Annotated in this window: 56 protein-coding genes and 1 rRNA gene (2 of these 57 cut by a window edge); 33 read left to right on the top strand and 24 right to left on the bottom strand. The window is 60.0% G+C overall.

Annotated elements, in window-relative coordinates; genetic code table 11:
- A protein-coding gene (locus tag PF1751_RS23300) for a polyprenyl synthetase family protein (protein WP_010206495.1) crosses the window boundary here: on the bottom strand, positions 1-661 show its 5' portion. The gene continues 308 nt to the left of window position 1, outside the view; 661 of the gene's 969 nt are visible here — the first part of the coding sequence; the start codon lies at positions 659-661; its stop codon lies off the left edge, out of view.
- 239 nt (positions 662-900) lie between these two features.
- Here PF1751_RS23300 and rplU point away from each other — a divergent pair, with 239 nt between their 5' ends.
- From rplU to PF1751_RS23265, 7 genes are all read left to right on the top strand, one after another.
- Positions 901-1215: a 50S ribosomal protein L21 gene (gene rplU, locus PF1751_RS23295; protein ID WP_007950961.1), complete on the top strand. Its 315-nt coding sequence runs from the start codon at positions 901-903 to the stop codon at positions 1213-1215.
- A 34-nt stretch (positions 1216-1249) separates the two neighbouring features.
- On the top strand, positions 1250-1507 hold the full coding sequence (gene rpmA / locus PF1751_RS23290) for a 50S ribosomal protein L27 (protein WP_003176049.1): 258 nt from the start codon (positions 1250-1252) through the stop codon (positions 1505-1507).
- A 192-nt stretch (positions 1508-1699) separates the two neighbouring features.
- Entirely contained in the window at positions 1700-2923 is a 1224-nt protein-coding gene (gene cgtA / locus PF1751_RS23285; protein ID WP_010206489.1) for an Obg family GTPase CgtA, read from the top strand.
- 109 nt (positions 2924-3032) lie between these two features.
- Positions 3033-4151 (top strand): glutamate 5-kinase, encoded by a 1119-nt coding sequence (gene proB / locus PF1751_RS23280; RefSeq protein ID WP_031290869.1) that lies wholly within the window; start codon positions 3033-3035, stop codon positions 4149-4151.
- 15 nt (positions 4152-4166) lie between these two features.
- On the top strand, positions 4167-4631 hold the full coding sequence (locus PF1751_RS23275) for a CreA family protein (protein ID WP_010206487.1): 465 nt from the start codon (positions 4167-4169) through the stop codon (positions 4629-4631).
- 101 nt (positions 4632-4732) lie between these two features.
- Positions 4733-5215: a glutathione peroxidase gene (locus PF1751_RS23270; RefSeq protein WP_010206483.1), complete on the top strand. Its 483-nt coding sequence runs from the start codon at positions 4733-4735 to the stop codon at positions 5213-5215.
- A gap of 221 nt (positions 5216-5436) precedes the next feature.
- Positions 5437-6540 carry an NADH:flavin oxidoreductase gene (locus PF1751_RS23265; RefSeq protein ID WP_021492154.1) on the top strand — a complete coding sequence of 368 codons (1104 nt, stop codon included), beginning with the start codon at positions 5437-5439 and terminating at the stop codon, positions 6538-6540.
- Here PF1751_RS23265 and PF1751_RS23260 read toward each other — a convergent pair.
- Both PF1751_RS23260 and cysZ read right to left on the bottom strand, forming a co-directional pair.
- Complete coding sequence (locus PF1751_RS23260) at positions 6509-7711, bottom strand: glycosyltransferase family 4 protein (RefSeq protein ID WP_010206476.1); 1203 nt, start codon at positions 7709-7711, stop codon at positions 6509-6511. The genes PF1751_RS23265 and PF1751_RS23260 overlap by 32 nt on opposite strands.
- 54 nt (positions 7712-7765) lie before the next feature.
- A complete protein-coding gene (cysZ, locus tag PF1751_RS23255; RefSeq protein ID WP_010206475.1) occupies positions 7766-8533 on the bottom strand; it encodes a sulfate transporter CysZ in 768 nt (255 codons plus the stop codon).
- Positions 8534-8816: 283 nt separating this feature from the next.
- Here cysZ and trxB point away from each other — a divergent pair, with 283 nt between their 5' ends.
- Positions 8817-9779 carry a thioredoxin-disulfide reductase gene (trxB, locus tag PF1751_RS23250; protein ID WP_010206474.1) on the top strand — a complete coding sequence of 321 codons (963 nt, stop codon included), beginning with the start codon at positions 8817-8819 and terminating at the stop codon, positions 9777-9779.
- Positions 9780-9965: 186 nt separating this feature from the next.
- Here the strand turns inward: trxB and PF1751_RS23245 are convergent, their stop codons facing one another.
- Genes PF1751_RS23245 through PF1751_RS23220 form a run of 6 tightly spaced genes read right to left on the bottom strand, consistent with a single transcriptional unit; the run spans position 9966 to position 12891 of the window.
- Positions 9966-10304 carry a HopJ type III effector protein gene (locus PF1751_RS23245; protein ID WP_010206473.1) on the bottom strand — a complete coding sequence of 113 codons (339 nt, stop codon included), beginning with the start codon at positions 10302-10304 and terminating at the stop codon, positions 9966-9968.
- Positions 10297-10593, bottom strand: a complete 297-nt coding sequence (locus PF1751_RS23240; protein ID WP_010206472.1) for a DUF1244 domain-containing protein — start codon at positions 10591-10593, stop codon at positions 10297-10299. Before PF1751_RS23240 ends, PF1751_RS23245 begins: the two co-directional genes overlap by 8 nt.
- Positions 10594-10616: 23 nt before the next feature.
- Positions 10617-10988 (bottom strand): dihydroneopterin triphosphate 2'-epimerase, encoded by a 372-nt coding sequence (gene folX / locus PF1751_RS23235; protein WP_003176029.1) that lies wholly within the window; start codon positions 10986-10988, stop codon positions 10617-10619.
- Positions 10989-10990: 2 nt separating this feature from the next.
- Positions 10991-11545 carry a GTP cyclohydrolase I FolE gene (folE, locus tag PF1751_RS23230; protein WP_010206467.1) on the bottom strand — a complete coding sequence of 185 codons (555 nt, stop codon included), beginning with the start codon at positions 11543-11545 and terminating at the stop codon, positions 10991-10993.
- Between the two features lie 20 nt (positions 11546-11565).
- A complete protein-coding gene (gene folM, locus PF1751_RS23225; RefSeq protein WP_044287863.1) occupies positions 11566-12276 on the bottom strand; it encodes a dihydromonapterin reductase in 711 nt (236 codons plus the stop codon).
- A gap of 57 nt (positions 12277-12333) precedes the next feature.
- Positions 12334-12891 (bottom strand): antibiotic biosynthesis monooxygenase, encoded by a 558-nt coding sequence (locus tag PF1751_RS23220; protein WP_010206465.1) that lies wholly within the window; start codon positions 12889-12891, stop codon positions 12334-12336.
- A gap of 216 nt (positions 12892-13107) precedes the next feature.
- Between PF1751_RS23220 and PF1751_RS23215 the strand changes: the two genes are divergently transcribed.
- On the top strand, positions 13108-14058 hold the full coding sequence (locus PF1751_RS23215) for a MerR family transcriptional regulator (protein WP_044287860.1): 951 nt from the start codon (positions 13108-13110) through the stop codon (positions 14056-14058).
- Positions 14059-14060: 2 nt separating this feature from the next.
- Here PF1751_RS23215 and PF1751_RS23210 read toward each other — a convergent pair whose 3' ends face one another.
- Positions 14061-14666, bottom strand: coding sequence for a hypothetical protein (locus PF1751_RS23210; protein WP_010206462.1), 606 nt, complete (start codon positions 14664-14666; stop codon positions 14061-14063).
- A 65-nt stretch (positions 14667-14731) separates the two neighbouring features.
- The gene (locus tag PF1751_RS23205) at positions 14732-15199 is read right to left on the bottom strand and encodes a PAS domain-containing protein (protein ID WP_010206458.1); all 468 of its coding nucleotides are present in this window, start codon (positions 15197-15199) and stop codon (positions 14732-14734) included.
- Between the two features lie 137 nt (positions 15200-15336).
- Between PF1751_RS23205 and PF1751_RS23200 the strand changes: the two genes are divergently transcribed.
- Positions 15337-15792 carry a flavodoxin gene (locus PF1751_RS23200; protein ID WP_021492149.1) on the top strand — a complete coding sequence of 152 codons (456 nt, stop codon included), beginning with the start codon at positions 15337-15339 and terminating at the stop codon, positions 15790-15792.
- On the opposite strand, the gene PF1751_RS23195 is transcribed toward PF1751_RS23200, so the two are convergent.
- Positions 15773-16669 carry a LysR family transcriptional regulator gene (locus tag PF1751_RS23195; protein WP_010206455.1) on the bottom strand — a complete coding sequence of 299 codons (897 nt, stop codon included), beginning with the start codon at positions 16667-16669 and terminating at the stop codon, positions 15773-15775. The genes PF1751_RS23200 and PF1751_RS23195 overlap by 20 nt on opposite strands.
- Before the next feature lie 98 nt (positions 16670-16767).
- Between PF1751_RS23195 and PF1751_RS23190 the strand changes: the two genes are divergently transcribed.
- The 8 genes from PF1751_RS23190 to PF1751_RS23155 all read left to right on the top strand — a co-directional run bounded on the left by PF1751_RS23190 (position 16768) and on the right by PF1751_RS23155 (position 27068).
- Positions 16768-17139 carry a CidA/LrgA family protein gene (locus PF1751_RS23190; protein ID WP_010206454.1) on the top strand — a complete coding sequence of 124 codons (372 nt, stop codon included), beginning with the start codon at positions 16768-16770 and terminating at the stop codon, positions 17137-17139.
- On the top strand, positions 17129-17815 hold the full coding sequence (locus PF1751_RS23185) for an LrgB family protein (protein ID WP_010206453.1): 687 nt from the start codon (positions 17129-17131) through the stop codon (positions 17813-17815). Before PF1751_RS23190 ends, PF1751_RS23185 begins: the two co-directional genes overlap by 11 nt.
- A 149-nt stretch (positions 17816-17964) precedes the next feature.
- Positions 17965-18747, top strand: a complete 783-nt coding sequence (locus PF1751_RS23180) for a class II aldolase/adducin family protein (protein WP_010206451.1) — start codon at positions 17965-17967, stop codon at positions 18745-18747.
- The gene (locus tag PF1751_RS23175; protein WP_021492148.1) at positions 18747-19652 is read left to right on the top strand and encodes an alpha/beta fold hydrolase; all 906 of its coding nucleotides are present in this window, start codon (positions 18747-18749) and stop codon (positions 19650-19652) included. The genes PF1751_RS23180 and PF1751_RS23175 overlap by 1 nt, the downstream gene beginning before the upstream one ends.
- A 173-nt stretch (positions 19653-19825) precedes the next feature.
- Positions 19826-20737, top strand: coding sequence for an SDR family oxidoreductase (locus tag PF1751_RS23170; RefSeq protein WP_044287858.1), 912 nt, complete (start codon positions 19826-19828; stop codon positions 20735-20737).
- A 484-nt stretch (positions 20738-21221) separates the two neighbouring features.
- Positions 21222-23012, top strand: a complete 1791-nt coding sequence (locus tag PF1751_RS23165; RefSeq protein ID WP_074900745.1) for a DUF1302 domain-containing protein — start codon at positions 21222-21224, stop codon at positions 23010-23012.
- Between the two features lie 26 nt (positions 23013-23038).
- A complete protein-coding gene (locus tag PF1751_RS23160) occupies positions 23039-24397 on the top strand; it encodes a DUF1329 domain-containing protein (RefSeq protein WP_042571625.1) in 1359 nt (452 codons plus the stop codon).
- A gap of 169 nt (positions 24398-24566) precedes the next feature.
- Positions 24567-27068 carry a LuxR C-terminal-related transcriptional regulator gene (locus PF1751_RS23155; protein ID WP_044287853.1) on the top strand — a complete coding sequence of 834 codons (2502 nt, stop codon included), beginning with the start codon at positions 24567-24569 and terminating at the stop codon, positions 27066-27068.
- Here the strand turns inward: PF1751_RS23155 and PF1751_RS23150 are convergent.
- Positions 27065-27940: a helix-turn-helix domain-containing protein gene (locus PF1751_RS23150; protein ID WP_010206444.1), complete on the bottom strand. Its 876-nt coding sequence runs from the start codon at positions 27938-27940 to the stop codon at positions 27065-27067. The genes PF1751_RS23155 and PF1751_RS23150 overlap by 4 nt on opposite strands.
- 138 nt (positions 27941-28078) lie before the next feature.
- Here PF1751_RS23150 and PF1751_RS23145 point away from each other — a divergent pair, with 138 nt between their 5' ends.
- Complete coding sequence (locus PF1751_RS23145; RefSeq protein WP_010206442.1) at positions 28079-28990, top strand: DMT family transporter; 912 nt, start codon at positions 28079-28081, stop codon at positions 28988-28990.
- Positions 28991-29061: 71 nt separating this feature from the next.
- On the opposite strand, the gene norR is transcribed toward PF1751_RS23145, so the two are convergent.
- The gene (gene norR, locus PF1751_RS23140; protein ID WP_010206441.1) at positions 29062-30585 is read right to left on the bottom strand and encodes a nitric oxide reductase transcriptional regulator NorR; all 1524 of its coding nucleotides are present in this window, start codon (positions 30583-30585) and stop codon (positions 29062-29064) included.
- Positions 30586-30732: 147 nt separating this feature from the next.
- Between norR and hmpA the strand changes: the two genes are divergently transcribed.
- The 8 genes from hmpA (at position 30733) to ptaA (ending at position 39499) form a co-directional block, all read left to right on the top strand.
- Positions 30733-31914: an NO-inducible flavohemoprotein gene (gene hmpA, locus PF1751_RS23135; protein ID WP_044287851.1), complete on the top strand. Its 1182-nt coding sequence runs from the start codon at positions 30733-30735 to the stop codon at positions 31912-31914.
- A gap of 213 nt (positions 31915-32127) precedes the next feature.
- Positions 32128-32634, top strand: a complete 507-nt coding sequence (locus PF1751_RS23130) for a disulfide bond formation protein B (RefSeq protein ID WP_010206438.1) — start codon at positions 32128-32130, stop codon at positions 32632-32634.
- A 791-nt stretch (positions 32635-33425) separates the two neighbouring features.
- Positions 33426-34367 carry a ubiquinol oxidase subunit II gene (gene cyoA, locus PF1751_RS23125; RefSeq protein ID WP_010206437.1) on the top strand — a complete coding sequence of 314 codons (942 nt, stop codon included), beginning with the start codon at positions 33426-33428 and terminating at the stop codon, positions 34365-34367.
- Between the two features lie 3 nt (positions 34368-34370).
- Positions 34371-36389, top strand: a complete 2019-nt coding sequence (gene cyoB / locus PF1751_RS23120) for a cytochrome o ubiquinol oxidase subunit I (protein WP_010206436.1) — start codon at positions 34371-34373, stop codon at positions 36387-36389.
- Between the two features lie 3 nt (positions 36390-36392).
- Positions 36393-37019 carry a cytochrome o ubiquinol oxidase subunit III gene (locus PF1751_RS23115; protein ID WP_010206435.1) on the top strand — a complete coding sequence of 209 codons (627 nt, stop codon included), beginning with the start codon at positions 36393-36395 and terminating at the stop codon, positions 37017-37019.
- Positions 37019-37360, top strand: coding sequence for a cytochrome o ubiquinol oxidase subunit IV (gene cyoD, locus PF1751_RS23110; RefSeq protein ID WP_010206434.1), 342 nt, complete (start codon positions 37019-37021; stop codon positions 37358-37360). The genes PF1751_RS23115 and cyoD overlap by 1 nt, the downstream gene beginning before the upstream one ends.
- 11 nt (positions 37361-37371) lie before the next feature.
- Positions 37372-38259, top strand: coding sequence for a heme o synthase (gene cyoE / locus PF1751_RS23105; protein WP_003194050.1), 888 nt, complete (start codon positions 37372-37374; stop codon positions 38257-38259).
- A gap of 145 nt (positions 38260-38404) precedes the next feature.
- Positions 38405-39499: a pyoverdine biosynthesis transaminase PtaA gene (gene ptaA, locus PF1751_RS23100; RefSeq protein ID WP_044287849.1), complete on the top strand. Its 1095-nt coding sequence runs from the start codon at positions 38405-38407 to the stop codon at positions 39497-39499.
- Between the two features lie 132 nt (positions 39500-39631).
- Here the strand turns inward: ptaA and PF1751_RS23095 are convergent, their stop codons facing one another.
- Complete coding sequence (locus tag PF1751_RS23095; protein WP_010206432.1) at positions 39632-40351, bottom strand: hypothetical protein; 720 nt, start codon at positions 40349-40351, stop codon at positions 39632-39634.
- Positions 40352-40568: 217 nt separating this feature from the next.
- Between PF1751_RS23095 and PF1751_RS29580 the strand changes: the two genes are divergently transcribed.
- A complete protein-coding gene (locus tag PF1751_RS29580) occupies positions 40569-40694 on the top strand; it encodes a hypothetical protein (RefSeq protein ID WP_373422435.1) in 126 nt (41 codons plus the stop codon).
- Here the strand turns inward: PF1751_RS29580 and PF1751_RS23090 are convergent, their stop codons facing one another.
- Both PF1751_RS23090 and PF1751_RS23085 read right to left on the bottom strand, forming a co-directional pair.
- Positions 40695-41945: a 2-aminoadipate transaminase gene (locus PF1751_RS23090; protein ID WP_044287847.1), complete on the bottom strand. Its 1251-nt coding sequence runs from the start codon at positions 41943-41945 to the stop codon at positions 40695-40697. It lies immediately after the preceding gene.
- A gap of 83 nt (positions 41946-42028) precedes the next feature.
- Positions 42029-42928 carry a LysR substrate-binding domain-containing protein gene (locus PF1751_RS23085; protein WP_010206430.1) on the bottom strand — a complete coding sequence of 300 codons (900 nt, stop codon included), beginning with the start codon at positions 42926-42928 and terminating at the stop codon, positions 42029-42031.
- A gap of 144 nt (positions 42929-43072) precedes the next feature.
- On the opposite strand from PF1751_RS23085, the gene PF1751_RS23080 reads away from it, so the two are divergent.
- Complete coding sequence (locus tag PF1751_RS23080; protein ID WP_010206426.1) at positions 43073-44101, top strand: amino acid ABC transporter substrate-binding protein; 1029 nt, start codon at positions 43073-43075, stop codon at positions 44099-44101.
- A gap of 12 nt (positions 44102-44113) precedes the next feature.
- Here PF1751_RS23080 and PF1751_RS23075 read toward each other — a convergent pair whose 3' ends face one another.
- From PF1751_RS23075 to PF1751_RS23050, 5 genes are all read right to left on the bottom strand, one after another.
- Positions 44114-45127: a sensor domain-containing diguanylate cyclase gene (locus PF1751_RS23075; RefSeq protein ID WP_010206425.1), complete on the bottom strand. Its 1014-nt coding sequence runs from the start codon at positions 45125-45127 to the stop codon at positions 44114-44116.
- A 137-nt stretch (positions 45128-45264) separates the two neighbouring features.
- Complete coding sequence (locus tag PF1751_RS23070) at positions 45265-47151, bottom strand: alkaline phosphatase D family protein (RefSeq protein WP_010206424.1); 1887 nt, start codon at positions 47149-47151, stop codon at positions 45265-45267.
- A 595-nt stretch (positions 47152-47746) separates the two neighbouring features.
- A complete protein-coding gene (locus tag PF1751_RS23060) occupies positions 47747-49990 on the bottom strand; it encodes an ATP-binding protein (RefSeq protein WP_010206421.1) in 2244 nt (747 codons plus the stop codon).
- Complete coding sequence (locus PF1751_RS23055) at positions 49987-50601, bottom strand: biliverdin-producing heme oxygenase (RefSeq protein WP_010206418.1); 615 nt, start codon at positions 50599-50601, stop codon at positions 49987-49989. Before PF1751_RS23055 ends, PF1751_RS23060 begins: the two co-directional genes overlap by 4 nt.
- Before the next feature lie 195 nt (positions 50602-50796).
- Positions 50797-51177 carry a response regulator gene (locus PF1751_RS23050; protein ID WP_010206417.1) on the bottom strand — a complete coding sequence of 127 codons (381 nt, stop codon included), beginning with the start codon at positions 51175-51177 and terminating at the stop codon, positions 50797-50799.
- 210 nt (positions 51178-51387) lie between these two features.
- Between PF1751_RS23050 and PF1751_RS23045 the strand changes: the two genes are divergently transcribed.
- Positions 51388-51819 (top strand): bleomycin resistance protein, encoded by a 432-nt coding sequence (locus tag PF1751_RS23045; protein ID WP_021492136.1) that lies wholly within the window; start codon positions 51388-51390, stop codon positions 51817-51819.
- Positions 51820-51862: 43 nt separating this feature from the next.
- Positions 51863-52240 carry a c-type cytochrome gene (locus PF1751_RS23040; RefSeq protein WP_010206414.1) on the top strand — a complete coding sequence of 126 codons (378 nt, stop codon included), beginning with the start codon at positions 51863-51865 and terminating at the stop codon, positions 52238-52240.
- A gap of 291 nt (positions 52241-52531) precedes the next feature.
- Here PF1751_RS23040 and PF1751_RS23035 read toward each other — a convergent pair whose 3' ends face one another.
- Positions 52532-52903: a PH domain-containing protein gene (locus PF1751_RS23035; protein ID WP_044287843.1), complete on the bottom strand. Its 372-nt coding sequence runs from the start codon at positions 52901-52903 to the stop codon at positions 52532-52534.
- Positions 52904-53030: 127 nt separating this feature from the next.
- Here PF1751_RS23035 and PF1751_RS23030 point away from each other — a divergent pair, with 127 nt between their 5' ends.
- The gene (locus PF1751_RS23030) at positions 53031-53666 is read left to right on the top strand and encodes a LysE family translocator (protein ID WP_021492135.1); all 636 of its coding nucleotides are present in this window, start codon (positions 53031-53033) and stop codon (positions 53664-53666) included.
- Positions 53667-53674: 8 nt separating this feature from the next.
- Here PF1751_RS23030 and PF1751_RS23025 read toward each other — a convergent pair whose 3' ends face one another.
- Positions 53675-54004: a hypothetical protein gene (locus PF1751_RS23025; protein WP_021492134.1), complete on the bottom strand. Its 330-nt coding sequence runs from the start codon at positions 54002-54004 to the stop codon at positions 53675-53677.
- Between the two features lie 665 nt (positions 54005-54669).
- On the opposite strand from PF1751_RS23025, the gene PF1751_RS23020 reads away from it, so the two are divergent.
- Positions 54670-55349, top strand: a 16S ribosomal RNA gene (locus tag PF1751_RS23020); it runs 857 nt beyond the window's last position.

Here is a 55349-nt window from a genome sequence, read left to right as displayed (position 1 = left end):
CGGCGTCGCCCTTGTAGTCGAGCAGGTCGTCCACCAGTTGGAACGCCACGCCCAGGTGGTCGCCAAAGGTACGCAGGGCTTCGGCCTGCTCGGCCGTTGCGCCGCACAACGCAGCGGCGCTGTGGGTGGAGGCTTCGAAGAGCATCGCGGTTTTGCCGCGAATCACTTCCATGTAGGTTTCTTCGGTGGTACTGGCGTCGCGGACCTTCGACAGTTGCAACACTTCGCCTTCGGCGATGATGCGTGTGGCCTGCGAAAGAATCTTCATCACCGGCATCGAGCCGAGTTCAACCATCATTTCGAACGAGCGCGAGTACAGGAAGTCACCCACCAGCACGCTTGGAGCGTTGCCCCACATCGCATTGGCGGTCTCGCGGCCACGGCGCATGCCGGACATGTCGACCACGTCGTCATGCAGCAGGGTGGCGGTATGCAGGAATTCGATAGTGGCGGCCAGCAGGCGCAGGTCATCGCCTTCGCGACCCAGGGCCTTGCCGCACAGCAGCACTAATAAAGGACGCAGGCGCTTACCGCCCGCCGACGTAATATAGTCGCCAATTTTGGAGACCAGCGGCACTTTAGAAGTCAACTGCTTCTTGATGATGCCGTCGACGGCGCTAAAATCGTCCGCGACCGCGCGGTAGAAAGCTTGGGGTTGCATCAGCGACAGTCGCTCCAGAAGGGTTGCGCGGCATGCTAGGACCCAGGCCCCCCAGTGTCAAGGCGCGATAGACGGCCCCTTGCAACACCCATTTACCTTGCGTACAATCGCGCACCCTGAACTTCCTGGGCAGCACCTGCCTTACGCAATTGCATTTGGGACGTCCATCCCATGCAGCCATGCCAGCCAATACCTCTTCTTATAAAGCGCTGGGTGAGCAGGATTATCGGAGAAATACCATGTCGTACGCAGTAATTGTTACTGGTGGCAAGCAATACAAAGTCGCCCCAGGTGAATACCTGAAGATCGAAAAACTGGAAGTCGCTACCGGCGAATCCGTTACTTTTGATCGCGTTCTGTTGGTCGCCAATGGCGATGACGTGAACATCGGCGCTCCAGTTGTTGCTGGCGCTACCGTTGTGGCTGAAGTGATCTCCCAAGGTCGTCACGATAAAGTCCGCATCATCAAGTTCCGTCGTCGTAAGCACCACATGAAGCGTATGGGCCACCGCCAGTGGTACACCGAGATCAAAATCACCGGTATTCAGGCTTAATTTCAGCCTAATTCCTCACTAGGAGAATTGACTCATGGCACACAAAAAAGCTGGTGGTAGTACCCGTAACGGTCGCGACTCAGAAGCCAAACGCCTTGGCGTTAAGATGTATGGCGGCCAGAAAATCATTCCGGGCAACATCATCGTGCGTCAGCGCGGCACCCAATTCCACGCCGGTTACGGTGTAGGCATGGGTAAAGATCACACCCTCTTCGCGAAAATCGAAGGCGTGATCAAGTTTGAAGTAAAAGGCGCGTTCAACCGCCGTTACGTGAGCGTTGTCGCAGCTTAATTGCGAGATCGCTGGAAAAGCCCTGTCTTGCGACGGGGCTTTTTCGTTTGTGGAGTGAGTCTCTTGCAAAGCTGTTTGTAATGGGCTCAGGCGCTGGTTTGCGGTCGCTGATTGAGGTCGCTGCGCTCATTTTTGCAAGAGTCTTATGTCTTGGTTTCTTAAGCTCGTCCATGCGACGAGAGGCGTTTTGTTATGAAGTTCGTTGATGAAGTTTCCATCCGAGTAAAAGCAGGCGACGGCGGTAACGGTTGCATGAGTTTCCGTCGCGAAAAATTCATCGAAAACGGTGGCCCCAACGGCGGTGACGGCGGTGACGGCGGTTCCATCTACATGATGGCCGACGAAAACCTCAACACCCTGGTCGACTACCGTTACACCCGGCACTTCGATGCCGAGCGTGGCTCCAACGGCGGCAGCACCGACTGCACCGGTAAAAAAGGCGAAGACCTGGTACTGCGCGTACCGGTCGGCACCACGATCATCGACTCTGCCACCCAGGAAGTGATCGGCGACCTGACCAAGGCTGGCCAGAAACTGATGGTGGTGCAGGGCGGCTGGCACGGTCTGGGTAACACCCGATTCAAGTCCAGTACCAACCGTGCGCCACGCCAGACCACGCCAGGCAAGCCGGGCGAGCAGCGTGACCTCAAGCTGGAAATGAAAGTACTCGCTGACGTGGGCCTGTTGGGTCTGCCGAACGCTGGTAAAAGTACCTTCATCCGTTCGGTCTCGGCCGCCAAGCCGAAAGTCGCCGACTACCCGTTCACTACTCTGGTGCCAAACCTGGGTGTGGTCAGCGTCGACCGCTGGAAAAGCTTTGTGATCGCCGACATTCCCGGCCTGATCGAAGGCGCTTCCGATGGCGCAGGTTTGGGGATTCGCTTCCTCAAGCACTTGTCGCGTACCCGTCTGCTGCTGCACCTCGTCGACATGGCCCCGTTGGATGACACCAGCGCGCCGGACGCCGCCGAAGTGATTGTCAGCGAGCTGACCAAGTTCAGCCCGTCCCTGGCTGAGCGTGATCGCTGGCTGGTGCTGAACAAGTGCGACCAGATTCTTGAAGAAGAGCACGAAGAGCGCGTCAAGGAAATCGTTGACCGCCTGGAGTGGGAAGGTCCGGTCTACGTGATCTCGGCTATCGCCAAAGAAGGCACCGAGCGCCTGACCCGCGACATCATGCGTTACCTCGAAGACCGCGCCGACCGCCTGGCGGCCGACCCGGTGTTCAAGGCCGAACTGGCCGAACTCGACCAGCGCATCGAAGACGAAGCCCGTGCCCAGTTGCAAGCCCTGGACGACCAGCGTGCCTTGCGCCGCAGCGGCGTGAAGTCGGTCCATGACATCGGCGACGATGATTGGGACGAGGAAGATGTGGATGATGAAGACGGTCCGGAAATCATTTACGTGCGTGATTGATCCGTTGCGATAAACTTGAACGCCGCTCCCTGGAGCGGCGTTTTAGTATCCGGGTTTAACGTTATGGGCCGCGCTGGGTCGCGCAGCCCTCAATCTAAGGTTGAAGATGATGCGGAGCAAAGTGACAGGTGCGCAGCGCTGGGTCGTAAAGATCGGCAGTGCGTTGCTGACGGCGGATGGCAAGGGGCTGGATCGTGCAGCCATGAGCGTCTGGGTCGAGCAGATGGTGGCCTTGCATGAGGCCGGTGTGGAGTTGGTGCTGGTGTCGTCCGGAGCGGTTGCCGCCGGGATGAGCCGCCTCGGTTGGACCGCGCGACCCAGCGCGATGCACGAACTGCAAGCCGCCGCCGCCATCGGCCAGATGGGCCTGGTGCAAGCCTGGGAATCCAGCTTCGCCGATCACGGCCGCCACACGGCGCAGATCCTGCTGACCCACGACGACCTGTCCGACCGCAAGCGCTACCTCAACGCCCGCAGCACCTTGCGCGCCCTGGTGGAGCTCAAGGTCATTCCGGTGATCAACGAGAACGACACCGTGGTCACCGACGAAATCCGTTTCGGCGACAACGACACCCTGGCCGCCCTGGTGGCCAACCTGGTGGAAGCCGATCTGCTGGTGATCCTTACCGACCGCGACGGCATGTTCGACGCCGACCCACGCAACAACCCCGACGCGCAGTTGATCTACGAAGCCCGCGCCGATGACCCGGCACTGGACGCCGTGGCCGGCAGCGTTGGCGGCGCTCTGGGCCGTGGCGGCATGCAGACCAAGCTGCGCGCGGCGCGCCTGGCGGCACGTTCCGGTGCGCACACCATCATCGTCGGCGGGCGCATCGAGCGCGTGCTGGACCGCCTGAAGGCCGGTGAGCGCATCGGTACGCTGTTGTCGCCAGAGCGCGGCATGTTGGCGGCGCGCAAACAGTGGCTGGCCGGTCATCTGCAAACCCGTGGCACCCTGGTGCTGGACGATGGCGCAGTGTCTGCACTGTCCCAAGGCAACAAAAGCCTGCTGCCGGTCGGCGTCAAGTTGGTGCAGGGCAGTTTCCGCCGTGGCGAGATGGTGGTATGCGTGGCGCCGGATGGTCGTGAGATTGCCCGCGGCCTGGCCAATTACAGCGCCCTCGAAGCACAGAAAATCATTGGACAATCCTCTGATGCGATTGTCGGACTCTTGGGTTACATGGCCGAACCAGAACTGGTTCACCGCGATAACCTGATCCTGGTCTAAACAAAGGAATACACAATGCGTGTCATGAAAGGATTGCTCGGCCTGCTGCTGGCCATGCCGTTGTTGGCCTGCGCCGAAGAAGTCGGCCAGGTGTCTACGGTGTTCAAGTTTGTCGGCCCCAACGACCGGATCGTCGTTGAAGCCTTTGATGACCCCAAGGTCGACGGCGTGACGTGCTACCTGTCTCGCGCCAAGACCGGCGGCGTCAAAGGCGGCCTGGGCCTGGCCGAAGACCGCGCTGAAGCCTCGATCGCCTGCCGTCAGGTTGGCCCGATCCGCTTCAAGGGCGAGCTCAAGGATGGCGACGAAGTGTTCAAGGAGCGCACCTCCCTGGTGTTCAAGACCATGCAGGTGGTGCGCTTCCTCGACAAGAAGCGCAACACCCTGGTTTACCTGGTATACAGCGACCGCCTGATCGAAGGCAGCCCGCAGAACGCCGTGACAGCGATTCCGATTTTGCCCTGGCCGACCGCTCAGTAACCTGCAGGCGAGTTTTGCAACGGGCGTCTATGATTGCAGGCTTGCGGGTTGTAATCTCGACGTGCCGCAATGCGAAGAACATGGGATATCTGGAGTTCGTCATGAGTGCTTTCCACGACCTGAAACTCAAAGCTTTGGACGGACAAGAGCTGCCGCTGGCGCCCTTCAAGGGGCGGGTGGTACTGGTGGTCAACGTGGCCTCCAAATGTGGCTTGACCCCGCAATACGCCGCGCTGGAAAACCTCTACCAGCAATACAAGGACCAAGGCTTTATCGTGCTTGGCCTGCCGTGCAATCAATTTGCAGGCCAGGAACCGGGCACCGAGGAAGAAATCCAGGAATTCTGCAGCCTGAATTACGGGGTGACCTTCCCGTTGGGCAGCAAGCTTGAAGTCAATGGGCCTGATCGTCATCAGCTGTACCGCTTGCTGGCAGGCGAGGGGGCCGAGTTTCCTGGGGATATCACCTGGAACTTCGAGAAGTTCTTGCTGGGCAAGGATGGGCGAGTGCTTGCACGATTCTCCCCGCGCACCGCGCCGGATGATCCGACGATCGTCCAGGCCATCGAAAAAGCCCTGACCTGAATACTTCCCCTTGTAGCACCGAGCTTGCTCGCGAAAAGCCTGAGCGCGCTACGTTCACCCAGAATGTCCCGGGTTATCGTTGGCGATTTTCGCGAGCAAGCTCGCGCCTACCGTGATCAAGGCGCTTTTACCCTTTAATCACTCAGATCAATAGTGCTGTTCAGGTTCGCCCACGGTCAATATTATCCACATCATAAACCCCGTCTTCCGTGGAGTGCCCCATGCCCGTCCAAGCCTTGTTCAAACCCTTCCAGCTCGGTGCATTGCAACTGTCGACCCGTGTCGTCATGGCGCCGATGACCCGTTCGTTCTCGCCTGGTGGCGTACCCAGTTCCAGCGTGATCGAGTACTACCGCCGACGCGCCGCTGCCGGCGTGGGCCTGATCATCACCGAAGGCACCGTGGTCGGCCATCAAGCCTCGAATGGTTACCCCAACGTGCCGCACTTCTACGGTGAAGCTGCTCTGGCTGGCTGGAAGAACGTCGTCGACGCGGTACACGCCGAAGGCGGCAAGATCGTCCCGCAGCTGTGGCATGTGGGCAGCGTGCGTCGGATCGGCACCGAGCCGGATGCCAGCGTGCCGGCCTATGGCCCGATGGAAAAACTCAAGGATGGCAATGTGGTCGTGCACGGCATGACCCATCAAGACATCAAGGAGGTGATCAATGCCTTCGCCCAAGCCGCCAAGGATGCCCAGAGCATCGGCATGGACGGCGTTGAAATCCACGGCGCCCATGGCTATTTGGTCGATCAGTTCTTCTGGGAAGGCAGCAACCAGCGGACTGACGAATACGGCGGCAGCCTGGCCAACCGTTCGCGTTTTGCCATTGAGCTGATCCAGGCCACCCGCGCCGCGGTCGGCCCGCAATTTCCGATCATCTTCCGTTTCTCCCAATGGAAGCAGCAGGACTACACCGCGCGCCTGGTGCAAACCCCAGAAGCCCTGGGCGAATTCCTCAAGCCACTGGCCGACGCGGGCGTGGATATTTTCCACTGCTCCACGCGTCGTTTCTGGGAGCCGGAGTTCGAAGGTTCCGACCTTAACCTGGCCGGCTGGACACGTCTGCTCACCGGCAAGCCGACCATCACCGTGGGCAGCGTCGGCCTGGACGGCGAGTTCCTGCAGTTCATGGTCAACACCGACAAGGTCGCGCAACCGGCCAGCCTGGAGAAACTGCTGGAGCGCTTGAACAACGATGAGTTCGACCTGGTCGCTGTGGGCCGTGCGCTGTTGGTCGATCCGGATTGGGCGGTGAAGGTGCGTGAAGGCCGTGAGGGCGACATTCTGCCGTTCAGTCGTGAGGCGTTGACGACCCTGGTGTAAGCGGCGACAGGGCGGGCACCGGGTGCCCGTCCTTGCAGACCCCGCGCAGTTGTCGCTCAAACTGCTCGATAATCGCCGGCCAACCCTGGCGGCTCGCATGTTGACGCGCATTCAGGCGCATGCGGCGCAGACTTTCAGCGTCCTCCAGCAGCCAGTTGGCCGCCTCGCAAAACGCGTTCTCGTCCCCCGGCATCGCCAATACACCGTTGTAGCCATGGCGAATATGCTGGGTCGCGGCGGCTTGGTCGTAGGCCACCACACCCAGCCCCGACGCCATTGCTTCCAGCACAACGTTGCCGAAGGTTTCGGTCAGACTGGGGAACAGAAACACATCGCCTGACGCGTAATGCCGCGCCAGTTCCTCACCGCGCAAGGTCCCGCAGAAGATCGCCTCTGGCAGCTCCTTCTCCATCGTCGCGCGTTGCGGGCCATCACCGACGATGATCAGTTTCATCTGGCGCAGTGGATAGGTGTCCTGCAACGTCTCGAAGCAGCGCTTGAGCAGCCCCAGGTTTTTTTCCTGGGCCAGCCGGCCCACATAGAGCACGGCGGTTTGCTCGCTGTTTAATGCCCAGCTTTTCCGCAGCGCGTTATCGCGTTTGGCGGGATGGAACAGCTGGCTGTCCACGCCGCGTGACAACATGCCCAGGCGCTCGAAATGCCGGCGTTCCAGCTCCAGGCGCTGGCTGGCGCTGGGCACCAGGGTCAGGGTCGAGCGGTTATGAAACCAGCGCAGGTAGTGGGTGACCATCCGGCTCAGCAGGCTCAAGCCGTATTGGTTGGAGTACTGCTGGAAGTTGGTGTGAAAACCGCTGACCACGCTGATCCCCAGGCGGCGTGCGGCGCGCAGGGCGGACAGGCCCAGTGGCCCCTCCGTGGCGATGTACAGCACGTCCGGGCGCTGACGGGTCCAGCGCCGCAGCAACTTGTGCATCGACGACTGCCCCCATTGCAGGCCTGGATAACCCGGCAGCGGCCAGCCACGGCACAGCAGCAACGCATCGTCGCTGGGGCGGCTCTGGTCGACGCCTTGGCGCGGGCGCACCAGTTCGACTTGATGGCCACGGGCACGCAAACCCTCGCACAGGCGACCAAGGGTATTGGCCACCCCGTTGATCTCTGGCGGGAAGGTTTCGGTAATAAGGGTGATGTGAAGCGAAGCTGTCGTCATGACCCACAGTCTCGCCGTGGGCCATGTCGTCATTGTGTCATCGAGATGATGGATTTATGACTGGGTCACTTTCTGCTGCTGTGCCATCGCCTCGGCCCCTTGTTCACGTACCCAGAACAACGTGGCTCCCGCCACCGCGGCCGGCATCATCAACAGGTTGACCACCGGCACCAGCAGCACCAGGTAGACGATCCCGCCGAAGCTCATGCTCTGCCAGCGTTTCTGCCGCAACCAGGCGAGCATTTCGTTCCAGCCCAGTTTGTGGTTGTCCGCCGGGTAGTCGATGTATTGGATCGCCATCATCCACACGCCGAACAGCAACCACAGGGGGGCGGCGATCAGGTTGACCACCGGAATGAACGACAGGATAAACAGGCCGATGGCCCGGGGCAGGAAATAGCCCAGCTTGCGCATCTCGCGAGCCAGGGTGCGCGGGACCATGGCGATCAACTCGCCCCAGCTGAAGGCCGGGAAGTCATCGGTGCCGCGCACCACCACTTCTACTTTCTCCGAGAGAAAGCCGTTGAAGGGCGCTGCGATGATGTTGGCGAGCATGGTGAAGGTGAAAAACACCATCAGCACCACCAGCACGACGAACAGGGGCCAGAGCAGGTAATTCAGAAAACCCAGCCAGCTCGGCAGCGTCGGCATCAGATGGTCGACCCACAAACTGAACTGATGGCCGGCGAAATAGATCAAGCCGACGAACAACACCAGGTTGATCGCCAGCGGCAGCAGCACAAACAGGCGCAAGCTGGGACTCAACACCAGTTTGAGGCCTTCGCGCAGGTATTGCGGGCCGGAAAGAGCGGGGGCGGGCATGGAGAACTCCGAACAAGGGGACGAACGCGCCGACCTTACCGGCTTTGCATCTTGGGCGAAAGCGGCGACATCAGCAGTAACAAAGGCATCGATCAATCTAGCCGACTGCATAGAGACCACCTATGAGCTGGATTGTTATTCCGTATTTCCTTAATCTTGCCCCCCTCGATACGCTGCACCCATTATTTTTCAGGGCCTGCGAGTTCAAGCCTTCCCCAAGTGCTTCGTGGTCCCTTTTTTATTCCAGCCGCCTTGTAGTCCAGGTGGTCGATAGGAGTGAGTCATGTCTGATACCCGTCATTCGCGAGTGATTATTCTCGGTTCCGGCCCTGCCGGTTACAGCGCTGCCGTTTACGCTGCCCGGGCCAACCTCAAGCCACTGCTGATCACCGGCATGCAGGCGGGTGGTCAGCTGACCACCACCACCGAAGTCGACAACTGGCCGGGCGACGTCCACGGCCTCACCGGCCCGGTGCTCATGGAGCGTATGAAAGAACACGCCGAGCGCTTCGAAACCGAGATCGTGTTTGATCACATCAACCAGGTCGATTTCTCCAAGAAGCCTTACAGCCTGACCGGCGACAGCGGCGTGTACACCTGTGACGCGTTGATCATCGCTACTGGCGCCAGCGCCCGTTACCTGGGACTGCCGTCGGAAGAAGCGTTCATGGGCAAGGGCGTTTCCGCCTGCGCGACCTGCGACGGTTTCTTCTACCGCAACAAGCCAGTCGCCGTGGTCGGTGGTGGCAACACTGCCGTGGAAGAAGCACTGTACCTGGCCAACATCGCCAGCACCGTGACCCTGGTTCACCGCCGCGAGACCTTCCGCGCCGAGAAGATCCTGATCGACAAGCTGCACGCCCGTGTGGCTGAAGGCAAGATCATCCTCAAGCTCAACGCCACCCTGGACGAAGTCCTGGGCGACAACATGGGCGTGACCGGTGCCCGCCTGAAGAACAACGACGGCAGCTTCGACGAGCTGAAAGTCGACGGCGTGTTTATCGCCATCGGCCACACTCCGAACACTTCGCTGTTCGAGGGCGTGCTGGAAGCCAAAGACGGTTACCTGGTCGTTCAGGGCGGCCGCGAAGGCAATGCCACTGCCACCAACATCGAAGGTATCTTCGCTGCCGGTGACGTGGCCGACCACGTCTACCGCCAGGCCATCACCTCGGCCGGCGCCGGTTGCATGGCGGCACTGGATGCCGAGCGTTACCTCGACGGTTTGAAGGACGCTTCGTTCTAAACCGTTGAAACGAAAAAACCGGCTGAGAGGCCGGTTTTTTTATGCGCGCAATTCAAGTCGCACCACAGTTTCGATGTGTCAACCCAATCACTGTGGGAGCTGGCTTGCCTGCGATAGCGTCGTGTCAGCCACCACGGCCATCGCGGGCAAGCCCGGCTCCCACATTAACCGGGTTATCAAATTGAATCAGCGGCGGGTCAGTGGCTGCGCGGCAAACTTCACCCCAGCCAGCCCATGCTTGATCAGCGCCCGGATATTGCCATGGTCGCTGCCCTCAGGCGTCGCCAGCACCGAACGGTAATGCTCGCCAAACGCCAGCAGCGCTTCCTGGTCGCTCAGGCCTTCCAACAGGGCCAAACCCAAGGTCTTGCACGAGCCTTCGTTCTGCCCAGCGGCGTTTTCCACGTCGCCATTGGTAAAGGCTTGTGGCTGGTAGTCATAACCTGCGGCGACAAAGGCCAGCGTATCGGCAAAAACATGTTCGCCGCTGTCGAGGCTGGCGCGCAGGGTGTTCAAATCAGTCATGGGTTTTTCCTTTGGCGAACGCCGCCTGTTGGTCGGCGCTGGCTTCTTTCTGGTATTGGGCTTTCCACTCGGCGTACGGCATGCCGTACACCACTTCACGGGCGTCATCGAGGCTCAGCTCGATCTGGCGCTCGTCGGCCTCGGCCTTGTACCACTTGGACAAGCAGTTTCGGCAGAAGCCCGAGAGGTTCATCAGGTCGATATTCTGCACATCCTTGCGGCTGTCCAGGTGCGCCACCAGCCTGCGGAAGGCAGCGGCTTCGAGTTCGAGGCGTTGTTGGTCGTTCATAGGGCTCACTGACAATTCAGGGGTTAGCGGCTGGCCGCCAGGGTAATCGACACCGACTCGGCAAAGCGCAGCGCATGGGGCTTGTCCACTTCGACTTCGGCGTACAGCACCGACTCATTGCTCATCACCAGGTCCAGCAGCTCCTGGGTCAGGCGCTCCAGCAAGGCAAAGCGGTTGCCCTCGACGTGGGCAATGATCGCCTTGGTGATGGTGCGGTAATTCAAGGCGTGGTCAATGTCATTGTCGCGCACGGCTTCCTGGGCGGCATACAGGATGGTCAGGTTGATCAGCACATCCTGCTTGTTGAGGATCTCGTCCTCGTTGATGCCGATGTAAGTGCGCAGGCACAGGTCCTTGACCCGGATGCGCGCCATGCCTGGTTGAAGTTGTGGCATTGCTACTTGCTCCGTCCGATCAGTTGCAGGAACTCCATGCGCGTGGTGTTCGACTCGCGGAACGCGCCGAGCATCACCGAGGTGTTCATGGTTGAATTCTGTTTTTCCACACCGCGCATCATCATGCACATGTGCTGGGCTTCGATCACCACGGCCACGCCGGCGGCCTGGGTCACGTCCTGGATTGCGTCGGCGATTTGCCGCGTGAGGTTTTCCTGGATCTGCAGGCGCCGAGCGTACATGTCGACGATGCGCGCCAGCTTCGACAGGCCCAACACCTTGCCGGTGGGGATGTAGGCCACGTGGGCCTTGCCGATGAAGGGCAGCAGGTGGTGTTCGCACAGCGAGTACAACTCGATGTCCTTGAGGATCACCATCTCGTCATTGTCAGAGGTGAACAGCGCGCCGTTGACGATGTCTTCAAGGCTCTGCTCGTAGCCGTGACACAGGTACTGCATGGCCTTGGCAGCGCGCTTGGGCGTATCGAGCAAGCCTTCGCGCTCCGGGTCTTCGCCCAGGCCTTTGAGGATTTCGCGGTAGTGGTGGGGCAGGGTCATACAACATCCTCACAAACGGCTTACTTGATATGCCGCCCGCCGTTGACGGTCAGGGTGGTACCGGTGACATAAGGGTTATCCAGCAGGTAACGCACGCTCTGGTAGATCACCTCGGGCCCGGGCTCGATGCCCAGTGCCGACTTGGCCAGCACCTTGGCGCGATAGTCTGCGTCGTCGCCGTCGTTGAACATCACCATCGCCGGCGCGATGCCGTTGACCTTGATCAGCGGCGCGAACTGCGCGGCAAACGACAACGTGAGGCTGTCGAGCCCGGCTTTGGTGGCGCAATACGCGATGTGCTGGCGGCTGCCCTTGCGCACCACGTCATCGCTGATGTGCACAATGTCGGCGGGGGAAGAGCGTTGCAACAAGGGTGAACAATGCAGGTTGATCAGGTACGGCGCAAGCATGTGCACGCTGAACATGTCGGTAAAGGCGCGGCTTTCGTCGTCGGGCGTTTCGGCGATCCAGGCCGAGGCGTTGTGAATGATCGCGCGCAGGCTCTGGGTATGGGTGTTCAATTCAGCGATAAACGCCAGGATACCGGCCTCACTGGAGAAGTCGGCAAACACCCCCACTGCACCACGTGCGCGCAGGGCTTGCACGCCGGGTCTCTCGCTGCGGTAGCTGAAAATCACCGGGTGGCCTTCATCCAGCAGGCGCTGGGCGCAATGCAGGCCGACACGCTGGCCGGCGCCGGTGATCAGGATCGGGGCGTTCGTTGCAGTCATGGGAGGCTCGAGTCGCTGGCAGATTGAAACTATACCAGCGACCGGGCGCCCCTGTACTCACGCGGCGGCTTCAGCGACCTTGCGTGGCGGGGAGGGATGCAGCCAATTGGCTAACAGATGCGTCGACAGCGGGATGAACCAGTACACCATCAGCGGCGTCAGGGCCATGGTGCTGACCAGTACGCGCGGCGCCAGGTCGAGTCCGTTGAGCAAGGGCCCCAGGACAAAGTTGAACAGCAACGACACCGGGAAAAACGCCAGCCAGATCGCCACTGCCTGCTTCCAGCGTGGAGGGCGGGCGCCGACTGCGCCAAACCAGCCATCGATACCACGTACGCGGTGCTCGGACGGGTCTGCAAACAGCTCGCTGCCACGGCTCAACCAGGCGCTGCGGGAAGCTGAAAACTCCCAGGCATGCAGAGTCTGTTCATCGGCGAAGCGGAAAATGATCTGGAATTCATCATCGTTGGGCGGCGGTGCAAGGACACCCGAGCCCAGGTAGCCGGGAAAGTCCGTGGCCAATTGCTCGCCTTCGCGCAGCCAGGCCATCAGTTCTTCGTAGCGCCCTTTGGCCACGCGGCGCGCAACCATCAAGGTGACGGGAGAGGTAGACATTGTGTATCTCCAAATAAGGGGGCACGTGACCGGGTAGGTACGGCACCAGGTGCAGTCGCGGGGTGATGCGGCTGCGCCTTGAAAAAGCAGGCAAGGATTATTCCTGTTTTAGTGAAATACGCCAGACACTTCTGTCGGTTCGCTGCGCAGCTTGAATCGTTCAACCGAAAAAGCGTTAAATGGGGCCCATATCGACATGGATGTTCTTGACCTCTGATGCCCGAAACTATTGCTCCGCAGCGCGAAACAACCACTGACCGCATCGCTGTTTCCGATGATCTTTTGCCGATTCGCGAAGTGGCTCGTCTGACGGGCGTCAACCCGGTCACCCTGCGGGCCTGGGAGAGACGGTACGGCCTCATCCAGCCGATCCGCACCGAAAGTGGGCATCGTTTGTACTCGCGCACCGATATCGACACGGTGCACCGCATTCTCGACTGGATCGAGCGCGGCGTCGCGGTGAGCAAAGTGGGCAGGATCCTCGCGCGCGGCGAGCCGCTCCGCGAACCCGGTACGGTTTCTGAAGATGGCGTGGAGTGGGCTCAGTGGCACGGGCAATTGCGCAACGCAATCAGCGCGTTCGATGACTGCCAACTGGATCGGCTGTACGGCCAGATTTTTTCCGCCTACCCGCTCGCCGTGGTCTTTCAAGACATTCTCATGCCGCTCTGGCAGGAATTGTTGCGTCATCAAGGGCGCTTCGGCCAGGCCAGCGAGTGGCTGTTCTTCGATAATTTCTTGCGTTCACGCACCGCGCAACGTCTGCAGGTGATAGCCGCCGCGCCGCTGCCTCGGGTTCTGCTGGCAGCCATTGCCGGGGAATGCCGCGAGCTGGAGGTGTTGGTGGCAGGCCTGCTGCTGACGGGTGAAAAGCTCGCTGTAAAGATCCTGGGTGTGGGCCAGCCATTCGACGAACTGACACTGGTCTGTGAGAAGACCCATCCGCAAGCCTTGGTGCTGTTTTCCAATCGCGCCCCCAGCAATGAACTGCCGTCGCGGCTCAAGCGGCTGGCGCTGACCATCGATTGTCCATTGCTGCTGGCCGGTGACGCCGCGGACTTGGTGCAGGAGCGCCTCGCTGGCTCGTCAATCGGCTGCCTGGGCAATGATGGCCCGCTGATGCAGCGGCGCTTGCAGCAATTCCTGAGCGGTAGCCTGGATACCTGATATCAAGCGTGCACTTCAGGATGAGCGAGGCGGTGCTGGTGCAGGATGAACTGGCGCAGGCGCTCGGTTTCATCGGCGACGTCTTGGCTGAGCCGATAAGCGAACAGGCCGCGTGCGGTTTCCCGTTCGAACGTTCCGCGCACCGCGATGCGTTCGTAACCCGAAGGGCTGAACCATAGGGAAAAGGTTTTCGGCGGCTTGATCCGGCCGCGAATTTCTACCAGCACACCCTTGAATGACACCTCATGTACCCACAGCGCGCCCGGGTTGCCCCTGACATTTTCCAACGCCACCGGGGTCTCGAGTGCGAGGCGCCACGGCCGGATCATTGGCCCGTCCTCGAAAATACTCGGCACGCCCAGGCGCAGGTGAACGGCATGAAACTCATCTTCCACCAAGTGCAGTGGGAAGGTGAGCTGCTGGTTGTCGAACTGCGCCTGGATGGTGACGTGGTCGTGGGCCGCCAGGCGAGTGAGGAGGTCGCGAATCTGCGCACCGCCGTTGACCGTCAAGCTCGACGATGCATCACGCAGGTTCAATTGCGGATTGTGCTGCAGGGTCTGGATGAAATCCAACTCGTCCTGCGTCAGGAGTGCATCGCGTCGCATGGGGCTTGCTCAACGGGGGGGCGGGAGGTGCTAAAACGCCATTATCCTCTTAATGAGCGTTTTTTCTAATTTTTGTTAGATCCACTCGTCGCTTTGAGTGCCGCCAGTTCAGCCTTGAGTTCTGCGACTTGCGCCTCCAGTTGAGCCACGCGCTGCTGGGCTTTGACCTGAACCGTCACGTCTTTTTGCACGCCGACGAAATACGTTTGTTTGTCCGCCGGGTTGTAAGTGGTGGACAGCGACAGCTCATTCCAGAAGTGCGTGCCGTCCTTGCGGTAGTTGCGCAAGGTTTCGCGGCAGCTTTCGCCGGCGCTGAGGGCCTCGCGAATGGCGATCAGAGCGGGCTGGTCGCGGTCACCGGACTGCAGGAAACGGCAATCCTGGTAGAGGATCTCGTCGCGGGTGTAGCCGGTGAGGCGCTCGAAGGCCGGATTGACGTAGATCAGCGGCAGGTCCTTGCCTTCCCGTTCGGCGATAACGATGCCGTCATTCGAGGCATCAATGACCATTTGCATCAATTGGGCATTAATCATTCAGGTGGATCCATCCATTTGAGGAGTCGCAAGTTTAAGACAGCGTGGCAATCTTTCCAGCGGGCGTGACGTTTTTTTGTAGGGGGCGGTCGAGCTGCTAATATCCCACGCTTTCGCTCAACCACAGGATCAGATTGATGAAAGTCGCCATCCTTTCCGGCTCGGTCTACGGCACTGCTGAAGAAGTCGCCCGCCACGCTGCCGATATCCTCAATGCCGCCGGTTTCGAGGCCTGGCATAACGCTCGCGCCAGCCTGGCGGATGTACAGGCGTTTGCGCCGGACGCATTTCTGGCGGTGACCTCCACCACGGGCATGGGCGAGTTACCCGACAATCTGCAACCTCTGTACTCCAGCATTCGCGACCAACTGCCCGCCGCCTGGCGCGGCCTGCCGGGTGCGGTGATCGGCCTGGGCGACGCCAGCTATGGCGATACCTTCTGCGGCGGCGGCGAGCAAATGCGCGAGCTATTTAGCGAACTGGGCGTGCGCGAAGTGCTGCCGATGCTGCGCCTGGACGCCAGCGAAAGCGTCACCCCGGAAGCCGATGCCGAACCGTGGCTGGCCGAGCTGGTCACTGCACTGCGCGGCTGACCGGAAACTCGCGCAACAACGCCAGCCAGGCCTGGGCGGCTTTTGACAGATACGCGCCCTCACGCCAGGTAAACGCAATGTCCCAGCGCAGGTAGTCGGGCGCCTTCAAGGTGAGGCGCACCACGCCCGGTCGCAACAGTCCACGGGCGACCACGCTGGGCAGCAGCACCACGCCCTGGCCGGCTGCGACCAGGGCGGCGAGGAAGTCAGCCTGGCCGCTGCGGCCGATTTCCCTCGGGGTGAAGCCCACCTGCTGGCAGGCCTGGATCAACCGATCATTGAGCACAAAGCTGCGCTGGTACATCAGAAACGGGGTGTCCGCCAGTTCCTCCAGGCGCACTTGGGCATTCTGCGCCAGGGGATGATCCATCGGCAGCAGGGCGTCGAGCGGTTCATCGCAGAAGGCTTGTCGGGCGAAGGCCGGATCACTTGAGTTCAGACAGCCGCCGACATCCAGTTCACCATTGAGAATCGCCTGTTCGATCGTGCGACTGCCACCTTCCAGCAACTGGATGGTGACGTTCGGGTAGCGCCTGCGGTACTCGGCAAACAGCCCGGCGAACAAGGTATCGCCCGCCAGTAGCGGCAAACCCAGGCGCAACTCGCCACGGGTCAGTTGCTGCATATCATCCAGCTCACTGAGCAATTCCGTCTGCAAACGCAGCATGGCTTCAGCCCGTTGCAGCACCACCTCCCCGGCGGCGGTCAGGCGGATGTGCGAACCGGTACGTTCCAACAGTGGCGTGCCCAGGCTTTGTTCCAGTTGCGCGACTTGTTTACTGACGGCGGATTGACTGATGTGCAGAGTTTTCCCGGCCTGAGTGAAGCCGCCCCGGTGGATCACTTCGACAAAGCTGCGCAGTTGTTTGAATTCCATCCCTTCAATTCCAAAGTGGAATAGCTGACAGTCTAACAATTCGCTGTGGGGATGGGGCAGGTCTCTCTAAAATGAAGGCCTGCGAGGACCCAAAGCCCATGAAACGTTTCACCCGTTTGTTGATTGAACTGATCGCGCTGCTGGCCATTTACCTGCTCGGTTGCCAGCTGGCCGTATGGCTGACGCTGCCGATCCCCGGTGGCGTGGTGGGTTTGGGACTGCTGCTGGCAACCTTCGCCAGCGGACTGATCAAGCCGGCTGCCCTGCAATTGGGGGCCGGTGTGTTGATGGCTGAGATGCTGCTGTTCTTCATTCCCGCGCTGATGAGCCTGCTGGACTATGGCGGCCTGTTGCGCAATGACGGCTGGCGCATCCTGCTGGTGATTGGCCTCAGCACCCTGGCAGTCATGCTGGTGACCGCGTTCACCGTCGAACTGGTGTGCCGTTGGAAGCTACGCCATGAAGTTTGAACTGATGCCGGTGTTCTGGCTCGCCTTGACCTTGAGTGCTTATATCTTCAGTCGCTGGATCTACCGCCGCACCGGGCGTTACCTATTGTCACCACTGATCCTGGTACCGGTGCTATTGCTGGCCGTGGCCGTGCCGATGAACACCGCCTACGCCGAATACTCTGCCGACACCCATTGGCTGATGCTTGTGCTTGGCCCGGTGACAGTGGCGTTCGCGGTGCCGATCTGGCAACAGCGCAAGTTGCTGGCGCGTTACTGGTCGGCCTTGTTGCTGGGCATGATCGCGGGCAGCGCAGCGTCCATTGCCACCTCGTTCGGTTTGGCCAAGGCCCTGGCGTTGGATCCCTCGGTAGCCCTGTCCCTAGTGCCACGCTCCATCACGACACCGTTCGCCATGCCGGTGTCCTCCGACCTTGGCGGCGTGCCGGAACTGACGGCTGTGTTTGTGATGTTCACCGGCGTGTTCGGCGCCATGCTCGGCGGTGTGCTGCTGAAGTGGTTGCCGCTGCGCACACCCTTGGCGCGCGGTGCGTTATTCGGCGTGGGCGCCCACGGCGCGGGCGTGAGCCGTGCCCATGAGGTGGGCGGCGAAGAGGGCTCCGTCGCAGGCTTGGTGATGGTGCTGACGGGCCTGCTCAACCTGTTCGCCGCGCCTTTATTGGCGGCACTTCTCTGACGTTGCGAGTACGAGATTGAACTATCCTCAACCCTGACTCGCACGGTCATCAAGCTGGCTGCCAAGGCAACTCCGGCAGCCTCAAGGTCTGACTAGACTGGCCCATCACTCAAAAAACAATAAGAAAATGCGCCAAGGAGGTCGTTGCCGTGAGCCTAGCCCCCGTTCTATCGCCACAGAATGTCAAAGATCAGGTCAGCGCTGCCGAGTGGCAAACCCGCGTCGACCTGGCAGCCTGTTATCGCCTGGTGGCGATGCACGGTTGGGACGACCTGATCTTCACCCATATCTCGGCCAAAGTGCCGGGCACCGATGACTTCCTGATCAATCCTTATGGGCTGATGTTCCATGAGATCACCGCATCGAGCCTGGTCAAGGTCGATCAGGCCGGCAACAAGCTGATGGACAGCCCCTACGAGATCAACCCGGCGGGCTATACCATCCACAGCGCCATCCATGAAGTGCGCCACGATGTAACCTGTGTGCTGCACACCCACACCGCCGCAGGGGTCGCAGTGGCGGCGCAGAAACAAGGCGTGTTGCCGATCAGCCAGCAGTCGATATTCGTGCTGTCGAGTCTGGCCTATCACGCCTACGAAGGCGTGGCGCTGAACCACGAAGAGAAGGCCCGCTTGCAGGCCGACCTGGGCGAAAACAATTTCCTGATGCTGCACAACCACGGCTTGCTGACCTGCGGCAGCACCATCGCCGACACCTTCTTGATGATGTTCACCTTCCAGCGCGCCTGCGACATCCAGGTGTTGGCGCAAAGCGGTGGCGTTGAACTGATCAACATCGGGCCGCAGATTCTCGCCGGCGCCAAGGCAATGGTGGCGGCGGTCACAAAGAGCGCACAAGGCATGGGGGGCGCGCTGGCCTGGCCGGCGTTGCTGCGCAAACTGGACAGCCTCGATCCCGGGTATAAAACCTGATGCCACTCACCGAGATCCCGCTCAGCGCCTGGCGCAAACGCAGCCAGACGTTCGACTTCCACGGCCGCACCCTTCGTTACTGGGTGGCGGGGCAGGGCGAACCGTTGCTGCTGATCCATGGCTTTCCCACCGCCAGCTGGGACTGGCACTACCTGTGGCAGCCCCTGGCCCAGCGCAATCTGGTGATTGCCTGCGACATGCTCGGTTTCGGCGACTCGGCCAAGCCACTGGATCACGGTTATTGCCTGCTGGAACAGGCAGATTTGCAGCAGGCACTGCTGGCACATTTGCGCGTAGAGCAGCCGGTGCATGTGCTGGCACACGACTACGGTGACAGCGTCGCCCAGGAACTGCTGGCCCGGCATTACGAAGGGCGCTTTCACATGGCCAGTTGCGTGTTTCTCAACGGTGGGCTGTTTCCCGAAACCCATCGCCCGGCACTGGTGCAAAAACTCTTGCTCAGCCCGTTGGGCTGGATGATCGGCCGCGCCTTCGGGCGCAATGCCTTGGCGAACAGTTTCAGCCAGATCTTCGGCCCCAACACCCGCCCCAGCGAAAGCGCCCTGGATGATTTCTGGAGCCTGATCGACTGCCATGACGGCACACGCATCCTGCACAAACTCATTGCGTATATCCCTCAGCGCGGGCGTATGCGTGAGCGTTGGGTGGCGGCGATGCAACGCGAGGAAGTGCCGCTGCGAGTGATCGATGGCGAGATGGACCCGATCTCGGGCGCTCATATGGTGGCGCGTTACTGCGAGTTGGTGCCCCACGCCGACACGGTGCTGTTGGCCAATATCGGGCACTACCCGCAGATCGAGGCGCCGGTGCAGGTGCTCAAGCATTACCTGGCGTTTCGCGAACGCATTGCTGGCCCGGTGAGGGAGCTGGCGTACCTGCGATAGCGTCGCGGCGATTCAACTCAAAGGCCGAGGCGCTTGCATCGTCGGCATGCCCGCTCCCACATGATCATCCCTCTGCCTTATCGAGCACCATTCAGGCTCAGCCGTGGTTATTGTGACCATGGCCTCCGTGCCTGACACTCGACCCATTCCCATTGTCGCCATTGGAGTCCGGTATGAGTGAGTCAGTGCAGTTTCAGGATAAGGTCGTGATCGTCACCGGTGCCGGCGGCGGGTTGGGCCGTGCCCATGCGCTGCTGTTCGCCAGACATGGCGCGAAAGTGCTGGTCAACGACCTGGGCGGTTCCACCCAGGGCGAAGGCGCCAGTGCCTCGGCCGCCGACCGCGTGGTGGCTGAGATTCGCGAAGCCGGCGGCATCGCCGAAGCCAATCATGACTCTGTCACCGACGGTGACAGGATTGTGCAGAATGCCCTCGACGCCTTTGGCCGTATCGATGTGGTGGTCAACAACGCTGGCATTCTGCGCGACAAGACCTTCCACAAAATGGACGACAGCGACTGGGACCTGGTTTACCGGGTGCACGTCGAAGGCGCCTACAAAGTCACCCGTGCCGCCTGGCCCCATCTGCGTGAGCAGGGTTACGGCCGGGTTATCTTCACCGCGTCCACCTCGGGCATCTATGGCAACTTCGGCCAGTCCAACTACGGCATGGCCAAGCTGGGTCTGTATGGGCTGACGCGCACCCTGGCGCTGGAAGGCCGCAAGAACAACATCCTGGTCAACGCCATTGCTCCCACCGGCGGCACGCGCATGACCGAAGGCCTGATCCCGCCGCAGGTGTTCGAGCGCCTCAAGCCGGAGTTGGTCAGTCCATTGGTGGTGTACCTGGGCAGCGAAGCCTGCCAGGAAACCTCGGGGTTGTTTGAAGTCGGCGGCGGCTGGATTGGCAAGACCCGCTGGGAGCGCAGCCTGGGCGTGGGCTTTGATCCGGAGGCGGGCTTCTCGCCCGATGATGTGGCGGCGCATTGGCAACAGATCTGCGACTTCGAGGGGGCAGCGCACCCCAAGGACAATATCGAAGCGTTGAAGGAGATGATGGCCAATTTGCAGAAATACAGCCTGTGATCGTTGCTTGAAAAAGCTTGAATCCTACGGGGCGCTGATAGCGCCCCGTTTTATTCCAGGCATAAAAAAGGCCGCTGCATAGGCAGCGGCCGAAGTAAGACGTTGGATCAAGGAGCGACAAATCAACGTCAGTGAACACCGGTAATAGACTGAAAACAGTCATCAATCTATGTAAATCTGGCTTTCCTTCCGGTTGAGGAAGCGGGCCGTTTGCCCTGAAAGCCCGATAAGAATAGCCGCTTGTAACAAAATGAGTAATGCCGATTCGTGACAAGGACTGTTGCTGAATCAGCAACAGTTTCGACGTTCTCCATACATTCCCCTGATAACCCGCCATCCATCCAATGCATGCCTGCGCCCGGAGCCCCGGCCAGAGCGCTCAGTCATCCTTTTGAGTGACAACACGAATCCCTCCTTGGTGCGCTTATCGCTCCTGATGGGCGGCAGTAGGGTGGGGCCTTCTGTCACTCACCGGGGAAGACGCATGACAAGAACAACAATGCGCGCCATCTTCAGGCCACAGGCGCTGGCCGCTGCGGTTGCGTTGGGTTGCTGTGCTCAGGCACAGGCTATTTCATTCAACATTGGCGAGATCGAAGGGCAATTCGATTCTTCGCTGTCGGTGGGTGCGAGCTGGGGCATGCGCGACGCCGATAAAAAGCTGGTGGGCACCGTCAACGGCGGTACCGGCCAGGCGTCTACCGGTGATGACGGGCGCTTGAACTTCAAGAAGGGCGAAACCTTCTCCAAGATCTTCAAGGGCCTGCATGACCTTGAGTTGAAGTACGGCGACACGGGTGTATTCGTGCGCGGCAAGTACTGGTACGACTTTGAACTGAAGGATGAAGACCGCGAGTTCAAACCGATCAGTGACCACAACCGCAAGGAAGGCGCCAAGTCCAGCGGTGCGCAGATTCTGGATGCCTTCGTCTATCACAACTATTCGCTGGGTGATCTGCCGGGCACCGTGCGAGCGGGCAAGCAGGTGGTGAGCTGGGGCGAAAGTACCTTCATCGGTAACTCCATCAACAGCATCAACCCGATTGATGTGTCGGCGTTCCGCCGTCCGGGGGCCGAGATCAAGGAAGGGCTGATTCCGGTCAACATGCTGTTCGCGTCCCAGAGCCTGACCAATCAGCTGACGGTTGAAGGTTTCTACCAGTTGGAGTGGGACCAGACGGTGCTGGATAACTGCGGCACCTTCTTTGGTGGCGACGTGGCAGCGGACGGCTGCACCAACAACTACACCGTCGGGAACCCGGCAATCAGGCCATTGCAGCCTGTGGCGGCGGCGTTCGGCCAAGGATTTGGCGCGACCAGTGAAGGGGTCATCGTACGTCGCGCCGGGGACCGTGATGCACGGGATTCCGGCCAGTTCGGCGCCGCCCTGCGCTGGCTGGGGGACGACACCGAGTACGGCCTGTACTTCATGAACTACCACAGCCGCACGCCAACGGTGGGGACCATCACCAACAACACCAGCCTGGCCACCCTGGGTGCTATTTCCGGCACCGCCAACGGCATCGTGCCCGGCTCCGGCGCGGGCTTGGTCCAGAGCCTCATGCTCGGCCGTGGCCAGTACTACTTGGATTACCCGGAAGACATCCGCTTGTTCGGCGCCAGCTTCTCCACCACCTTGCCCACCGGCACCGCGTGGACCGGTGAGATCAGCTACCGGCCCAATGCCCCGGTGCAACTCAATACTACCGATCTGACCCTGGCCCTGATCAACCCCGTCGCCGGCCAGTTGGCCTCACCCATCCGCAGCAACTTCGGCGACGACAACAAAGGCTATCGCCGTAAAGAGATCACCCAGATCCAAAGCTCCATGACCCAGTTCTTCGACCAGGTCCTAGGCGCCGAGCGCCTTACGGTGGTCGGTGAAGCGGCCATCGTGCACGTCGCAGGACTGGAAGATAAAAGCAAACTGCGTTACGGCCGGGACTCGGTGTACGGCGCCTACGGTTTCCAGGGTGACACCGACGGTTTTGTCACCTCCACTTCCTGGGGCTATCGCGCGCGGGCGATCCTCGACTACAACAACGTGATTGCCGGGATCAACCTCAAGCCCAACCTGTCCTGGTCCCATGACGTCGCCGGCTACGGCCCCAATGGCCTGTTCAACAAGGGCGCCAAGGCCATCAGCGCGGGTGTCGACGCGGACTACCGCAACACCTACACCGCCAGCCTCAGTTACACCGACTTCTTTGGCGGCGACTACAACACCCTGACCGACCGCGACTTCCTCGCCCTCAGCTTCGGCGTGAACTTCTGATCTGGCTTAAACAAGGACAAACATCCATGCGTAAGACAATTGCAGTGTTGGCCCTGAGCCTGTTGGCCGCCAACGTGATGGCAGCGGTGTCGCCGGAAGAGGCGGCCAAGCTGGGCACCACCCTGACCCCGGTGGGCGCCGAAAAAGCCGGCAACGCCGACGGCTCGATTCCGGCGTGGACCGGCGGCATTCCGAAAAATGCCGGTGCGGTGGACAGCAAGGGCTTCCTGGCCGACCCGTTCGCCAGTGAAAAACCGCTGTTTGTGATCACCGCAGCCACCGTCGACAAGTACAAGGACAAACTCTCCGACGGCCAGGTGGCGATGTTCAAGCGCTATCCCGAGACCTATAAGATCCCGGTGTACCCAAGTCACCGCACGGTCAACCTGCCGCCGGAGATTTACGAGTCGATCAAGCGCAGTGCGCTGAACGTCAAGCCGATCAACGATGGCAACGGCCTGGAAAACTTCACCGGCAATCGCTACTACGCCTTCCCGATTCCCAAGAATGGCGTGGAAGTGCTGTGGAACCACATCACCCGTTACCACGGCGGCAACTTGCGGCGCATCATTACCCAGGCCACGCCGCAGACCAACGGCAGCTACACGCCGATCCGCTTCGAAGAGGAAGTGGCGGTGCCGCAGTTGATCCCGGACATGGACCCGGCCAAGGCGGCCAACGTGCTGACCTTCTTCAAGCAGTCGGTGACGGCCCCGGCGCGCCTGGCGGGCAACGTGCTGCTGGTGCATGAAACCCTCGACCAGGTAAAGGAGCCGCGCCTGGCGTGGATCTACAACGCCGGCCAGCGTCGCGTACGCCGCGCACCGCAAGTGGCGTATGACGGTCCGGGCACGGCCTCCGACGGTCTGCGCACCTCGGACAACTTCGACATGTTTTCCGGTGCCCCGGACCGCTACGACTGGAAGCTGGTCGGCAAGAAGGAGATGTACATTCCCTACAACAGCTACAAGCTCGACCAGCCGACACTCAAGTACGACGACATCATCAAGGCCGGCCACATCAATCAGGACCTGACTCGCTATGAGCTGCACCGCGTTTGGGAGGTGGTGGGCACGGTCAAGCCGAGTGAGCGGCATATCTACGCCAAGCGCCACATGTACATCGATGAAGACAGCTGGCAGGTGGCGCTGGTGGATCACTACGACGGCCGTGGCCAACTGTGGCGTGTCGCCGAGGGGCATGCGCAGTTCTACTACAACCACCAGACCCCGGCGTATACCGTGGAAACGCTGTACGACATCATCGCCGGGCGCTATATCGCGCTGGGCATGAAGAACGAGGAGAAGAGCAGTTTTGTGTTCGGTTTCAATGCCAAGGCGGCGGACTACACGCCAGCGGCATTGAGGGCCGAAGGCGTGCGCTGATCCCGATGTGAAATGCCCCCCCACTGTGCGAGCGTGTTCGCACAGTGGGGGGTGTATGCCTTGAATTTTATGCCCGCCAATCACCCTGCTGAATACTTCTTCAACAACCGCCGACCACAGGACTAGGGTAGGCGCCAGGTTGCATAACAATAAAAAGCAGGATGCAGCAATGACCGCCATGACCCGCTGCCTGGACCGTCCTGGATTCATGCCTCGGCTGTCCGCCCACCATCTGTTGCGCCCACGCTTGGCCGAGCCTTTGCTGGCGGCGCAGGTGAGGGTCAAGTTGTTGTGCGCGCCCGCTGGCAGTGGCAAAAGTGCGTTGTTCGCCGAATGCGCGCTACAGGCACCCAAGGATTGCCCGGTGCACTGGTTGCCGCTCAACGGTATTGCCCTGAGCCCCCTCGATCTTTGCCAGCGCCTGGCGCAGAACCTCGACCTGCCGTTCATCGATGAAGCGACACTGCTGTCGGACCTTGCGCGTTGGCAGGCCCCGGCGTGGGTGTTCCTTGATGACTTCTGCCGTTTGCCCGCGCCGGACACCGACGCCTTGCTCGATCGCCTGTTCACCGCCAGCAGCCCGGCGCTGACTTGGTGGCTGGGCACGCGGCGGCGCCCGCTGTGCAACTGGCCACGGCTGCTGCTTGACGATGAATTGCTGGAGTGCGGCGCAGACCTGGCGTTCAGCCCGGTCGAGATCCAGCAGCTGCTCACTTATGCGCCAGGGCAGTCCGTCGACCAGGTGCTGCAGTTCAGCGCCGGCTGGTGTGCCGGTGCACGCATTGCCTTGCTGGGTGACGGCCACCCGGAAAAGACCTTGCTCGATTACTTGCAACACGAACTGTTCAGTACCTTGCCACCCGAACTGGCCGAAGCCTGGCGCGTACTGGCCCATCTGCCGCGCTTCAATGCGGGATTGTGCGAGCACCTGTTCGGCTTTGGCGACGGTAATCAATATCTGCACGATCTGCAGGCCCTCGGCGCGTTTATCCAGCCCTGGGAAGACACCGAGTGGCTGCAGGTCTTTCCACCACTCGCCGATTTGCTGCGTGATGAGCCTTGGCCGGCCAAACGTTCATGGCACCGTCGCGCCTGCCAATGGTTCACCGCCGAACAGGACTGGCAGGCTGCGTTTGAACACGCACTGCTCGCCGAAGAATATGAAGTGGCGGTGAGCCTGTTGCAGCACTTCAGTTTCGAGGACCTGTTCCGCCAGCAGAACGCGATGCTGCTGTTGCGCCTGCATGAACAGCATGGCGATGAACTGATGCTCGGCTCGGCGCAGTTGGTCGGGTTGCTGACGGCGGCGTTGCTGTTCGCCGGGCGCTTCGAGCAGGCCGCGCAATGCATCCAACAACTGGCGCGGTTCGCGCCGCAGCCGACGGCGGCGAAACAGCGTTATCTGCTGGCCCGCTGGCAGGCGCAGTGGGGCTGGTTGCTGCATCTGGGCGGTGATGCCGAGCGCTCGCGGGAGCATTTCCTCGAAGCGCTACACGCCTTGCCCGACAGCGCCTGGACGTCGCGGCTGATGTGCCTCTCGGGCCTGACCCAGCAAGCCTTGCTGCGCGGTGAGCTGGACGTGGCCCAAGGCCTGAGCCGCGAAGCCTTGTGCCTGGCCCGCGCCCATGGCTCGTTGCTGCTCGAAGCCTTGTTGGAGCTGGACCACGCGCAACTGCTGGAACAGCGTGGTGCCCCATACCGGGCCCAGAGCCTGTTGGAAAATGTGCAGGCGATGTTGCTCAAGCAGCGCCTCAAGGCCGGGCCCTTGGTCGGGCGCATCGCCTTGAGGCGGGGGCATCTGGCGTTGCGCCAGGGGCAGGACAGCCTGGCCGCCGAGTGTTTCGAGGCGGGCTTGAAGATGTGCCTGCACAGCCAGGACAAGCGCGTGCTCTATGGGTTTCTCGGCCTGGCATTGCTGGCCGCCAACCGCGGTGACTACGCCCAGGCCTTTGTGCAGCTGCGCGACGCCGAACGGTTGATGCAACAACGTCAGGTGCCGGACACGGTGTATCGCGCGGTGTTGCTGCTGGTCAGTGGGCATTTCTGGTTGCAGCAGGGCCGTGCCGAACTGACGGTGGAAGCGGTGCGCCGCGTGCTTCGCCACTTTCGTGGGCCCCAGGCCAAACAGGCCCCGCCCGCCACCCTGGAATTGGTGCCGCGCCTGGAGTATCTGCTGGTGCTGGCTGAAGTGAAACTGGGGGCGGCCGATCAACCCGTGGCACGGCTCACGGCCTTGCTGGAAACCGCCCATCAGCGCGGCATGCTCTGCCTGGAAACCGAACTGCGCCTGGTGCTGGGCGAAGTGGCCTGGCAAGTCGGCGACTGTGCGCTGGCGCGCCGCTCGCTGCAAACCGGGCTGGAGTTGGCCGCGCGTTGCCAGGTGCAACAGGCGATTCGCGAACTGCGGTTGCGATCGCCGGGGTTGTTGAGTGAACTGGGCATGGAGCCGCAAGCGCCTGTCTCGGGTGCGGTAGAGAGTCCACTCAGTCAGCGCGAGCTGGAGGTGCTGCAGTTGATCGCGCTTGGCAACTCTAACCTGGAAATCGCCGACCGCCTGTTTATCTCCCTGCATACGGTCAAGACCCACGCGCGGCGTATCCACAGCAAGCTCGGTGTGGAGCGACGCACGCAAGCAGTGGCCAAGGCCAAGACCCTGGGGTTGATGGCCTAGGCGCAGAACGCCTGGCGGTATTCGCCGGGGGTGGCACCCATGGCCTGGCGAAAGCGATGGGTAAAGTGGCTGGCGCTGGAGAACCCGCACATCAAGGCGATTTCACCCAAGGGCAGGGCGCCACTGCGCAGCAGTGCCTGGGCGCGGGTGAGGCGGCGCGCCAACAGGTATTGATGGGGCGGCAGGCCGAAGCTTTGGCGGAACATCCGTGCGAAATGGTATTCCGACAGCGCGCACATCCCGGCCAATTGACCCAGGCTGATCGGGTCTTCCAGATGCTGGTCAATGTACTCCGCCAACCGCCGTCGCTGATGTGCCGCCAGCCCGCCTTTCAACCTCAGCCCTTCGCGGGCGCCGACCTGGCTGAGCAGGGTGTGGCTGAGCATTTCATGGGCCAGGCTGCTGGTCAGTAGGCGCTCGGCGGGCTCGTGCCAGTTCAGTGCGATCAACTGGTGAAAGCGCCGGGCCTGGCTGGCATCTTCCAGAAAGGTGCTTTCGCGCAGTTGCAGGGCGCGCGGTTCGCGGTCGAGCAAGGTGACGCAGCCCAGGGCGAATTGCTCCGGGCTGAAGTACACATGGGCCAGGCGGATTTCGCCGTTGATCACCCAGGCTGACTGATGCTCGGCGGGCAGGATGCACAACTTGTCCGGCCCGCCCTTGGTGCCTGGCTGGTCGCGCCGAAACGTGCCGGTGCCGCCGCCGATGTAGCACGACAAGGTGTGATGACTGGGCGCTTGGTAATCCTGGGCATCGTGATGGTTGCTCCACAAGGCCGCAGACAAGCCGTCACCGAGCTCGGCGCAGGCTTCAAGGCGTGCATTGGGCGAGCGGTTAAGGGCTTGAAAGACTTGCAGGGATTCCAGATCAGGCATGGTTCGTACTCTCCGACGCCTTGCATCCTACTCCGCGCGGCGGACGCTGTGCGCCCACCGCCCGACAAAAGCGCAAGATTGTGCAAGAGCGCGCGATGGGTCGCAGGCCACACTGTGGCTCAATCGATGGAGCCCGCTATGAACCTTTCCCTGTATTTACTCACCGTGTTGATCTGGGGCACCACCTGGATTGCCCTCAAGTGGCAACTGGGCGTGGTGGCAATCCCCGTGTCCATCGTTTATCGCTTTGGCTTGGCGGCGCTGGTGTTGTTTGCGCTGTTGTTGCTCAGCCGTAAGTTGCAGGTGATGAACCGGCGTGGGCACTTGATCTGCCTGGCCCAGGGGCTGTGCCTGTTCTGCGTCAACTTCATATGTTTTCTGACGGCCAGCCAGTGGATTCCCAGTGGGTTGGTGGCGGTGGTGTTTTCCACGGCCACGCTGTGGAACGCGCTGAATGCCCGGGTGTTTTTCGGCCAGCGGGTGGCGCGTAATGTGTTGATGGGCGGCGGGCTCGGCTTGATGGGCTTGGGCCTGCTGTTCTGGCCGGAACTGGTGGGGCATGCCGCCAGCCCGCAGACCTTGCTCGGTTTGGGGTTGGCGTTGCTCGGGACCCTGTGTTTCTCGGCGGGCAACCTGTTGTCGAGCCTGCAACAGAAGGCCGGGCTCAGGCCGCTGACCACCAATGCCTGGGGTATGGCGTATGGCGCGGCGATGCTTGCGACCTATTGTGTGGTACGCGGGATTCCCTTCGAAATGGACTGGAGTGCACGCTACATCGGCGCGCTGTGGTACCTGGTGATCCCAGGTTCGGTCATCGGCTTTACCGCGTACCTGACCCTGGTCGGGCGCATGGGACCGGAGCGCGCCGCTTATTGCACCGTGCTGTTCCCGGTGGTGGCGCTGAATGTGTCGGCGTATGCCGAGGGGTATCAGTGGACGGCGCCGGCATTGGCGGGGTTGGTGTTGGTGATGGTGGGGAATGTGTTGGTGTTTCGGCGGGTGAGGGTGGTTCAGGCTGTTAATCCGGTCCTCCAGGCAAAACAAATTTAATGGGGGAGCAGGCAAGCCAGCGCCCACATTCGAATAGTGTTGTCTCCTGCATTTGACCAGGGTTGTTTGGGTTATTTGAGGCCTAGGCGTTTGGCCATGCGGCCGAGGTTGGCGCGGTCCAGGCCGAGTTCGCGGGCGGCGCTGGCCCAGTTGTGCTGGTGGCGTTCCAGGCAGGCGCTGATCACCTGGCGCTGATACTGCTCGGTGGCCTGGCGCAGGTCGCCGGTCACAACGGGTGCGCTGCCGGTTTGCTCTTCGATCAACGGTGCGCTGACATCGGGCAGATCCAGGTCCTGGGCATTCAAACTGAGAATCTTCGGACGCTCGCGACAGTTGCCCAGGGCTTTCAGCGCGCTACGTCCGATCAAATGCTCCAGTTCCCTCACGTTGCCCGGCCAGTTATAGGCCAGCAGTGCCGCCTGGGCGTCGCTGGTCAGGCGCAGGCTGCCCAGGCCCATGCGTGAGCGGTTCTGTTCGAGGAAGAAACCGGCCAGCAGCAACACATCGCGCCCGCGTTCACGCAGCGCCGGTACTTGCAGCGGGTACACGCTGAGGCGGTGATAGAAGTCGGCGCGGTAGCGGCCATTGCGCACTTCATCGGCGAGGTCGCGGTTGGTGGCGGCGATCAGGCGCACATCCACCTGGTGCTCCTTGTCCGAGCCCAGGCGTTGCAATTGGCCGCTTTGCAGCACTCGCAGCAGCTTCGCTTGCACGGTGAGTGACAGCTCGCCCACCTCATCGAGGAACAGCGTGCCGCCATTGGCCAGTTCGAACTTGCCGCGGCGTTCGTTCAACGCGCCGGTAAAGGCGCCGCGCACATGGCCGAACAGCTCGCTCTCCACCAGGGTTTCCGGCAGGGCGGCGCAGTTCAGGCTGATCAGCGGTTTATCGGCGCGCGTCGAGGCGGCGTGGATGGCCTGAGCCACCAGTTCTTTGCCCACCCCGGTTTCGCCGGTGATCAGCACGGTGAGGTCACTGCCACCCACCAGCTTGATCTCCTCCACCAGGCGCTTGTGGGGTTTGCTTTGGCCGATCATTTCCTTGTGCTGCTGGCCGCTCGCCTCGCGGTAGATTTCGGCGCGCAGGGTCAGGCGCTCGATACGTTCGGCGACGTTGACGGTGGCGGCGGCGAGGCTGGCGAAGGCTTGCAGGGCATCCAGTTCAACGCGTTCAAAGCGCTCGGTGTCGAGGGCGTCCAATGTCAGCAGACCCCAGGGCTGATCGTCGACGAACAGTGGGCAACCCATGCAATCGTGGACTTCCAGGTGTCCGTGCAATCCATCGACCAAGCCGTCGTAGGGGTCGGGCAATTCGCTGTCACTGTCGAACCGCGTGGGTCCTGGGCTGCTCAGTAACACGGCAAAACGCGGGTGTTCGCTGACCTTGAAGCGTCTGCCCAGGGTGTCGGCGCTTAAACCGTCGACCGCCAGCGGCACCAGCCATTCGCCGTCCAGGCGCAACAGCGCGGCGGCGTCACAGGGGAGCAGGGCGCGCATGGCCTGTAATAGACGGCGATAACGCTCGCCTTCGGGCAGTTCACGGGACAGGTCGGCGACCAGGGGCAGCAGGGTGGTGAGCAGCGATTGCGCAGTCATAATGACTCCTTGTAGTCCTTATGACTATAAGGTGTAGGAGGTCATACTGACTACATTATAATTAACTCATTGAAAATAATAGATTTATTAGTTGGCACGAATGCTGAGTAGGTAATGGCAATCAGTAAAAAAGCCCAGGAGGCTCTCATGCTTAGTGCCCAAGACCGTGCCATCGTCAAATCCACCGTGCCCCTGCTGGAAAGCGGCGGCGAAGCGCTGATCACCCATTTCTACCGCATGATGCTGTCTGAGTACCCGCAAGTTCGCCCGCTGTTCAACCAGGCCCACCAGGCCAGCGGCGACCAGCCCCGTGCCCTGGCCAACGGCGTGTTGATGTACGCGCGGCACATCGACCAGCTCGACCAACTGGGCGACCTGGTGGCCAAGATCATCAACAAGCACGTGGCCTTGCAGATCCTGCCGGAGCATTACCCGATCGTCGGTGCCTGCCTGCTGCGCGCGATTTCCGAAGTATTGGGCAGCGAGATTGCGACCCCCGAGGTCATGAGTGCCTGGGGCGCGGCCTATGGCCAGCTGGCGGATATCCTGATCGGCGCCGAGGCCGCGATCTATGAAGAGAAAGCCCAGGCGCCCGGTGGCTGGCGAGGGGCGCGGCCGTTCCTGCTGGTCAAGCGTGTGGAGGAGAGTGACGAGATCATCTCCTTCTACTTTGCCCCGGCTGACAACGGCCCGATCCTCGCTGCCGCGCCAGGCCAATACATCGGCATGAAACTGCTGCTCGATGGTGAGGAAGTGCGCCGCAACTATTCCCTGTCGGCCCTGACCGACGCCGGCGTGTACCGCATCAGCGTCAAGCGCGAAGCCGGCGGGCGGGTGTCCAACTACCTGCATGACCAGATGCAGGTGGGGGCGACCATTGACCTGTTCCCGCCTTCGGGTGAGTTCACTTTGGCGGCCAGCGACAAACCGCTGGTGTTGATCAGTGGTGGGGTGGGCATCACGCCGACCTTGCCGATGCTCGAAGCGGCCCTGGCCACCGAGCGTCCGGTGCACTTTATCCACTGCGCACGTAACGGCGGGGTGCATGCGTTCCGTGATTGGGTGGATGCCCTGGCGGCCAAACACCCGCAGCTCAAGCGCTACTACTGCTACGCCGAAGATGACGGTGTAAGCCCCGCGGCGGACAAGGTCGGCCTGCTAAGCCAGGACCAACTGGCCGCCTGGTTGCCAGAGCAGCGTGACATCGACGCCTATTTCCTGGGCCCTAAAGGCTTCATGGCCGCGATCAAACGCCACCTCCAAGCCCTGGGTGTACCCGAGAAACAAAGCCGCTACGAGTTCTTCGGCCCGGCTGCGGCACTGGAATAAGGTTCGGGGTTAAACCGAGTCGGCATCGTCGCGGGCAAGCCCGGCTCCCACGGGGAAATGCGACCCCCCTGTGGGCGCTGGGCTTGCCCGCGATGGCGTCCGTACTGCCATAACATTTTTCCAGATTAATCCCCCGTTAACCCCTCTCTGTTTAAACCACTCCCTGTGTGTAAACTTGCGGCCATTGGCACAACCAAACAAAGGGAAGCGGATATGAGTGACGAATTGCGTTTAGGCAGGGAGCGGCGCTTTCTGGTGTTGCTGGGCATCATCTGCCTGGCGCTGATCGGCGGTGCGCTTTATATGCAGGTGGTGTTGGGCGAGGCGCCATGCCCGCTGTGCATCCTGCAGCGCTACGCCTTATTGCTGATCGCGATTTTTGCGTTCATTGGCGCGGCCATGCGCACCAAAGGGGCTCTCACGTTTTTCGAAGGGCTGGTGATACTCAGCGCCCTCGGCGGTGTGGCCGCAGCCGGTCACCACGTGTACACCCAGTTCTTCCCGCAGGTCAGCTGCGGTATTGATGTGCTGCAACCGATCGTCGACGACCTGCCCCTCGCCAAGGTGTTCCCCCTGGGCTTCCAGGTCGATGGCTTCTGCAGCACCCCGTATCCGCCGGTGCTGGGTCTGTCCCTGGCGCAGTGGGCGCTGGTCGCGTTCGTGCTGACCGTGATCCTGGTGCCGTTGGGCATTTACCGGAATCGCCAGCGCAAAGCCTGAGCCCGCCCTGAAACGCCCCGGTCCTTCTTGAGGGAAGACCGGGGCGTTTTTGCTTGTAGGGATTTGTGAACAGAACGTGACACCGGACAATTTTGGGTGCGCGCAGTGTGCGACATGTTGTCACACGGAAGCGTCCGCAGGACGTTTCTGACCCGCCGAACCGCCGCCAAAATTTGCATAAAACCGCCAAGATGTGCTGTCAGTTCGTGGTGGCGACAGGGCCGCGAACCTCACGCCGCGCCAGCAATTGCGTGATGTCCGAATGCCTTGTTTTATGGGGGCTTGCATCGGTTTGGCTTGCCCTTACAGCCCGTAAGGGCTGCGGCGGATGGGCCTATAACACGGCAATTTTTGTGGTTTTTGTTGAGAATCTAACGCGATAAGATCGCGAACCTTTGCAATATTGGTGAAGGATTATTGCTGTAATCGATAAAAATTATTTCTTTATAAGACATGGTTTATACATCGCTAGCTAACTACAATCGCCCGCACTGAATGTCCTGCGCTGTTCAATATTTGAGCACAGGAGCGGTCGAGGGGCAGATGGATGGCTCTGTGCGACCCCAAGGTTCCGGCAGCCTTTCAACTATCCGCACCAAATGGAATTGGTCTGTAACAAGGCCTTTAACCACGAAATCGAATAAGAACTCACCGCAGGTCCGTGAAACGCCCCCTTATGGCGTACCGGGCAGGCTCTTATTCAATCGAAGAGAAATGCCAACCCTTGGCAGGGTGAAGTGTTGGCGATCAAAACCCAACTGCATTGCGCAAGCTGCTTTAGAGGTCGTGAGATGAGTAAAAACAGGTACCCCCGATTACTAGGCTTTTTGCCGCTGCTTGGCATGATGTTAATGCTGGGAGGCTGCAAGTGGACCTTGATGGACCCAAAAGGACAGATCGGTCTGGATCAACGAAACCTGATCATCACCGCCACCCTGCTGATGCTGTTGGTCGTGGTGCCTGTGATCATCATGACCTTCGCCTTCGCCTGGAAATACCGCGCGTCGAACACCAACGCGACCTACGCGCCGAAGTGGTCGCACTCCACCAAGATCGAAATCGCGGTGTGGCTGGTACCGATCCTCATCATCATCGCCCTGGGTTACATCACCTATAAGTCGACCCATGAGCTGGACCCGTACCGTCCGCTGGAGTCCGACGTCAAGCCGATCAATATCGAAGTGGTCGCGCTGGACTGGAAGTGGCTGTTCATCTACCCGGACCTGGGTATCGCCACGGTCAACGAGATCCAGTTCCCGGAGAACACTCCGCTTAATTTCCGGATCACCTCCGACGCCGTGATGAACTCGTTCTTCATCCCAGCCCTGGGCGGTCAGATCTACGCGATGGCAGGCATGCAGACCCGACTGCACCTGATCGCCAACGAAAAAGCTGAAATGGAAGGCATCTCCGCAAACTACAGCGGCGCTGGCTTCACCGGCATGAAATTCAAAGCGATCTCGACGAGCCAGGAAGGTTTCAACGCCTGGGTAGCCGAAGTCAAGGCCGCACCTAAACAGCTTGATCAAGCTGAATACGATGCCCTGACCAAACCGAGCCAGAACAACCCAGTCGCTCTGTACTCCGCGTATGAGCCGAACCTGTTTCAGAAAATCGTCGACAAGTACGAAGGTATGAAGCCAGGCAAGCCGGTCAAGCACGAGAAGAAAGAAGTGGCCGCGGTTGAAGGTTCTGACACGGGCTCGCATTCAACTGCTGGGGCAGAGGAGTAAACGATGTTTGGTAAATTAAGTTGGGATGCGGTCCCGTTCCACGAGCCGATCGTAATGGTGACCATCGCCATGATCGCGCTGGGTGGTCTGGCACTGTTTGCAGGTATCACGTACTTCAAGAAGTGGACCTACCTGTGGACCGAGTGGTTGACGTCGGTCGACCACAAGAAAATCGGCGTCATGTACGTCATCGTTGCCATGGTCATGTTGCTGCGTGGTTTTGCCGACGCCATCATGATGCGTACCCAGTTGGCCATGGCCACCGAGGGTTCGCCTGGCTACCTGCCACCTGAACACTATGACCAGATCTTCACCGCTCACGGTGTGATCATGATCATCTTCATGGCGATGCCATTCTTCACCGGCCTGATGAACCTTGCCTTGCCGCTGCAGATTGGTGCCCGTGACGTTGCCTACCCGTTCCTGAACTCCCTGAGCTTCTGGCTGCTGGTTTCCGGCGTGGTGCTGATCAACGTGTCCCTGGGCGTCGGCGAGTTCGCCAAGACCGGTTGGGTTGCGTATCCGCCATTGTCGGGCCTGCAATACAGCCCTGGCGTGGGTGTGGACTACTACATCTGGGCGCTACAGTTATCAGGACTCGGGACGACATTGACGGGGGTCAACTTCCTGGCCACCGTCCTGAAAATGCGCGCCCCTGGCATGAAACTGATGGACATGCCGATCTTCACCTGGACCTGCACCTGGGCCAACGTCCTGATCGTGGCTTCGTTCCCGATCCTGGCCGCTACCATGGCGCTGCTGTCGCTTGACCGTTACCTGGATTTCCACATTTTCACCAACGAACTTGGTGGCAATCCAATGATGTACGTGAACCTGTTCTGGGCATGGGGTCACCCTGAGGTGTACATCCTGATCCTGCCAGCGTTCGGTATCTTCTCCGAAGTGATCTCGACCTTTACCGGCAAGCGCCTGTTCGGTCACCACTCGATGGTCTATGCATCGGGCGCAATCTCCGTACTGGGCTTCATGGTTTGGCTGCACCACTTCTTCACCATGGGTTCGGGCGCCAGCGTCAACGCCTTCTTCGGCCTGGCGACGATGCTGATTTCCATCCCGACGGGGGTGAAGCTATTCAACTGGCTGTTCACCATCTACCACGGTCGTCTGCGCATGACCAGCCAGGTCCTGTGGACCCTGGGCTTCATGGTGACCTTCGCCATCGGCGGCATGACCGGTGTACTGCTGGCCATCCCGGGTGCTGACTTCGTCCTGCACAACAGCCTGTTCGTGATCGCTCACTTCCACAACGTGATCATCGGTGGTGCGGTATTCGGTTACATCGCTGGCTTCAGCTTCTACTTCCCGAAAGCGTTCGGCTTCAAGCTGCACGAAGGTTGGGGCAAGGCTGCATTCTGGTTCTGGATCTCGGGCTTCTTCGTCGCGTTCATGCCGCTCTATGCTCTGGGCTTCATGGGCATGACCCGTCGTCTGAACGCTACTACCAACCCTGAGTGGGTGCCGTACCTGTACGTCGCCATGTTCGGTGCGGTGATGATCGCTGTGGGTATCGCTTGCCAGCTGATCCAGCTGTACGTGAGTGTCCGTGACCGTAAGCAGAACGCTTGCGAATCGGGTGACCCATGGAATGGCCACACCCTGGAATGGTCGACTTCGTCGCCACCGCCGTTCTACAACTTCGCCGTGATCCCGACTGCGAACACCATTGATGCGTTCACCGAAGCCAAGGAAGACGGTACTGCGTACCAGCGTCCTAAGCACTACGAACCGATCCACATGCCAAGCAACACCGCCACTGGCGTGGTGATGGGTGCGCTGTTGACCGTGTTTGGTTTCGCGATGATCTGGCACATCTGGTGGCTGGCAATCGCGAGCCTGGTGGGCACTATCGGTTACTTCATCATTCACGCTGCCCGTGATGATCAAGGCTACATGGTGCCGGTCGAAACGATCGAACGCATCGAAGCCGAGCAGCACGCTCGCCTGGTAGCCGAGAAGAAGATTCCGGCCAACCGTGTAGAAACCTCGTTGGAACAGGCTTAAACCATGTCGAACTTAGTGACCAATGCTGGACACGCCCATGTCGATGACCATGGGCACGATGACCATCACCACGACTCGGGGCCGATGACCGTTTTCGGTTTCTGGCTCTACCTGATGACCGACTGCATTTTGTTTGCGTCGATCTTCGCGGTGTACGCGGTACTGGTAAACAACGTAGCGGGTGGCCCGTCGGGCCACGACATCTTCGAACTGCCTTACGTGCTCGGCGAAACCGCCTTGCTGTTGTTCAGTTCGATCACCTACGGCTTCGCCATGTTGGCCTTCTACAAGGGCAACAAGAAAGGCGTACTGAGCTGGTTGGCCCTGACCTTCCTGTTCGGTCTGGGCTTCATCGGCATGGAGATCAACGAGTTCCACCTGCTGATCTCCGAAGGCTACGGCCCGCACCGTTCCGGCTTCCTGTCCGCGTTCTTCACGCTGGTAGGCACCCACGGTCTGCACGTAACGGCCGGCCTGCTGTGGATGGCGGTGATGATGTATCAGGTCAATAAACACGGCCTGACCAACACCAACAAGACTCGCCTGAGCTGCCTGAGCCTGTTCTGGCACTTCCTGGACGTGGTCTGGATCTGCGTCTTCACCGTTGTTTACCTGATGGGGACTCTGTAATGGCTAATGCACACTCCCATGACCATGACAGCCATGATGCGAGCCACGGCAGCGTTAAGTCGTACGCCATCGGCTTCATCCTGTCGGTAATCCTGACGCTCATCCCGTTCGGTCTGGTGATGTACCCGACTCTGCCGAAGTCGATCACTTTGATGATCGTACTGGCGTTCGCGGTGATTCAGGTTCTGGTTCACCTGGTGTACTTCCTGCACCTGGACCGTTCCAAAGAGCAGCGCGACAACGTGATTGCGTTCGTGTTTGCAGGGTTGGTAATCCTGCTGCTGGTTGGCCTGTCGATATGGATCATGTTCAGCATCCATACGTTCATGATGGCGAAGTGAGGTAAGACCCGATGTCGCTTAAGCACTTTATCCAAATCACCAAACCGGGGATCATTTTCGGTAACGTGCTTTCTGTGGCGGGCGGTTTCTTCCTGGCCTCCAAGGGACATGTCGATCTGGCCATCTTCCTGGCTGCAATGATCGGCACTTCCCTGGTGGTAGCTTCCGGATGTGTGTTCAACAACTGCATCGACCGTGACATCGATATCAAGATGGAGCGCACCAAGAATCGCGTGCTGGTCCAGGGCCTCATCTCCCTGAAGCTGGCACTGATCTACGCGACCGTCCTCGGTGTTGCCGGTGTGGCGTTGTTGTACAAGGTGGCCAATCCGCTGGCGGCGCTGTTTGCCGTGATCGGCTTTGTCATCTACGTCGGCCTCTACAGCCTGTACCTCAAGCGCAAGTCGGTTCACGGCACGCTGGTGGGCAGTCTGTCGGGGGCGATGCCGCCGGTGATTGGTTATGTGGCTGTGACCAATAGCTTCGACATGGCCGCGCTGACGCTACTGGTGATGTTCAGCCTGTGGCAGATGCCGCATTCGTACGCCATCGCGATTTTCCGCTTCAATGACTACCTGGCTGCTTCGATTCCGGTCTTGCCGGTAAAACGCGGCATCCAGGTCGCCAAGAAACACATCCTGCTGTACATCCTGGCCTTCCTTGTGGCGACCTTGATGTTGACCTTCAGTGGCTACGCCGGCATGAGCTACCTTGCCGTCGCCGCCGCCATGGGCATGTACTGGTTGTACATGGCCTGGACCGGCTACAAGGCGGTGGATGACACCGTCTGGGCACGCAAGCTGTTCGTGTTCTCGATCTTCACCATCACCGCGCTCAGCGTGATGATGTCCCTGGATTTCCAAGTGCCGAAAGAGCTGTTGCTGACCTACGCTCACTGAGTGGTCCCGCAGTGAAAAAGCCCCGCCGTCGAGAGACGCGCGGGGCTTTTTCTTGGGTGTGGTTTTAAATCTGCGCAGGGTTTTCTCGTCATACCCCTCTGTACGAGTTGTGCGAATCCATCACCCCTCTACCAGGATTAGCCCTATGGTCAGCGTCAGTCGTCGGTCCCTTCTCGCCCTGGGCGCAGCCCTGCCATTGCTGGGGCGCCTCGATTGGGCGGTTGCAGCGCCGCCGCCGGAAAAGCCTGACAAGGTGCGGCTCAATTACAACGAAAGCCCTTACGGCCCCTCAGGCGCTGCGCGTGAGGCGATGCAGCGGGGTATCGCTACCGCTGGGTTTTATCCTTACGACTCTATGTATGCGTTGGCAGGACTGTTCGCCCAGCAGCAGGGGATTGCCGAAAAGCAGGTGGCGGTCTTTGCGGGTTCGATGGCGGCCTTGCGCTATGCGGTGCTGGCGTTCACCACTGAGAGCCGCGGCCTGGTGATGGCCATGCCGTCCTACGAGGTGCCGCGCCAAGCGGCGCGGTCGAACAAGGCACCTGTGAAGGAAGTCAGCCTGGGGGCCGACCACGCCCACGACATCCCGGCCATGCTTGCCGCCGATCCACAGGCCGGCATGCTCTACGTGTGCAACCCCAACAATCCTACTGGCACCATCACACCGACCGAGGCCATCCGCCACGCGTTGGCGAACAAGCCCAAAGGCAGCGTGCTGGTGGTGGACGAGGCTTACATCGACTTCGCCGACGTGCCCAGCGTGGTCAGTTGGGTGAAGGACCACGACGACCTGCTGGTACTGCGCACGTTCTCGAAAATCTACGGCATGGCCGGTGCCCGCCTGGGTTTGGCGATCGGCCACCCGGCGCTGCTGGAGCGGCTGGCCGTGTTTGGCGGCGACAACGTGCCGGCGGGCACCAGCTTGCTCGGCGGCCTTGCCAGCCTGGAAGACGTGAAGCTGTTGCCGCAACGCAAGGCCCTCAATAATCAAGTGCGTGATGAGACCGTGGCGTGGTTGAAGGGGCGTGGTTTCACTTGCACGGCGTCACAGGCGAACTGTTTCATGATCGATGTGAAACAACCGGCGGAGCAGGTGATCGAGAAGCTGGCGACGCAGGGCGTGATGATCGGCCGGGTGTTTGAAAGCTGGCCGCAGTGGGTGCGGGTGACGGTGGGCGATAAGCGGGAGATGGCGCGGTTTCGCGAGGTGTTTGCAGCGCAGGTCGAACGCGCGGGTTAACCCCCTGCAAAACAAATGTGGGAGCTGGCTTGCCTGCGATCGCATCACCTCGGTTTCGCTGATTGACCGAGGGGCTGCGATCGCAGGCAAGCCAGCTCCCACATTTGATTCTGCGGTGCAGCTTGCTTCGGGTTACTGCTGCGCGATGCTGTAACCCTCAAACGCCGTCTGCTGCTGCAATGCAGTGATCACGCTCTTGCGGCTCAGCGGCTGTTCGGCGCCTGCGTTATCCACAAAGCTCTCCACCTCCAGCTCCGCTTCATCGCCTTCACCCACAAAGCTGAAACCCAGGAATTCGAACGCCTCGCGGTCCACGTTCAGCTTCGAACGCGGCGTACGCAGCGGCAGCGTGACGCTGATGCCATCTTTGCTGATCACAAACACTTCGGCTTCTTTCTTCGGCCGTGATGCCTTGCTCTTGCCGGCGCTCGGGTTGCTGATGGCCTGGTGGCTCTGGTTCAGCACTTTCAACGCCAGGCCGTAGACCAACTCCTGGAACTCGGGGTCGTCCTTGAAGCAGGACAGAATGCGGCTGATCGAAAACTGGCTGCTCAAGTTTTCCAGCGCAGCGTTATCGGCGGCTTCGGCGTCCTTGAGTTGCTTGAGCTGGCCCATCAGGTCGTAGGCCTTGTCGTCGTCAAAAGCATCGTGGGCCTGACGGATGGCCACGCGCAGTTCGCGGATCTGATCGCTTTCTTTGGACGTGTGAAAAGCGTCCAGCACCATCTCGCTGATGATCTTGGCCGCTGGCAGATGCTGTGAAAGATTGATGGCGTTTTCGTACTCGGCTTTGGAAGGCAAGGCGACTACGGATTCTTCGGGGGCGGATTTTTCGGTGTAAGAATCGGACATTGAAATTTCACTACTTCAGTAAACGAGGACAAAAAAGCGTCGGGCATTTTCAGGGGGGAGGGAGGTCAGGTCAAGGCAGCACAATGCCCTCAGGTTCTGCTGATCCATATCAACAGGCGCCTTGGGGACACTCGCTACAACAACGCTGGGACTTAGCCCGCCCCAGCGATTCGCCTGATGACGCATAAAAACAATTGCAGACCTGACCATGCCGGCTGTGTCCAGAGCCCCCGCCGCGCCGCCCGCCGACCTGTTCACCCGCCATGGTGGCCTGGGTTACATGCAGTTCTGCAGCGACTGCCATCTCAACGCCGGCACGGTGGAAACCGGTCGATGCGCGTGATTAATCCAACTGCTTGAGGCAGGCTTCGAGCATAGTCAGGCCTTCCTCCAGCACCGCGGGCTCGATGGTCAGCGGTGCCAGCAGGCGGATGATATGCCGCGACTTGCCGCTGGGCATCAGCAACAAACCGGCGTCCCGCGCCAGGCCGAGCAACTGGGTGAGCTGTTTCGGCGCGGGTGTGCCGTCAGCGTTGGTCAGTTCGATGCCGCGCATGGAGCCCACGCCGGTCAGGCGGCCGAGGTAAGGTGTCAGGCCGTGTGCGCGCCAGGTTTGATAACGGCTGACGATGGCTTCTTCCTGTTGTGAGCCCCAGGCGCTCAGGTGTTCATCGGTCATGGCGTCGAGGGTGGCCAATGCTGCCGCGCACGCAATGGGGTTGCCGGAATAGGTGCCGCCCAGGCCACCTTTGGGCAGGTTGTCCATCAGCGCCTTGCGCCCTACGACTGCGCCCAGCGGCACACCGCCAGCGATGCTTTTACCCAGCAGGATCAAGTCGGGCTCGATTCCCAGGCGCGAGAAAGCAAAACGCTCGCCGGTACGGCCAAAGCCCGATTGGATTTCATCGGCAATCAGCAGAATGTTGTTCTCGTTGCAAAAGCGTCGCAGCGCCTGGGCGAATTCGATATCCAGCGCGAGAAACCCGCCTTCGCCTTGCACCGGCTCGATGATGAAACAGGCCACATCGCTGACGTCGATTTCCACGCTGAACAGGCGGTCCATGGCTTTCAGCGCCTCGGCGCAAGTCACGCCATTATCGGCGCTAGGGTAGGGCAGGTGATACACAGGCCCCGGTAGTACACCGACCTTCTGCTTATAGGGCGCCACCTTACCGTTGAGGTTGAGCGTGGCCAGGGTACGGCCGTGGAAGGCGCCGTCAAACGCGATCACTGCCGTGCGGCCGGTGGCGCCGCGCACGATCTTCAGCGCATTTTCCGCCGCTTCCGCGCCGCTGTTGGTGAGCATGCCGCTGATCGGGTAGTCCACAGGGATAAATGCGGTAAGACGATCCATCAGCTCGACGTAGGGCGCGTGAGGTGCGGCATTAAACGCATAGTGGGTCAGCCTGGTCGCCTGGTCGCGAATCGCGTCGACCACACCGGGATGGCAGTGGCCGAGGTTGAGCACACCAATGCCGCCGACAAAATCGATATAGCGTTTGCCCGAGGTGTCCCAGACCTCAGCGTTTTTACCGTGGCTGAGGCTGATGGGGTGAACGATGGAAATCGACTGGCTAATGGTTTCGTGGCTCATGAATCGGGGACTCGGCAGTGGCGGGCGTGTTTTTATCTAAGCCGGGCGCCCGCCCTTGTCGCAAACGAAATAAAGTCGCCGGGTCATGACTGAAAGTCGGGATGTGCGCCGACATAGTCCACCATCCAATTGAGGAAGGCTTTCACTTTGGGAATCTCGCCGGCATGTTCGGCGTGGGCGATGAAGTGCGCGCCGCTGCTGGGCATCGCATAGTCCCAGGGAATCATCAGGCTGCCCTGTGCGAGTTCATCAGCCACCAGATACTGCGGCACCAACGCCACGCCATAGCCCGATTGTGCCGCGCGGATGCACATGTAGAACGTGTCGAAGCGCGGGCCGTGGTAGCTGTTCTGCGAGTGCAGGCCCTGTTCCAGGAACCATTCGTGCCAGGCTTCCGGGCGCGAGGTGCATTGCAGCAACGTGTGGCGCGACGATGCATGGCTGCCTTCGGCGACGAAACCTGGTGCGCACACCGGCACCACTGCCTCACGGAAAAGCTCAATGCAGGTCGCCCCCGGCCACGAGCCCTGGCCGAAGAAAAACGCGATATCGGCCTTGGCTTGCAACACGTCGAAAGGCTCCAGCTCGTTGCGCACATCCAGGTGGATGTTTGGATGTAGCGCTGCAAAGTCCTTGAGCTTGGGCACCAGCCAGCGGTCGCCGAAGGTTGGCTGGGTGGCGATGCGCAGCACTTCGGTCTCGCCGCCGTAGGTGAGGATATAGCGGCTGGAGATGTCCACCTGGGTGAGGATCTTATGCACTTCGGCCAGGTACAACGACCCGGCCGGCGACAGGTACAAACGCTGGCGCACCCGTTCGAACAAGTTGTGGCAAAGCATCTCTTCCAGCTGCGCCACCTGTTTGCTCACCGCACTTTGGGTCAGGTGCAGCTCTTCGGCAGCGCGAGTGAAACTCAAATGGCGAGCGGCAGCTTCGAAGCATTGCAGGGCTGTCATCGAAGGGGTCAAACGTTTAGAAATCATGCACTTCATTCCAAATCGGAAGGAGCCTTTGCCTAAAGGTCGTTTGTGGCAGTAGCGCAAAGCCGTTGATACTGCCCGGCAGCACTATAAACCGGCGCGGGCTGTGGGGCGCCGAATAATAAGGAATGACAGGGAGAGCCTTGCATGAACCCATTCAAAACCACCTTGGCCGCTATCGGGGCAACCGCCGTGCTGGGCCTGGCGAGCACCGCCGAGGCAGGCACGACACTGGACGCCATCCAGAAAAAAGGCTTTATCCAATGCGGCGTCAGTGACGGGCTGCCGGGCTTTGGCGTACCGGACAGCAAGGGCAAGATGACCGGTATCGATGTGGACGTGTGCCACGCGGTGGCGGCGGCAGTTTTCGGCGATGCGTCGAAAGTGAAGTTCACCCAGTTGACCGCCAAGGAACGTTTCACTGCGTTGCAGTCCGGTGAAATCGACCTGATTTCGCGCAACACCACCTGGACCAGCTCCCGTGATTCGGGCATGGGCTTGGTCTTCACCGGCGTGACTTATTACGACGGTATCGGCTTCCTGGTGAACAACAAGCTGGGCGTCACCGCTGCCAAGCAACTGGACGGCGCCACCGTGTGCATCCAAGCCGGCACCACGACTGAGTTGAACGTCTCGGACTACTTCCGCACCCACGGCATGAAGTACACGCCGATCACCTTCGACACGGCCGACGAAAGCGCCAAGGGGCTGGAAGCCGGGCGTTGCGACGTGCTGACCACCGATCAGTCGGGCCTGTACGCCCAGCGCATCAAGATGGCCCAGCCAGACGAGTTCGTGGTGTTGCCGGAAGTGATCTCCAAGGAACCGCTGGGGCCGTTGGTGCGCAAGGGTGATGACGAATGGTTCAGCATCGTTAAATGGACCTTGTTCGCGATGCTCAATGCCGAGGAAATGGGCATCACCTCGCAGAACGTCGAAGAGCAGGCCAAGACCACCAAGAACCCGGATGTCGCGCGATTACTGGGGGCGGACGGCGAATACGGCAAGGACCTGAAGCTGCGCAAGGATTGGGTGGTGCAGATCGTCAAGCAGGTGGGCAACTACGGCGAAGTGTTCGAGCGCAACATCGGCCAGGGCAGCGTGCTGAAGATCAAGCGCGGGCTTAATGCGCTGTGGAACAACGGCGGTATCCAGTACGCGCCGCCGGTTCGCTGACACGCCGGGGTGTTATTCGGACACCCCATCCTTCCCCGCTGCCTTGGCGCGATACAACGCCTGGTCGGCGCGCACCATCAGGGCGGCGGGGGGCTCATCCGTTTGACGCTCGGCCACACCCAGGCTCAGGGTGACCTTGAAGTCGTCCCTGTGCGGGCTGTTCTTCAACTTCAGACGGATATTCGCCGCCATTGTTTTTGCGATCTCCAACGAGGTTTTGGGCAGGATCAGCACAAACTCATCGCCACCCCATCGGGCTAACAGGTCTTCAGGGCGGATACAGCGTTGCAGGCATTCAGCCACCTGCACCAGCGTCTGATCGCCCACACCGTGACCGCATCGGTCATTGATCGACTTGAAGTCGTCGATATCCATCGCAATCAGTGCCAGTGGCAGGCGAAAGCGCTGGGCGCGGTCGCACTCTTGCAGCAACACTTTTTCCAGACGGTAGCGATTGGCGACGAGGGTCAGGGCGTCCCGTTCGGCCAGGAAGCGATTTTCATCCAACTGCAGTTGCAACTGTTGATTGACCCGTGACAGCTCGCGGGTGCGTTCGGCCACCAGTGCTTCAAGGGATTGGTTGCGCCGTTCCAGCTGTTCGACTGAGCTTTTGCGCAGGTCTATATCGCGGTGGGCACCCACCATACGCGCCACCGAGCCGTCAGCATTGCGCGCAATCACGTAGCCGCGGTCTTCAATCCACAGGTAGCTGCCATCTTTTTTGCGGCAGCGGTATTCGGCTTGGTAGTGGGGCGCGCGGCGGTGGATGTAGTCGTCAAACAGCTTCATCACCTGGGAGTAGTCGTCTGGGTGTATCACGTTTTCCCACGTGAACACGTTGTTCTCCAGTGCGTGGCGGTGATAGCCCAGCATTTCGTACCAGCCTGGGTTGCGATAGACGAACCCGGTGTTGGCGTTCCAATCCCAGATCCCGTCGCTGACCAGTTCCAGAACGGTGTGCAGCATGTCGGCGTTGAAGTGAGAGAAATCTTGCTCTAACGGGTTATTGCCGGAGATATCGGTCATCTGCGCATTCCTTGCCTGGGCAGGCGCATAAGGCCTGCCGATGTTTACGCCGATACTCCGTGGCTGGCGCTACTGTACAACGGGACTGGAGGCCTTTGAATAGGGCAGATGTGCGGCTTACGATTGATGGCTATTGGCTATTTATTCGGCGCCACCATCCTTGTCTGCGCCCGCCCATCCGCGTTGTGCTGGTAAATCGCCTCAGGCCGGCCCAGCTCATTGAAAAACACCTGGCCAATGCCCGCCGAATTCCACAGCCGCTCGCCGGCTTCGGCATGCTCCGGAATATGCGGCACCACCTGCATGGTGCGTCGGCGCGTGAACCAATTGAGGGGCGAACGCGGCGAGTAGAGCCAACGGTTGAGGCGGTCGAACCACTCCAGTAAGCGTGGTGGGAATTCGTTCTTGATACCGCTGCTGGTGATCTGCCAGATCCTGGGACCAGCATTGCGATAACGAATCAGTACTTCGTAAACAAACGAGTAGTGCACGTCACCGGAGAGGATCACGTAGTTACCCGGCGTGCGCGAGTGGCGGAAGATATTGAGGATCACCTGGGCAGCGCCGCGATGGGCCATCCAGTTTTCCGCATCGACGAGCAAAGGGTAGCCGCACCAGCTGAAGACTTTCTGTACAGTCTCGATCAGCTTGACGCCAAAGATTGGCGCGGGCGAGACGATGATGGCCGAGGGGTGGTCCAGCAGTTCCTGTTGCAGTTCGCTCAAGGCTTCCCAGTCCAGCAGGCCGGAGGGTTGCTTGAGGGTGAACTCGCTGCGCCAGCGGCGCGTGCGAGTATCGAGCACCACCAGGGCAGGGGTGGTGGGCAGTACGTAGTGCCAGCGTTGAAATTTCAGCAGTGCCTCGAGCAGTTCATCCTGTGCAGTGGCGTCCAGATGGTTGGCGTGCGGCTGAGCAGTGAGCGCTTGGGTCTGGTTGATCAGTTCGCCAAATACATCCGGTTGGTTGCCCCAACCTTGGCACAGCAGGTAGGCCAACAGCGCGTTGCCGATGATGCGCTTGGAAAAGGGGTGGCCGTACGCAGTCTCTTCCCATTGGGCGCTGAGGTTCCAGTCATCGGTGATGTCGTGATCATCAAAGATCATCAGGGTGGACAGATGAGCGAAGACCCGCGCGACGCCTGGCAGGCCATCGCGGAATCGTTCTATCTGAACCTGTTCACGGGCGTAACGCTGCTGTCGTTCTGCATTGAGCTGCGGAGGTTGAGGCGCGATCAGCGTCCAGGGCGTCGGCGACCACACCAGCAAATACATCGCGATGACTTCGGCGAAGGTCACCAGGTGATTGTCGGCGGTGCTGCTGGTAAAGATCGGCTTTTTCACGCCCCCGAAGAAGCGTTCGCGCAGGGTTTCGTTGCTGTCCAGCGCCGGCAGCAAGTCGGCGCGATGGTAATAGCTGGCGCTGTGTCCATAGAGGCTGGCGCTGTCATCTACCACCGCGCCCTCCAGGTATTCATCGAACAAACCCAGACGTGCAATCAAGGCATGTATCGCCCGTAGCATGGGCCCAGCTACATCATCGGCGTAGACTTGGTCGCCGCTCATCATCAGCAGCGCCGGGCGGTCGGCCGGGCTTTGGGCATCGGCCAGCAGGCGGTCGACACACAGCAGACCCTCGTCGGCGCTGTGATGGGGTTTGCGGCATGAGCCGTGTACCAACTGATGGATGCGGCTGTGCAAAACGAAACTTGGGAGACAGGCGTTGGCGTACAGCAGGTGCGGTGCCCAGTCGGCGATGCCGGTGTTGTCGAACGACAGGTCGTAGCTGATCGCCACGTCCAGGGGCAGCGCGTCGTCCAGCGTCACATCGATCAGGTGGATAAAGGCATTGCGCCCCACGCGTACGACCTGGCATTGGTCTGGCGAGATAACCCGTGTTTGTGCAGGCAACGTCAGCGTCAATTCCAGTGCGCGACTCCCCACCAACCACAACACCAGGCGCCGTGGTTCGAGGCGTCGCAGCAGTGGGCCAGCCAGTACGGCGGGCAGTGTGTCGGTGTTCGGCATGCAGATGAGGTTTCCAGGCTGGTTTGAACCGGCAAGGTTAATCCAGTGAATGTCATGGTTTTGTTAAGGAAGAGGACGAAGGGCCGTGCACTGCCCTTCGTATGCAGCGGTTAGAGCAATCGGCCTTGGCCGAGGCTGTCCAGTCCACTGCCGCTTCTGCGGCGACCGTTGTTCGTCGTACGATCAGGGTCGGCGGCGTTCAGGTCTGTTGCATCAGTGCTGCGCTTCCTGCGCTGGGGCTCTGCATCATCCTGCTGCAGGGGGGGGAATTGAACGCTGCCCAGTGTGTGATTGATAGCGCTAAGCATGGATGTTTCCTTCTATTGAATAGTGGCTTACTTCGCCTGTTGGAGCGAAGTGAGGCCAACCTTATAGGGGACGAAACGGGTCAGCTATAAACGCGCTGCTGCAAGATATGACCAGGGGGGTTGGCGCTTTCAGACGTCATCTGAGGGGCTGTTCGTGCAATTGTCTAGCCCAGGAGATGTAGCGCCTTGCTTGCGCTTTCGCACAAACGCCACGGGATTTCCCGCCACCACGAGGGTTGGAGGCGGGGGGGTATTGCCTGTTTAAAAACGTGGCAAGCAAGGGGCACTCAGGTGTGCGAATCGTCAATCACCTTCGGCACCGTGAACCGGAATTCACTGCCCCGACCCACTTCGCTCTCTGCAACGATCTTGCCGCCATGGGCTTGGACAATACCTTGCGTAATGTACAGCCCCAGCCCGCTGCCGGTCGGGTTGTTTTCTGTTTGGGTCCAGTAGCGATCGAACACGTGTGGCAGTTGTTCCGGTGCAATACCTTCGCCGGAATCGCGCACCGAGAACACGATTTCTTCGCCACTGCTCATGGCGCTGATACCGATGTTGCCTTGGCGCGGGGTGAATTTGATGGCGTTGCCAATCAAGTTCGACAACACCTGGAACAGACGCTCCGGGTCGGCGTTGATCTGCAGGCCCGGCTCGGCGTTGAACGACAGGTCGATGCCTTTCTCCATTGCCAGGGGGGCCAGCAACGAGTAGGCCTCATCGAACATCTGGCTCACATCTAGGCTCACCGGTCGCACCACGTAACGCCCAGCCTCGATTTTTGAGGTGTCGAGCAAGTCCTCCAGCAGCACATTCATGCGTCCGGCGGCCTGTTGCATGGTGTCGATGGCCGAGGAAATCCGCCGCGAAGTGTGGGGGCCATCGGAGCTGAAGGCTTGCTGCATCATGCCGCACAGCATGGAGATCACTGTCATCGGGTTGCGCAGGTCGTGGGACACCACCGCCACCAGCTCATCGCGGGCGCGCACGGCTTGTTGTTCGCGCAGCACCTGGCGGGCCAGGTCGTTTTCGAGGGCCGAGCGGCGCAGATCGTTGGCAGCAAAGCGGTCGCCATGGCTCCACTTGGTGGAGATGCCAGCCATTTCCACCTTCCAGATTTCAAACGAAGTGCGTGGGCGAAGTCGCAAGCCTGAGTCGGAGTTTTCCAGGTCCAGCGGTTTTCTCGGGTCGCCGCTCCAGTTGATGTTCTCTTTGACTTCCGGGCGGAACCACAGCACGCCGTTATCCACAGGCTTGGGCAGACTCATTGCCAGCACACCACTGGCCACCTGCTGGAACTCGGCCGCCGGCGGGTACACCGACGACAGTTTATGGCTGGAGAACACCGGCTCGCCGCCCTCTTGCAGCCACTTGTGCAAGGCACGGATCTGCGCCGGCTCCGGGCAGTTGCCGTAACGGTGCAGTTGCTTGTCTTCGATGATCGCCACGCCGCCGGACAGCGTCAGGTCCATCAGCAGCTGACCCTGCTGTGCCAGGCCGTCGAACACGTTCTCTTCCGAGCGCTTCATCGCTTGATCCAGCAAAGCCAGGGCCTCGACTTTCTCTTCACGCTGGCGGCTCAGGTCCAGGGCTTCCATGGCGCTGATCTGCAACGACAGCACCTGGCCGATGGTCTGGCAGGCCGTACGCAGGTCGTTGGGCACCAGCAACGGTTCCCGGTTGCCGCAACTGATCAGGCCCCACAGCGTGTCGCCCTTCATCAGCGAGATGCTCATGGACGACAACACACCCATGTTCTGCATGTACTGGCAATGAATCGGCGACACGCTGCGCAGGGTAGCGAAGCTCAAATCCAGTGGCTGGCCGGTGTCTGGGCGCAGCTTGGGCAGCAGTGGCACGGGCTCGTAGGCCGCATTTGGGATGATGCGTAGCCAATTGGTGCGATACAGCTCGCGCGCTTGCTCGGGGATGTCGGATGCGGGGAAGAACAGCCCGTTGAACAGCTCCATGGACGGTGCCGACGCTTCGGCAATCACCTGGCCGTGACCTTCGTCTTCGAAGCGGTAGATGAGCACACGGTCGTAACCGGTCATGGCTTGGATTTCGTTCACGCTGATTTCGTACAGCGCTTGCAGGGTTTTCGCCGACTGCAAACGCTGCAGCATTTTGCCCAAGTCACTGGTGCGCCCCTTCAGCGCCCGGGGACGGAAATCTTTGAGCAGCGGTTCGAATTCGAGCACCAGCACATTCTGATGGCGATGCAGCAGGCCTTCGAATTCCGCGCCGTTAAACGTGACGTGCAAAGGTGGCGCATCGAAGAACGTATTGTGATCGGCCATGACGGCAACCGCCTTGGCGTGTTCGGCGCCTACCAGCGTGTGCAGCGGCTGGCCCAGCAGCGCCTCGGGAGCATGGCCGAACAGGCTGCCGACGTTGGCACTGACCTGGATGATGTTCAGGTCCGGCTCCGACAACGTCAGCAGCACACCGTGGGGTTGGATCGCTCCGGGAAAGCGGATGGGCTCGTCGGCACAGTTGGCAAGCAGCTCTTCAAAGTCTTCGGGTTTCACAGCAGTACCTCCTGGCTGTCGAGCCATTGCTCAAAGCAGCTGAATGTTGAACGGGCAGCGTTCACCGCGCTCTGTCTGGCCGGCGCGTCCAGTGGTTGGTCGCCGAGGTAGTCGAGAAAGTCTTTCCAGCGCCGACCGGTTTCGACGCCGTAGATATTGAGGAACGCACCGCCGTTGTGGGCATTCACGTTCAGGCGCTGGGTCATTTCCCGACGCAGCACTTGGCCGCCCAGCGTCGCGCCTTCCAAGACATAAAGGGCGCCAAGGCAAGCGGCGGGGGTATCAAGGATTGGGAGTTCGAGACAGCGCGGCAGGGTGCTGACAGCCTGGTCATCCAAACCCAAGGCAGCGAGGTCGCAGACGAGCGTCGGTGTTTTCACGCGCAAGACTGCGTCGTATCCATCAGGAATCAAGCCACTTTCGTACAGTGCTGATTCCAACGGCCGATAAAAACCGTAATACGCCTGGAGCAAGCGCTGATACCAATCGGCATCCAGGCCCTCGGAGAAAAACGGCAGGCGCTTTTCCAATGCCACGTGCAACAGGGCCGTGCCTGTGCGCAACGCTTCCAGCAAAGAGGGCGCACCAACGTCATGGGCCTGTGAATGCATTCAGTAAGCTCGAACTGTGGGCCTCTCGGCCATGAATGACGCGTGGAAATGGGCGGCGATTCTACACATCTCAAAGCCTTATTCTATACGCACAAGGCGAGAAGGCTGACCGACGGATCAGAAAAGTCGCTCCTTGCATCATTAATGACCACAGAGCATTGCGCGAAGTTCGGCTTCAGTGATATCGCGACGCTATCAATGCAGGGAAAGACCCTGTTGATTCAGCGCCGTCTGCACACACTCAATCAAATGACCGGTACTCCACGGCTTGGGCAGGAACCGCACCGACGCCCCCAATTGCGAGGCCAGCTTGCTATTGCCGGACGTCAACACCACCGGCACCGTGGGCCAGCGATGCGCGACCACCTTGCTCAAGTCATAGCCGTTAAGCAGACCTGGCATCTGAATATCGCTGACAATCAAGTCCACGGGCTCATCGCCCTGTTCCAGGTAAATCATTCCTTCATCTGCAGAAGGAAACGATGTCACCACTGCGCCGAATTCTTCCAGCACATCCACCATCAACGCCCGAATGATTTCGTCGTCTTCCAACACCAAAATCGATGGCTGAGCCATGATTCTTACTCCACCATCAGGGTTCATACAGGTGGAGTAGAACTCGTCTGGATAGGTTCGATTGGATGTGTTCGAGGCGATGGGTGGTCATAACAATGTCGTTGCAGGATACTGCGCCACCTCAACGACATCGCGCGGTATTCTGCGTGGACCAAAAAAACCATGATCTGGATGGGCATGCGCTCTTAACGCTACCGCAAAAGGAATTGTATGTTTGCCCGTAACCCCTTGGTTCCAGAACTCATAGTGACCAACCTCGGCAACAGTCTGGATTTTTGGGTTGAACAGCTGGGTTTTTCCCTCGCTTACCAGCGCGTCGAAGACGGTTTCGCTTACCTCGACCTGGAGGGCGCGCAAATCATGCTGGAGCAATACGATCCCGACGCGGGGCAATGGCTGACCGCACCATTGGACCAACCCTTCGGGCGCGGTATCAATCTGCAAATCGACGTACCCGGCGTTACCCCCATCCTGCAACGCTTGGCCTCTATTGGCTGGCCGCTGTTCAAGGGGGTTGAAGATGCCTGGTATCGTGCCGGCGACGTAGAGGCGGGGCAGCGGCAGTTCATCGTGCAAGACCCGGACGGTTACCTGGTGCGCTTGGTTGAACGGTTGGGGGAAAGGTCGTTTATACCGGCATAATTGCTCCGGCTTTCGTCGCAGCAACGCTTGAAATGGAGTCTCCGTGAAGTACCGTACTTTGATCACCCTCGCCCTGGTATTCACCGCGGGCCCTGCCTTCGCGGCCGGCGACGCCGAGGCGGGCGGCAAGCTATTCACTAAGACCTGCGGCGGCTGCCACAGCATCGGCGAAGGTGCGCGTGGTGGGTTCGGGCCGCAGCTCAATGGCATCATCGGCAGGCCTGCTGGGACCACCGCGGACTATCAGTATTCCGATGCGATGAAAAACTCCGGTGTGGTCTGGACCCGGGACAAGCTCGCCGCTTACATCGAAGCACCGAAGAAGGTAGTGAGTGGCACGCGGATGATCTTCTGGGGCATCAGCGATCAAGAGAAGATAGACAACATTCTGGCGTACCTTGAGACCTTTCAGCCCAAGTGACTGTTGCGCCGGGAAGGACCTGAGAGCGTGATATTTCCAGCGCTCTCCGCCAGGGTCTTCATCGTTCGCGCTGACTTCGCCGAAGTACCAATGCCCTGACTCGAAGACGATTCCTTCTTCGTTCTCGTGAGTGAAGTGAAAGCCAGCGTCGTGGAAGTCTGGCGGAATGACCAACCCCCATTCACAAGCCAGGCTTCGGTCGGTGATTCTGGTGTGTTTCGCTTTGCACCTGTTGAGCCGCGTAGGCAGTAAAAAGACCCTGGGACGCCAAGGTCTTTTTTTGCCTGTTGATCAGGTCAGAAGATGCCGGGAAATGAGCCGGGAGATTTCGACGATCGAGGTCTTGCCGGTGAATTCAAACCTCACCTTCCCCAACGACGAAAAGTAGATTTCCAACTCGGAATCCAGATCAAACGTCCCGGACGTCTCCACTGAATACGCCACGATGTTCTTGTACGGCAGCGAAGTGAAATCCTTCTTGCTACCCGTTATCCCCTGCACATTCACCGCAATAATCCGCTTGGTGGTAAACACCACCCCATCACGCATGGCCTTGTACGCATTCACCACTTCTTCACCGTCCAGCAGCAGGTCGGCGACGCGTTCGGCGTATTCGTTGTTCTGCTTGAGTTTGAAAAAGCCTTTGTTGCTGAAGTCGATCATGGGCCTGCCTCCTGGGTGTATGCCGTTTTGCTCGCGGATCTGTATCTAACGCGGGCATTTTGAACGCCCTACCATGGCGGCCAACCTTACAACCTTGGCCAGATGTTTCAAAAAACGGAGCCCGACCATGCCTGAACTGTCCAACTGGCTGGCTTATGCGCTGATCTCCCTCGGCATGGTGCTGACGCCCGGCCCAAACATGATTTACCTCATTTCCCGCTCGATCTGCCAGGGCCGCACTGCCGGGTATGTGTCCCTGGGCGGTGTAGCGTTGGGGTTTCTGGTTTATATGCTCTGCGCGGCGTTGGGAATCACCGCTTTGGTGATGGCGGTGCCGTTTGCCTATGACGCACTGCGCTTCGGCGGGGCGTTGTACCTGGCGTACATGGCTTGGCAGGCAATTCGGCCGGGTGGGCGTTCACCGTTCCAGGTGCGGGAACTGCCCAAGGACACCCCGCGCAAGCTGTTCACCATGGGCTTGGTGACCAATTTGCTGAACCCCAAGGTGGCGGTGATGTATTTGTCGTTGTTGCCGCAGTTCATCGACCCGAATGGCCACGGCAGTGTGTTGGCGCAATCGCTGGTGCTGGGCTTCACGCAGATTTTGATCAGCGTGAGCGTTAACGCAGTGATTGCCACGATGGCGGGTTCCATCGCGGTGTTTTTTGTCACCCGGCCGGGATGGCAGGTGGTGCAGCGTTGGTTGATGGGGTCGGTACTGATGGGGTTGGCGGTGCGGATGGCGGTGGAGGGGCGGCGCTAAGTCGTACCTTATAGGATGGCTTTCAGATAGTCCTTGAGGGCGCCGAGCGGGGCATTGAGTTCATCCAGTGTCGACGCTTGGTGCGCGTCCACCGCAAGCCGGTTCAGCTCGCGTCCCATTACAGTGCCGGCGCCGTCCAAGGCGTCGAGCGCCAGCGTCAGGCATTCATCGAGCTTCGACTGAATCCCCACCAGATCCCCCTGCCGCACCAACAACCCAAACACCTCGCGGTCATACCTCTCCATCACCGGATCATCCCGTAGAACCGGGCTGCCGCCGTCAGTCTCGTGCACCAGCTTCAGTGCAAAAAGCGCCACCGCTTCCAGCGTCAATTCCATGCTCTCGGTTCCTCGGCGTCTTTGGGGATGGTGGGGGGAGGGCGATGATCCCTGTTCTTTGGCGGAAAAAAAAGACCTGGTGCGACACGTCATCTGCTGCTGTGTGGTCGTTTTTGCGCGTTGGAGTAGGGCTATTGGGGGCAATTCTTATGCGCAGGGCTTAGGGCGCCTCTACTTCCCGAGCGCGTCGCCGTACGCTTTAAGCGTGGACAGCCTGTATTCGATCCACCACGGCTGGACACAACGCTGGCTGGCCAGAACGCTCGGCAATCTCAGTGATGCTGCTCGGAGGGGGTCTTCGGTAAGGAAAAAGAATTTCAATGCAGGGGTTGACCCCGTATTTTAATGCTGTACTATTCGCCTCCCGCTAACGAGCAGATTCGATACTGAATCTGGCTCAGGTAGTTGATTTTATTAGTAAAATCATAAGCCTTAGGGGTGTTTTTCTTGAGAGATGTGCTGTAGAGTGCACGCCTCGGTTGAGACGAAAGATCTTAACCAACCGCTCTTTAACAATTGAATCAAGCAATTCGTGTGGGTGCTTGTGGAGTCAGACTGATAGTCAACAAGATTATCAGCATCACAAGTTACTCCGCGAGAAATCAAAGATGTAACCAACGATTGCTGAGCCAAGTTTAGGGTTTCTTAAAAACCCAAAGATGTTTGAACTGAAGAGTTTGATCATGGCTCAGATTGAACGCTGGCGGCAGGCCTAACACATGCAAGTCGAGCGGTAGAGAGAAGCTTGCTTCTCTTGAGAGCGGCGGACGGGTGAGTAATGCCTAGGAATCTGCCTGGTAGTGGGGGATAACGTTCGGAAACGAACGCTAATACCGCATACGTCCTACGGGAGAAAGCAGGGGACCTTCGGGCCTTGCGCTATCAGATGAGCCTAGGTCGGATTAGCTAGTTGGTGAGGTAATGGCTCACCAAGGCGACGATCCGTAACTGGTCTGAGAGGATGATCAGTCACACTGGAACTGAGACACGGTCCAGACTCCTACGGGAGGCAGCAGTGGGGAATATTGGACAATGGGCGAAAGCCTGATCCAGCCATGCCGCGTGTGTGAAGAAGGTCTTCGGATTGTAAAGCACTTTAAGTTGGGAGGAAGGGCAGTTACCTAATACGTGATTGTTTTGACGTTACCGACAGAATAAGCACCGGCTAACTCTGTGCCAGCAGCCGCGGTAATACAGAGGGTGCAAGCGTTAATCGGAATTACTGGGCGTAAAGCGCGCGTAGGTGGTTTGTTAAGTTGGATGTGAAATCCCCGGGCTCAACCTGGGAACTGCATTCAAAACTGACTGACTAGAGTATGGTAGAGGGTGGTGGAATTTCCTGTGT

The organism is Pseudomonas simiae, assembly GCF_000934565.1.
Lineage (GTDB): Bacteria > Pseudomonadota > Gammaproteobacteria > Pseudomonadales > Pseudomonadaceae > Aquipseudomonas > Aquipseudomonas simiae.
The sequence above is the reverse complement of the archived record's forward strand: the minus strand, read 5'-3'. Positions and strand labels throughout refer to the sequence as shown.

Coding starts and splice junctions, on each gene's coding strand:
- rplU (WP_007950961.1), top strand. CDS start 901: ATGTCGTACGCAGTAATTGTTACTGGTGGCAAGCAATACAAAGTCGCC.
- rpmA (WP_003176049.1), top strand. CDS start 1,250: ATGGCACACAAAAAAGCTGGTGGTAGTACCCGTAACGGTCGCGACTCA.
- cgtA (WP_010206489.1), top strand. CDS start 1,700: ATGAAGTTCGTTGATGAAGTTTCCATCCGAGTAAAAGCAGGCGACGGC.
- proB (WP_031290869.1), top strand. CDS start 3,033: ATGCGGAGCAAAGTGACAGGTGCGCAGCGCTGGGTCGTAAAGATCGGC.
- PF1751_RS23275 (WP_010206487.1), top strand. CDS start 4,167: ATGCGTGTCATGAAAGGATTGCTCGGCCTGCTGCTGGCCATGCCGTTG.
- PF1751_RS23270 (WP_010206483.1), top strand. CDS start 4,733: ATGAGTGCTTTCCACGACCTGAAACTCAAAGCTTTGGACGGACAAGAG.
- PF1751_RS23265 (WP_021492154.1), top strand. CDS start 5,437: ATGCCCGTCCAAGCCTTGTTCAAACCCTTCCAGCTCGGTGCATTGCAA.
- PF1751_RS23260 (WP_010206476.1), bottom strand. CDS start 7,711: ATGACGACAGCTTCGCTTCACATCACCCTTATTACCGAAACCTTCCCG.
- cysZ (WP_010206475.1), bottom strand. CDS start 8,533: ATGCCCGCCCCCGCTCTTTCCGGCCCGCAATACCTGCGCGAAGGCCTC.
- trxB (WP_010206474.1), top strand. CDS start 8,817: ATGTCTGATACCCGTCATTCGCGAGTGATTATTCTCGGTTCCGGCCCT.
- PF1751_RS23245 (WP_010206473.1), bottom strand. CDS start 10,304: ATGACTGATTTGAACACCCTGCGCGCCAGCCTCGACAGCGGCGAACAT.
- PF1751_RS23240 (WP_010206472.1), bottom strand. CDS start 10,593: ATGAACGACCAACAACGCCTCGAACTCGAAGCCGCTGCCTTCCGCAGG.
- folX (WP_003176029.1), bottom strand. CDS start 10,988: ATGCCACAACTTCAACCAGGCATGGCGCGCATCCGGGTCAAGGACCTG.
- folE (WP_010206467.1), bottom strand. CDS start 11,545: ATGACCCTGCCCCACCACTACCGCGAAATCCTCAAAGGCCTGGGCGAA.
- folM (WP_044287863.1), bottom strand. CDS start 12,276: ATGACTGCAACGAACGCCCCGATCCTGATCACCGGCGCCGGCCAGCGT.
- PF1751_RS23220 (WP_010206465.1), bottom strand. CDS start 12,891: ATGTCTACCTCTCCCGTCACCTTGATGGTTGCGCGCCGCGTGGCCAAA.
- PF1751_RS23215 (WP_044287860.1), top strand. CDS start 13,108: ATGCCCGAAACTATTGCTCCGCAGCGCGAAACAACCACTGACCGCATC.
- PF1751_RS23210 (WP_010206462.1), bottom strand. CDS start 14,666: ATGCGACGCGATGCACTCCTGACGCAGGACGAGTTGGATTTCATCCAG.
- PF1751_RS23205 (WP_010206458.1), bottom strand. CDS start 15,199: ATGATTAATGCCCAATTGATGCAAATGGTCATTGATGCCTCGAATGAC.
- PF1751_RS23200 (WP_021492149.1), top strand. CDS start 15,337: ATGAAAGTCGCCATCCTTTCCGGCTCGGTCTACGGCACTGCTGAAGAA.
- PF1751_RS23195 (WP_010206455.1), bottom strand. CDS start 16,669: ATGGAATTCAAACAACTGCGCAGCTTTGTCGAAGTGATCCACCGGGGC.
- PF1751_RS23190 (WP_010206454.1), top strand. CDS start 16,768: ATGAAACGTTTCACCCGTTTGTTGATTGAACTGATCGCGCTGCTGGCC.
- PF1751_RS23185 (WP_010206453.1), top strand. CDS start 17,129: ATGAAGTTTGAACTGATGCCGGTGTTCTGGCTCGCCTTGACCTTGAGT.
- PF1751_RS23175 (WP_021492148.1), top strand. CDS start 18,747: ATGCCACTCACCGAGATCCCGCTCAGCGCCTGGCGCAAACGCAGCCAG.
- PF1751_RS23170 (WP_044287858.1), top strand. CDS start 19,826: ATGAGTGAGTCAGTGCAGTTTCAGGATAAGGTCGTGATCGTCACCGGT.
- PF1751_RS23165 (WP_074900745.1), top strand. CDS start 21,222: ATGACAAGAACAACAATGCGCGCCATCTTCAGGCCACAGGCGCTGGCC.
- PF1751_RS23160 (WP_042571625.1), top strand. CDS start 23,039: ATGCGTAAGACAATTGCAGTGTTGGCCCTGAGCCTGTTGGCCGCCAAC.
- PF1751_RS23155 (WP_044287853.1), top strand. CDS start 24,567: ATGACCGCCATGACCCGCTGCCTGGACCGTCCTGGATTCATGCCTCGG.
- PF1751_RS23150 (WP_010206444.1), bottom strand. CDS start 27,940: ATGCCTGATCTGGAATCCCTGCAAGTCTTTCAAGCCCTTAACCGCTCG.
- PF1751_RS23145 (WP_010206442.1), top strand. CDS start 28,079: ATGAACCTTTCCCTGTATTTACTCACCGTGTTGATCTGGGGCACCACC.
- norR (WP_010206441.1), bottom strand. CDS start 30,585: ATGACTGCGCAATCGCTGCTCACCACCCTGCTGCCCCTGGTCGCCGAC.
- hmpA (WP_044287851.1), top strand. CDS start 30,733: ATGCTTAGTGCCCAAGACCGTGCCATCGTCAAATCCACCGTGCCCCTG.
- PF1751_RS23130 (WP_010206438.1), top strand. CDS start 32,128: ATGAGTGACGAATTGCGTTTAGGCAGGGAGCGGCGCTTTCTGGTGTTG.
- cyoA (WP_010206437.1), top strand. CDS start 33,426: ATGAGTAAAAACAGGTACCCCCGATTACTAGGCTTTTTGCCGCTGCTT.
- cyoB (WP_010206436.1), top strand. CDS start 34,371: ATGTTTGGTAAATTAAGTTGGGATGCGGTCCCGTTCCACGAGCCGATC.
- PF1751_RS23115 (WP_010206435.1), top strand. CDS start 36,393: ATGTCGAACTTAGTGACCAATGCTGGACACGCCCATGTCGATGACCAT.
- cyoD (WP_010206434.1), top strand. CDS start 37,019: ATGGCTAATGCACACTCCCATGACCATGACAGCCATGATGCGAGCCAC.
- cyoE (WP_003194050.1), top strand. CDS start 37,372: ATGTCGCTTAAGCACTTTATCCAAATCACCAAACCGGGGATCATTTTC.
- ptaA (WP_044287849.1), top strand. CDS start 38,405: ATGGTCAGCGTCAGTCGTCGGTCCCTTCTCGCCCTGGGCGCAGCCCTG.
- PF1751_RS23095 (WP_010206432.1), bottom strand. CDS start 40,351: ATGTCCGATTCTTACACCGAAAAATCCGCCCCCGAAGAATCCGTAGTC.
- PF1751_RS23090 (WP_044287847.1), bottom strand. CDS start 41,945: ATGAGCCACGAAACCATTAGCCAGTCGATTTCCATCGTTCACCCCATC.
- PF1751_RS23085 (WP_010206430.1), bottom strand. CDS start 42,928: ATGATTTCTAAACGTTTGACCCCTTCGATGACAGCCCTGCAATGCTTC.
- PF1751_RS23080 (WP_010206426.1), top strand. CDS start 43,073: ATGAACCCATTCAAAACCACCTTGGCCGCTATCGGGGCAACCGCCGTG.
- PF1751_RS23075 (WP_010206425.1), bottom strand. CDS start 45,127: ATGACCGATATCTCCGGCAATAACCCGTTAGAGCAAGATTTCTCTCAC.
- PF1751_RS23070 (WP_010206424.1), bottom strand. CDS start 47,151: ATGCCGAACACCGACACACTGCCCGCCGTACTGGCTGGCCCACTGCTG.
- PF1751_RS23055 (WP_010206418.1), bottom strand. CDS start 50,601: ATGCATTCACAGGCCCATGACGTTGGTGCGCCCTCTTTGCTGGAAGCG.
- PF1751_RS23050 (WP_010206417.1), bottom strand. CDS start 51,177: ATGGCTCAGCCATCGATTTTGGTGTTGGAAGACGACGAAATCATTCGG.
- PF1751_RS23045 (WP_021492136.1), top strand. CDS start 51,388: ATGTTTGCCCGTAACCCCTTGGTTCCAGAACTCATAGTGACCAACCTC.
- PF1751_RS23035 (WP_044287843.1), bottom strand. CDS start 52,903: ATGATCGACTTCAGCAACAAAGGCTTTTTCAAACTCAAGCAGAACAAC.
- PF1751_RS23030 (WP_021492135.1), top strand. CDS start 53,031: ATGCCTGAACTGTCCAACTGGCTGGCTTATGCGCTGATCTCCCTCGGC.
- PF1751_RS23025 (WP_021492134.1), bottom strand. CDS start 54,004: ATGGAATTGACGCTGGAAGCGGTGGCGCTTTTTGCACTGAAGCTGGTG.